Here is a 53,994-nt window from a genome sequence, read left to right as displayed (position 1 = left end):
CGGGTCGCCTCCTGCTACCAGATGGATGTGCACGAGCTGCTGGTACACGATCTTGGTCACTGCCAACTCGATGAGCTGGATACCGCGCCTCCTCCGTCGCTGTTGACGGTGCTTGCCCAGCGCAGCGGCGTTGAGTTCGAGCGATTGCGCAGGATGAGCCTGGCCGGCTGGGTGCCGTGGCTGCTGGACAGCCTCGACGATTCGGTGCCTGCGGCCCTGGAAACCTATGCGTTTCAATGCTCGGTGCTGCTGCCAAAGCGCAAGGCGCGATCCATCACCCGCTGGCGTGCGTGGCTGCCGAGTCAGCCGACTCGCCGGGCATGTCCGCTGTGTCTGAACGATACGACCAACCAGGCCATGTTGCTCGTCTGGCAACTCCCCTTGATGCTCAGTTGCCCACAGCATGGCTGCTGGCTGGCGTCCTATTGGGGTCTGCCTGGCCGGTATCTCCGGTGGGAGAGGGCCGATGCTGCTCCACATCCCACCAATGAGGCGATTGCCTGCATGGATCGGCGTACCTGGCAGGCCCTTACGACCGGCTTTGTGGAGCTGCCGCGCCGACGAATCCATGCTGGGCTGTGGTTCCGGCTGCTGCGCACCCTGCTCGATGAGCTGAACACACCTCTCTCGCACTGTTATAGCAGCAGCGCGGGCAGCATTCGCCAAGTCTGGGAGCATTGCGGCCATCCGCTGCGCGCCGGGCAGAGCCTGTGGCGTCCTTTCGAGATTTTGGCCCCTGCGGTGCAGTTGCAGATGCTGGAAGCGGCTGCCACCGCCATCGACCTGATCGAATCGAAGGTGTTGAGTCCGTACGGGGAGCAGGCAGCGCTGTTCCTGTCAGAGCCGCAGACCGAGTTTACCAGCGGTCTACAGGCGGTTGAGTGGAAGAAGGAGCCTGTCAGTTACTGGCAGGAAGCGGTCAAGGCGCTTAACGAGGCAGTTGCCGAGGCTCGACATAATCCCGAAACGGCTCGCTCTCTGTTCGCGCTGTTCTCTTTTGGGCGGCGCGACTCCGAATCCCTGGAACGCTTGCGCGCCATCTTTACCAAGGAAGGCATCCCTCCTGAATTTCTGTCACATTATGCTCCTTGAACATCCTTTGCATGCCATAGAATAAATGACTTGTTAGGTGACAATTTTTGACAGCAAGATCTTTCTGATTCAAGTTGTCACACAATCGAACGTATATGTGACAGGTGGAGAATGCTGATTGGCTACATGCGGGTATCGAAGGCGGACGGATCCCAAGCCACTGACTTGCAGCGCGACGCGCTAATCGCGGCCGGTGTTGATCCAGCCCATCTTTACGAAGACCAGGCGTCGGGCAAGCGCGAGGACCGCCCTGGCCTGGCGGCCTGCCTGAAAGCGTTGCGGTCTGGGGACACCTTGGTGGTGTGGAAACTGGATCGGCTCGGTCGAGACCTGCGCCACCTGATCAACACCGTGCACGATCTGACCGGGCGAGGTGTCGGCCTCAAGGTGCTGACCGGCCACGGCGCAGCCATCGACACCACGACGGCCGCCGGCAAGCTGGTCTTCGGCATCTTTGCCGCGCTCGCTGAATTCGAGCGCGAGCTGATTGCAGAGCGCACGGTCGCTGGCTTGGCCTCGGCGCGGGCACGCGGCAGGAAAGGTGGCCGGCCGTTCAAGATGACCGCCGCCAAGTTACGCCTGGCGATGGCTAGCATGGGGCAGCCGGAAACCAAGGTAAGCGATCTTTGCGAAGAGCTTGGTATTACCCGGCAGACGCTCTACCGGCATGTGTCGCCCAAGGGCGAGCTGCGGCCAGACGGTGTAAAGCTGCTATCCCGCGGTTCATCCGCATAAATGGAGCAGTCCTGGATTCCTGTCCTGTGGGCTGCACCGCACCCTTCGCCACACCGGTTAGATGCGACGGCGACTATGGGGTTTGGGGAGCAATGGAACAGAAAGTGCACTTAAGCCCTACCACCTGCGCTCGGTGCCTTCTTCCCAGGCGTCCATCTCGACAAAACAGTTGCGCATGTCAGCTTCCTGGCTGATCTCAGTCAGCAGGTCCTGCACGGTCTTGTCCAACTCGGCGTCGCTCCGATAGGGAATGCTCAGCTCGTAGTGACCAGTCTCCAGCCGCTTCATGCCGTAGAAGGTCAGACAGTAACGCTCAATGTTCTCCGTGGCCCGCTTCCGGCCGCGCACGAACTTGCTGTTGTTCGCCACCGCGAGGCGCAGGGTGACGGTGGCCACCCGCTCGGTGGCGGGCGGCTCTGCCGGTGCCAGGGCCGTGGGCTGCTGATCGCGTGACCGGGCACTCGTCTGGTATGCGCCGATCTCGACGCCCCGGTGGCGCAGGTAGCTGTAAAGCGTGCTCCTTGAAATGTGCAGCTTCTCGCTGATGGCGCTAACGCTCAAGCGGCCCTCGCGATACAGTGACTGGGTCGTTGGAGAACGACGGAGCTTGAAGCAGTGACTCGCAATAACCGGGGGCGGCTAACGTGCTCAAGCGGGATGCTTCAGAGAATAAACCTGGGGCAAGGTGCATTCGCCTGTTAATTACTACTCCGCCAGGGACAAGCTGCCCGAAGTGTATTCAGCGGGTAATTATTTCACGTGGCAATGGGGTTCCTCCCGGCCGGCGCAGCTGGAGCCCAGTAGACTGGCCCGGGACTTCTGCCATCTAGATAAGGAACTCTGAATAGATTTAAGCTTTGATAAAATAACGCTAAAGGTTTCTTGCTCGCAATAAGTCAGGTTTTCTGTAGAAATTTATAGCACTAAGAGCTGAGCGCAACGCGTATTCCAAGCCCTACAAAAAAGGAAGGCATAATCCAGCGCTGGAGTATCTTAGCTGTTGGGCTATTTTTAATGATCGCTCCTACTGACCGGCCTATGGCTACAAATCCCAAGTCAAAGATTATTCCTGTAGTGACTAGGGTTAGGCCGAGTATGAAAAATTGATAGCTGGTATTCAAGCTTCCAGGTATCACGAACTGTGGAAGAAGCACGGAGCAGAATAGCAAGGCTTTGGGGTTTGTGATGTTCGTAAGCAATCCTCGAATGTAGGCGGGGATTAACTTGCGCAGCTCGCTATTTGAGGCGTTGTCTAAAGTCTCGGTAAGGTTTTTGGCATTGAATAGTTTGTACCCAAGCCAAACAAGGTAAGCGGCGCCTATTAATCTTATGGTCTCATACAAAAAAGGTGATTTCTCCAGAAGTGCCATAAGGCCCGCAGAGGCAATGGTGGCATGAATTGCTCGGGCTGTTGCCAGTCCAGCAATAACGGCTAGTGAGTTTTTCAGTTGCTTTGGCCCAGAGGATTGAAATATTAAAAGCATATCAGGGCCTGGGACAATATAAACAACTGCAAGTGCGCTTATAAATAATAGCATGTCGCCCATGTCGATGATCTCGCAGTGAGGTTCCAAAAATACTACCCTTGGGCCGCTTTTTTTTTCATTGCGTTTTGAGCTGTTGTAGCTATGGTTTTTGGCATACTCTGTATTTTTCATGGGGGTTGATAGGTAGGTTATGCCAAATTTTACGCTAGACAGGCTTGATCAGCGAATTCTAGGTGAGCTTCAGGCTGACGCGAGGCTTACCAACGTTCAGCTGGCTGAGCGGATAGGGTTGTCACCGTCTCCATGTCTCAGGAGAGTCCGGATGCTGGAGCAGGAGGGGGTGATCAAGAGCTACCATGCCTACCTAGACCGGAACAACGTTGGCCTCGGATTGACGGTGTTTGTGGGCGTCAAAGTGGAAAGGCACCAAGCTGAAAACTCGACGGCATTTCGCAATGCAGTGATATCGTTGCCAGAGGTAGTATCTTGCCACCTGGTGTCTGGAGAATCAGACTTCTTACTGCAGGTAGTGCTGCCCGACCTTAAGGCCTATGAGGAGTTCTTGCTTGGAACGTTGCTATCCCTTCCGGGCGTGAGTGATATCAGAAGCAATTTTGCTATTGCAACGGTGAAGGCAGAGACAGTTTTGCCTTTAGGGCATTTGAGCGTGAGTTAGCTGTAGGGTGTAATTATGCTCGCTTGCGAAATCTGTTGGACACTTTCCAAATTCAGTTTTGAACATATATGTGAATGCGGAGGTAGACGAATATCCAAGTGTTAGAGCGACATTGGTTATGCTGTCGAAGAAACATGGCCAGCACTGCGTGCAGCCTATGATGCAATGGCGATGCTCCCTAGGCCAGAGGATTGTTTCCTTGCATTGAGAGGGCTTCGGACGATGCATCTGAGGCTGAAGGAGGCTGAAGCACGTGCCTTGCAAGTCGCCGAATGGCTTAAAAACCGCCCTGAAATATCCAGAGTCCTGCATCCAGCATTTCCCGACTGCCCAGGGCATGAGAACTGGAAGCGCGATTTCAAGGGCTCTTCTGGGCTCTTCTCTGTGGTCTTACAACCTGGTTACTCCAAGCAGGACGTAGCACGGATGCTGGACAACATGTCCATTTTCGGAGGTGGAGCCAGGTATTACCGTTGACGAGATCGTGGGGGCCAAAAACCTTCAGGCAGACATTGAGCGTCATAGTGTCTCGTCGCGGGAGACTAAGTACGTTAGTCAAGCGAGTTAGCGTATCGCGACGTTATAGGCGCATGCTTTTCTCTGAGAACAGATCTGTGTGGATATGTGTCGCGGCCATTTCGCTGTTGCCCAGTAGCATTTTTATGCATAAACGAATGGCAGTTCGGCACTGCTCAGCAGTGAGGTTTGGCGTTGCAGGGCGGGCGAGCTCCGTTTTGCGTATTTGGCATCACTCGGACTACTCGCCGAGATTGGAAGATAGCTTTCAAGGTTTTAATGCGCACGCCAGCAGCGATACTGATATGCAGTGCTGAGGTGAAATTTTTACAGAAAGATTCTGCTGCAAGCCTCAAGGATTTAGGTTTGACCGCCCACGAGATCGGCGCATACCAGACGAGTGCCCGGTCACGCGATCAGCAGCCCACGGCCCTGGCACCGGCAGAGCCGCCCGCCACCGAGCGGGTGGCCACCGTCACCCTGCGCCTCGCGGTGGCGAACAACAGCAAGTTCGTGCGCGGCCGGAAGCGGGCCACGGAGAACATTGAGCGTTACTGTCTGACCTTCTACGGCATGAAGCGGCTGGAGACTGGTCACTACGAGCTGAGCATTCCCTATCGGAGCGACGCCGAGTTGGACAAGACCGTGCAGGACCTGCTGACTGAGATCAGCCAGGAAGCTGACATGCGCAACTGTTTTGTCGAGATGGACGCCTGGGAAGAAGGCACCGAGCGCAGGTGGTAGGGCTTAAGTGCACTTTCTGTTCCATTGCTCCCCAAACCCCACTATCGAGTGTTCAACCGAGCGTCCGGAACAATACCAGCCCTGCGAAATAGGCGATTCCGACAGCACAGCCTATGTTGAGGATCGTCCACGTTCGAGGCCCGATGAAGCGGCGGGTCCATGCGATAGCTCCGGCACAGATGAAGCACCACAGCACCGAGGACGCCATGAAGCCCACAAGGAACACGGCGAATGCCGTCCAGCCGGGATTGGCAACGCCTAGCGCGGTGATGGTCCCGCCGAGCCCCGTCCAGTAGGTAATATTCTGAGGATTGGTGAGTGACAGTGCGGCTCCGGTCGTGACCGCTGATCGCCCACCAACGGTAGATGAGGAAGGATCAAAGGTAGGCATGGGCGACAGCCCATCAAGCAGCGCCTGCCATGCGATCCAGCCGAGAAGGATGGCGCCAACGATGGCAAGAGGCTTTTCGACATAGGGTATCGTGAAAAGCGCCGCGGCCCCGAGCAGGCCCAGAACAGCCCAAATGAAATCGCCTGCAAGCGATCCGATCTGCACGTCCAGAGCAGGGCGAAACCCTCCCCGCATCCCCCGGCGGAGACTCTCCGTGAAGATCGCGCCCGGCATGGCGTTAAAAAGTAAACCAAGGACAAAAGCATAGATGAAGAGTTCAGTCATCATGGTGCTCAATCAAGATTGAGCGTAGCTTATAACGATTGCCTCACCTATCGTCTTGAACGTGATTTCAGCCCTTTCGCCACCGACCGGGAGGAACGCCATATTGCGCGCGAAAGCGGCGCGTCAGATGCGCCTGATCCGCAAAGCCGAGATCTGCTGCAATATTGGCGATTTTGTCGCCTTTCAGCACGCGAACGCGCGCTTCATTCAACCTGCGATTTAAGGCCCAAGCGAACGGCGGTAATCCATAGGCGCGGGTGAAGGCTCGCACGAGTTGCACTGGTGTCAAATCAACCTCGGCCGACAGTTCCGCAAGTGTTGGCATTGGGGCAAGATCAGTCAGACAATTGGCAACTCGCCGGAGCGTGAGCGGTATATGCCGAGAAACAGTGGCCCGCCGCGATCCCGCCAGAGTTAGAAGATCATCTAGAGTCTGCACCAGACGCTCCAATGCCTCGGCCTCGGAAACGTCCGTGTCGAGCGCATAGGCAATCGCCGCCTTCATGCGGAGTGCGGCACCGCCATGCGTGAGGATAGGTCGGTCAAAGACCGTTTCCGGCGATAGGTCGAAGGCATCCGCAAGAAAGATGGGATCGACGTAGAGACTAAAGAATTCCCATTCGCCGCTGACAGCTTGGGAGCTTTGGATCTGCGCCGGGTTGTAGAGCGTGATTTCCCCTTCGCCCGCCTCAAGCGATTTCCTGTCGAGTTTGATCCGTTCATGGCCGCGCACATTGACACTAAGGACGAACTCGTCGTGAAAGTGCGGCGCAAAGTAATGTCCACCGCAATCGAGGCGGGCGACTTCCAAGTCTAAGAAATGGCGACGTGCGAAGGATTCCATACGTTTAGTATATCCAATCGCCGGGCGGGCGGCTCATCTTCCACGTGTTCGGCGCGCTGGGCCAGTTCGAGCGTGACCTGATCTGCGAGCGCACCAAAGCTGGGTTGTCTGCCGCTGCACTCGAGCTAAAGGGCGGGCGTAAACCTGTCGTCACCGCCGACAAGTTGCAGCGTGCGCGGGAACACATTGCCAACGAGCTGAACGTCCGCGAGGCCGCAACACTGCTCAAGGTAGGCAAGACTGCCCTATATGCTGCCTTACAATCAGGTAGTGCAGCCGACTCCTGATATTTAGTGCAGCCGCCCTCTGAAAGCGACAACCGTGGTAGTGCACAGCATGGATCGCCTGGCGCGCAACCTCGATGACCTGCGCCGCCTTGTGCAGAAGCTGACCCAGCGCGGCGTGCGTATCGAATTCCTGAAAGAGGGCCTAGTCTTCACCGGCGAGGACTCGCCGATGGCCAACCTCATGCTGTCGGTGATGGGTGCCTTCGCCGAGTTCGAGCGCGCCCTGATCCGCGAGCGGCAGCGTGAGGGTATCGCCTTGGCCAAGCAGCGTGGCGCGTACCGAGGCCGCAAGAAAGCCCTGTCCGATGAGCAGGCTGCTACCCTGCGGCAGCGAGCGACGGCCGGCGAGCCCAAGGCGCAGCTTGCCCGCGAGTTCAACATCAGCCGGGAAACCCTCTACCAGTACCTCCGCACGGACGACTGATACATGCCGCGTCGCTTGATCCTCTCGGCCACGGAGCGGGACACCCTGCTTGCGTTGCCAGAAAGCCAGGATGACATGATCCGCTACTACACCTTCAACGACTCCGACCTGTCGCTGATCCGCCAGCGGCGCGGCGACGCCAACCGCCTAGGCTTCGCGGTGCAGCTCAGCCTGCTGCGCTACCCCGGCTATGCGTTGGGCACCGACAGCGAGCCGCCCGAGCCGGTCATCCTGTGGGTGGCCAAGCAGGTTCAGGCCGACCCGGCGAGTTGGGCGAAGTACGGCGAACGCGACGTGACCCGCCGCGAGCACGCCCATGAACTGCGCACCTACCTGCAACTGGCCCCGTTTGGCCTGTCCGACTTCCGCAACCTCGTGCGCGAGCTGACCGAGTTGGCCCAGCAGACCGACAAGGGCTTGCTGCTGGCCAGCCAGGCTCTGGAGAGCCTGCGGCAGAAGCGGCGCATCCTGCCGGCGCTGAGCGTAATTGATCGGGCCTGCTCGGAGGCCATTGCGCGGGCTAATCGGCGGGTCTACCGCGCCCTGGTCGAACCACTCACGGACTCGCACCGTGCCAAGCTGGACGAACTGCTGAAGCTCAAGGCCGGCAGCAGCATCACCTGGTTGACCTGGCTGCGCCAGGCACCGCTGAAACCCAACTCTCGGCACATGCTTAAGCACATCGAGCGGCTGAAGACATTTCAGCTGGTGGACTTGCCCGAAGGGCTGGGCCGGCACATCCACCAGAACCGCCTGCTCAAGCTGGCCCGCGAAGGGGGGCAGATGACGCCCAAAGACCTTGGCAAGTTCGAGCCGCAGCGGCGCTACGCGACCCTGGCCGCCGTAGTGCTGGAGAGCACCGCGACTGTGATTGATGAGTTGGTCGATCTGCACGACCGCATCCTGGTCAAGCTGTTCAGCGGCGCGAAGCACAAGCATCAGCAGCAGTTCCAGAAGCAGGGCAAGGCGATCAATGACAAGGTGCGCCTGTACTCGAAGATCGGCCAGGCTCTGCTGGAGGCAAAGGAAAACGGCAGCGATCCGTACGCCGCCATCGAGGCGGTGATTCCCTGGGACGAATTCACCGAGAGCGTCAGCGAGGCCGAGCTGCTGGCCCGGCCGGAGGGCTTCGACCACCTACACCTGGTCGGCGAGAACTTCGCCACCCTGCGCCGTTACACGCCGGCCCTGCTGGAGGTGCTGGAACTGCGCGCTGCACCGGCCGCGCAAGGCGTGCTGGCGGCCGTGCAGACCCTGCGCGAGATGAACGCCGACAACCTGCGCAAGGTGCCGGCGGATGCCCCTACCGCCTTCATCAAGCCGCGCTGGAAGCCGCTGGTGATCACCCCGGAAGGCCACGACCGACGCTTCTACGAAATCTGCGCGCTGTCCGAGCTGAAGAACGCCCTGCGCTCCGGTGACATCTGGGTCAAGGGTTCACGGCAGTTCCGCGACTTCGACGACTACCTGCTGCCGGCAGAGAAGTTCGCCGCGCTCAAGCGGGAACAGGCCCTGCCCCTGGCGATCAACCCGAACAGCGACCAGTACCTGGAAGAGCGCTTACAGCTGCTGGACGAGCAGTTGGCCACCGTAACCCGGCTGGCCAAGGACAACGAGCTGCCCGATGCCATCCTCACCGAGTCCGGGCTGAAGATCACCCCGCTGGATTCTGCGGTGCCCAATACCGCGCAGGCGCTGATCGACCAGACCAGTCAGCTGTTGCCGCGCATCAAGATCACCGAACTGCTGATGGATGTGGACGACTGGACGGGTTTCAGCCGCCACTTCACCCACCTGAAGGACGGTGCCGAGGCCAAAGACAGGACATTGCTGCTGTCAGCAATCCTGGGCGATGCGATTAACCTCGGGCTGACCAAGATGGCCGAGTCGAGCCCCGGCCTGACCTACGCCAAGCTGTCCTGGCTGCAAGCCTGGCACATCCGCGACGAAACCTATTCGGCGGCCCTGGCCGAGCTGGTCAACCACCAGTACCGCCATGCCTTCGCCGCCCACTGGGGCGACGGCACCACCTCATCCTCCGATGGCCAGCGCTTCCGGGCGGGCGGCCGGGGCGAAAGCACCGGGCACGTCAACCCGAAGTACGGCAGCGAGCCGGGGCGACTGTTCTACACCCATATCTCCGACCAGTACGCACCGTTCAGCACCCGCGTGGTGAATGTCGGCGTGCGTGACTCCACCTATGTGCTCGACGGCCTGCTGTACCACGAGTCCGACTTGCGGATCGAGGAGCACTACACCGACACGGCCGGTTTCACCGATCACGTCTTCGCCCTGATGCACCTGCTGGGCTTCCGCTTCGCACCGCGCATCCGCGACCTCGGCGAAACCAAGCTGTATGTGCCGAATAGCGTCCAGGACTACCCGACATTGCGCCCAATGGTTGGTGGCACCCTGAACATCAAGCACGTCCGCGCCCATTGGGACGACATCCTGCGCCTCGCCAGCTCGATCAAGCAGGGCACCGTCACTGCCTCGCTGATGCTGCGAAAGCTCGGCAGCTATCCACGCCAGAATGGCCTTGCCGTGGCCCTGCGCGAGCTGGGCCGGATCGAACGCACCCTGTTCATCCTCGACTGGCTGCAAAGCGTCGAACTGCGCCGCCGCGTGCATGCTGGACTGAACAAGGGTGAAGCGCGCAACTCCCTGGCCAGGGCGGTGTTCTTTAACCGCCTCGGCGAGATCAGGGATCGGAGCTTCGAGCAGCAGCGCTACCGGGCCAGCGGCCTGAACCTGGTGACGGCCGCCATTGTGTTGTGGAACACGGTGTACCTGGAGCGCGCCACTCAGGGGTTGGTCGAGGTCGGCAAGCCGGTGAACGGTGAGTTGCTGCAATACCTGTCGCCGCTGGGCTGGGAACACATCAACCTGACCGGCGATTACGTCTGGCGGCAGAGCCGCAGGCTGGAGGACGGGAAGTTCAGGCCGCTACGGTTGCCCGGAAAACCTTAGCGTACGATTTTTTCCGAATTCTGCGGGCTCCCCTTGATTACCAGGTGGGATGGGCCGTCCCGGCCGTGAGGCCGGGCTAAGAGTTGCCCCCCTCGACCGTACGATACAAACGGCAAGCGGAGCGCGCAGGCCGAAGGCCGGAGGCGTGAGGATGGAAGCCCGAAGGGCCAAGACCCGGCGCGCTTTTGGCCGGGGCTTGGTTCACGACAGCCGGCCCCCGAAGGGGGCACGCACAAGCGGGGGAATCAAACGTCTTTCGGAGCCTGGCCAATTCGGGCGTCATGCCAACCTGGCCACTTTAGGAGGTTGTTCGGGCCGTTGCTGGCCAGCCATTTCTCAAGGTACGCCAGCTGCGTGGGATTCAATTCGGTGAGTCTTGGCAGGGTTTGAGTCGCTTCGACCTCGGCCTGCAGATCCAACACAAAATCAGGCCCCAGCTCGTCCAGCTTGGTCAGCACACCGTCAACGGCTTCAAGCAACTGGCGAGGATCACCGCCTCGATCAACGTACTCGCCCAGTAGGTCCGACCATTCATCCAGCTGCGCATCCCATTCCTCGGCTTCCTCGGTCTGCTGATTCAGCTGATCCGGGTCTATGGCTCTCATTCCATGCGCCCGCTCCAGCCAGTGATCAGCCAGCATGCGTTCATCGCTCCCGTTGCTGCCGAAGCGATCAGCGCGGGGCCTGCTGCCATAGTTCTGGATGCCGGCCAGGTCGCCAATAAAGCTTTCGAGCAGTTCCGCAGGTTTCATCTGGTGCCGGCGTGCTTCCCATTCGAATTCAGGCGGAATGCGCACGGAAACGACTTCCGTTTCATCTGGCACGAACTCGCCTTTAGCACCAGGCACAAGCCCTGCCGGCGCAAGAAAGCCGGTAGGTCGACTGTCGCAACGCCAACCGCATGTCATATGGGCGCGGTGGTGCGGCCACTTCCCATGGTTAAGCGGCACCATCTGATGTTCATCGTTCGTAGTGTCCAGCTCGTACACGCGGCGCAGGCTTTGATCCTGGTAAGCCCGGAAAATCATGGTGCCATATCCTTCCGCCGACGACGCAAAGGGCGCAGGCAGCACATAGCCCACTTTGCCTACGTCACTCTCATTCACGTAATGAGCGGCCCGCAACGTGTGCTGCTTTCCCTGGTACTCGATAACCAGATCAGCCGTTTTACCGTCCTCATTGATCTGGTTAGCAACCAGGGTGACGTTATGAATGGAAACTGAGTGAATCCGGTCAGCCTGGAAAATGAGTTCATCAGACGACATTTCGTCTCTCCTTGTGATTTTTCACTTCGATTTTTGGGGGGCAGGCTGGGGGAATGGCTTGGCCATTTCCCGCACCTGTTCGGCCAACTCGGGGGGCAGCCACACCAGGACGGGTACCAGCTCGCCGGCGCCCTGCTCTTCCAGGATTTTCCGCACACGCTTTACCGCTGCGTGCGCGGTCTGCTTGGTCATTCCCCTGGCCTCGGCTACGTCGGTGATGCGCTGGCCATCGACCAGAACGGCCTTGGCCACCTCTACAGTCGAGATGGCCAGGCGCTTGGAAGCAAACAGGGGCGCAACCTTTTTCCATTCTTCTTTGGTGTACATCGGCTGCATTCATCAGCTCCTAGTGTCGGTAGTCAATCAGCCGCGGCCCCCTGCTCGCGGATCCGCTGCCAGATCTCGCAATGCGTAATCGTTGGCAGCGCCAGGAACGTCCAGTAACGCCCGTTTGAACGGGCGTACACGCGCACCAGGTCGCCAATCTCGGGGGCCTGCAGTATGAACGAATCGCCGGCCTCGCCGGCGTTGTAATCGAGCACCTGAGCGCGGCTTAGCGCGAAGTCATACCGGGTTTCGGTGATGCGCGCCGGCTTGGTGCCGTGGGCGGCTTCCTGTGCTTGCAGAAAGCCTACTTCATCCCCCAGCACAGCGCCGGGGTGCCTTACCTGGATCTCTGGCAGCATGAGCCAGGTTCCGCGAGCGGCCCATACATTGGGGCCGATCTGGCGGGCGTAATCGATGATTGCGGTTTGACCAGGTACATAGAAAACTTTTTGCATGGCTGCGATCTCCTTGCATGGGGCAGACCGGGCGCGCTGCGCGCCCGGTCTTTGGCAGTTAGGCGGCTTGGCGCAGGTGCTGAGCCAGTACCCACAGGGCGCGATTAAGCTTTACGTCCTGATCAATGCCGGTCACGGCACGGGTGCTGGTACGGCGCCCTTGTTTGTTGCGGCCTCGCAGCCCTCCTTTGATGGTGTTTTCCTGTACGCGGTTGAAGGTCGACCAAAGGTCATTGGTAGCGTCTTCGCGGCGACGTGCTTCCAGCAGCTGGCGTGCAGTAACCGGAGCCGGGCCGTCTTCCGGGTCATAGCGGTAGGCAAGTGCAGCCTCGGCAAAAGCGTGCTGCAGGTCGTTGCCCAGCTGGATGCCCTTCATGGTTTCGCGTTGATCCTCGATCAGCTCGAACTGATTCAGGACTTCATACGCGCCCTCGATCACATCCCCGATAACGTCCTGACGACCGCTGTGGCGCACTTTCTGATCCATTGCCGCCTCGCCCAGCACCAGGCCATTGGCACACACGAAACGGAAGCAACCGCCCATCATCTGGTAGCTGCTGGTGCCGTCGTGGCTGTTTAGCAGGATGATTTCGTTGGCCTCTTTGGCAACGATGGTGTTGGCGTGACGCAGGCGGATCATGTGCTTGGTGTGCTCGCGCTTGTCGCTGTTACGCACGCGGGTTTGGCACGCCATGAACGGCATGAACCCTTCACTGCGCAGCGCTTCCAGTACGTCAACGGTGGGAATGTAGCGGTAGCGATCGGAGCGACTTTCGTGTGCTTCCTCGGCAAAGATCGAGGGGGCAACACGTGCGATCTCGTCATTGCTCAGCGGGCTGTCGCTGCGGACCATGCAAGGGTTACGGAAGTTGCTGGATAGACGCATTTTTGAATCTCCTTCGCGATTTGCCTGGAGCGGTTGCCGCCGCTGGTTCCAGGCTGTCGAGGCGGGATTGCTTCGACAGGGTTAGTATCGCAAAGGTACAAACCAAAGTCAACTATCAGTCAAATCTAATTTTACCTTTTTTCGATCAAAAACCCGGCTATTGCCGGGCTTCTTCGCTGGTGGTCGCGGCCTAAACCCAGCGCATACCAGGCTTAGGCCCCCCGCCCTACTCCTTGCCGCGTGCACGCTTGAGCAGGTCTTTCCAATACAGACTGACAGCTGCTAAGACCAACCCCAGCAGGGTGAGGCCCACCGCCCATTTAGGCGCAGGGTCGCCGGTGAAGCTGGAAAGCAGCAAAGGGCTTGAAACCAGGATTAAAACAGCAGCGAGAATGTGAAATTTACTCATTGCATCAGATCCTTTTGATGGTTATTGAAGGTGCCAATTGAAACGGTACGGATCCATGAACGGTATGTCGTCATCGAAGCTGTCAAAGTCAGCCGCTGGCTGCGGCGCCGGCTGTGCCGGGCGCTGCTGTGGTGGCTGTTGACGCTGGGCTTGCTGGCGGGGCGCCTGGTTGCTGCCGCCCTGGTTGTAAGGGTCGCCGCCCTGCTGCTGGTTTTGCGGGCGTCCGCCGAGCAGCTGCATGGTGCCGTTGATGTCAACGATGATTTCGGTGGTGTAACGCTTGATGCCGTCTTTTTCCCACTCACGGGTTTGCAGCTTGCCTTCGATGTAGCACTGCGAACCTTTGCGCAGGTATTCACCGGCGATTTCGGCCACTTTGCCGAACAGCGACACACGGTGCCACTCGGTGCGCTCGACCTTCTGGCCGGTCTGCTTGTCGGTCCACTGCTCGCTGGTGGCCAAGCTGAGGTTGGTCACGGCGTTGCCGTTGGGAAGGTAGCGGACTTCGGGATCCTGCCCACAAGTACCGACCAGGATTACTTTATTTACGCCACGGGCCATGATGAATCTCCCTTTCCGTCTGAATTAGTCGTTTTCGAAGCAACCGCAGGGGCAGGTCATGGCGTCCAGACCGTGCCAGCAAAGACCGTCTGCCTGACGCTGTGCTTCGATCTCACTGGAGGACATATAACCGTAAGCCTCGCGGGCATACGCAAAAACTTCTGCCACTCCCTCGGCTAACTCGTCGGTACCGAACTCGATAACCATGCTCGCACAGAAAGCGTTATGCACCATGGTGTCATAGGTGGGGAAGCGCTTACATGCCGCGCCGTAGAGATCGTCAACCTTGCGCTCCATCGCCTCGATGCTCGAATCAACGGCAGGCGTCCAGATCTTTCGGGCAAAGCTCAAAAAGTCGGCTGGGGTGAGCCAGTTGTGGAAGCTGAGGGCGGGGGCTTGAGCGGTGATAGTCATGCGAAACCTCCTTCGCGATTTACCTGGAGCGGTTGCCGCCGCTGGTTCCAGGACCGCCGAAGCGGGATTGCTTCGACATGAGTAGTATCGCGCAACGCCTAACCAAAGTCAACTATTGGTCAAATCTAAATTGACCGTTTGTCTTGTTTCTCGCACGCGAGAAATCTGCATTTCCTTTGCACTGAACGCTTGACTGCTTTACCGAGCTGCTTTAATGCCGAGCGTGGGGCGCGGGAAACAAACGCTTTTCAAAGCAGCAGCCGCGAAGCGGATGCAGCCTTGCTCTTTGGGAATGGAAGCGCGCCACTGCTGGGTGGATCTGCTCGGCAGCCTTCGGTAGGACGCGGTAAGCCCGGACTATCCAGAGCCAGGCCGCGTGCAAGGGGACCGTGGAATACCGCAGGGAGCGTAGCGAGCGAGGATATGCCGCGAAAGCCCCTTGCAGGCAAGGCCTGGTGGCGGATAGGCCATTGGGGCGTCCGCTTCCTACCGATGGTTGCTGAGCTAGCCGCAGTGGTTGCCCTGGAACGACCGGCAAGCGGAGCGCGCAGGCCGAAGGCCGGAGGCGTGAGGATGGAAGCCCGAAGGGCCAAGACCCGGCGCGCTCTTGGCCGGGGCTTGGTTCACGACAGCCGCCCCCCGAAGGGGGCACGCCCTTCATCAAGGCGCAGCGGCGTTCTCGATGTTGCGTGCGGTGCTGGGCGAAGCCTCGGGAGGTATAAACACCTTGATGCGGTTTGGCGCCGAAATCGGGGAACTAGCGGGGGAATGCTCCTGCATGTAACGCGCCTTCTCTTGGCTTTTCTGCTCAATGCGACGATTAGTCATGTGCCGCGATGCGTACATTTCCACCACGAAGATGAGGATGCCCCCAGCGACACAAAGGACCACGGGTAATCTGCTCCGACGTTTGGTGATGCGATTCATGGCGACCTCAATTGTCCAGGCGCAAACCGCCAGCTTTGAGGCTGGCCAACTCGCTCAGAAGCAGTTCGCGTTGGGACGGCGTGATCTTGTTCAGATACTGCAGTTTGGCTAGCGCAGCGGCCACAGCGCCATATCCCATAAGCGGGTATGTCGGATCCGTAGCACGCCGGCGCGTCGAGTCTTCCAAAAGATCCAACGCCTGGCCCAGCGCATTGAATTCCAGTCGGATCTTCGAGAGCGAGGTGGGCCGGCTGACCAGGTGCGGGAAGTAGTTGGCCAGGGCAGGACGGTCGGAGTCCATCAGGGTTTGAACGCCCAGCTCCAGATCCTCACGTGCGACCCCCGTGGCTGTAGAAAGCGCCCTTTCGATTTCGGCAACCGAGGCTGTTTCAAGCCACAGCAGCACATCGAGATAGGCGCTCAATTCCTGTTCCGTTCTTTCGTCCATGGCTCAATCCTCAATATCCATTTCGTCGCAGGCATCGACAACCAAAGAGCGGCACTGTTCTGCACGGCGCATCAGGCTGATGCCCTTGCCTGGCCACAAGGACGCGGCAGCTTCATAAAGCTCGGCGGCTGAATACCACTTCTTCCGGTGCTCTGCCAACCGCGCAGCGGTATGCAGGGCGTGGCTGGAACGTTGGGCTTTGCTCATCGTGAGATCGCGGAACATGGTGTTACTCCTTCGCGTGGTTTCCCCGGGACGGTTGCCGCCGTCGATTCCGGGTTGATTTAGGCGCCACGGGCTGAGGCGCCTGTAGGTTGGTTATGCTGCGTTGTCGAGTTCGCTGGCCAGCGACAGGCCGACCGCAACGGGGCGAACCCATACCGGCATGTGACTGAGCAGGAAGGTTTCACCCTGCTTGGCCAGCAGGAGGGTTTGGGCCATTACGCCGGCGATTGCCTCGGCGGCTTTCGGTGGTACCGCGTTACCGATTCGCTCGCGCCATGCCTGATCGCTCAAACCGTCCAGCTCAAGCATTTCTTCCGGGTCAACCAGGCTTTGCAGCGCCGCCATTTCCAGCGTGGTGAATGGGCGGTGCCAGGTGCCGTCGAGGCTTTGAATCACGCAGGTCAATCGATCATTGGCGGCAGGCATGCGCGGATCGGCAACGCTCCACCGGCCATTGTCCAGGCGCGCACTGGCGGACACAGCCCCGGCTAGGCCCTCCCACGGCACGACGCCATAGTGGCCCCCGGTGAGGTAGGCATCGCCTTTCACGCGGCGCAGGCCTGGGCGTGGATCCTGTACGGCGAACGCGCCCTGCCCTGTCGTGCTGCCGGCAATGACGGTGCGTGCCGATCCATCCCAGCGGGTGACGCTGTATTTCCCATGACCACCCGCTGCGCCACGCGGATCGGCCACGCTGAACGTGCCCTGCCCTGGAGACTTGATGCCAATGATCGCGCCGCTCGCGTCCTCCCAGCGCCGTACGCCATATTGCTGGTACTGCGCTGCGTGTGCCGGGCTGCGCGGATCCGCAACAGAGAATGCGCCATTGGTAGGGCCTGTCTGGCCGGCTACGGTGCCCACTGAGTCACCCCAGCTGCGCACGCCTAGATACCCCGAGAATGCCTCGGGCACTATCACGAAGTCGCGCAGGTAGCCGTCCTCGATGGCCAACTGATCCAGGCTGCGCCAGTCCTTGCCGGCCTCGACCAGGGCAAGGCGAACCCACGTTTTCCATTGCAGCGCTGGAACCCGGTGCATTGGGCCTGCGCGCTCGATATCGCCAGGCAACGGCATGCGGCCAAGGACTGCGCCGACCGATTGCAGGGATTTCTTTTCCGGCTCGTACAGGAACGGCGGCACTTTCTCCACGTGCCGGGCCACCAGCAGAAAGCGCTTGCGGCTTTGGGCCAAGCCACCCAGTTCACCGCAGTCGTGGGTTGTCTCGCTCACGGCGTAGCCAAAGAAGTTCAGCACCTGGACGATCTGATCGAGCAGATGCCGACCACGGGTTGCCAGGCGCGGCACGTTCTCGAACACGATCAGGCCGGGCGGATTGTGCTGCCAGGCCTCGCACATGAGCCACACGCAGCGCAACGTCAGTTCATTGAGGGCCTGGTACTTGGGGGTAAGGCTCAAGGCCTCGGATAACAGGCCTGATGCGCCTTTGCAGGGGCTGCTGATGAACACCACATCAGGATCCTGATAACCCGCAGCGCGGCGAATATCAGCCGGCATTGCCTCCCGCCAGTCGGCTGGCGGTTCCTTACCATGGAAGGCGGTGTATTGCTCGCGGGTGAACAGGTCCATTTGAGTACCTGGTACGCCGGCCAGGCGATGGAAGTCACGCAGCGCGCCGGCGTCCACATCGACGCCGCCAATGCAGCGCCAATCAGCCTGCAGGTGGCCGACCACTTCCTTGTTTTGATTGAAGCCTTTGGCGCCGCCGCCAAGCCCGCAGCAGAAATGAAAGTGCTTGAGCACATACTTTGTAAGCATGTTCGTCATCCGTCACGAAGGCCCGGACGCAAGGTCCGGGCGGGGCTGTGGTCAGACGGCGCGGGCTGTAGCCTCGGCCATGTCGCGGAAAATCTCGGCATGCAGTTCCAGCGGGAACTCTGCAATGACTTCGCGCTGGCCGATGCCGGAGCGCTGTGCGACGACCGTGTACATGGTGACGGTGGCGGGGTCTTGCCCTGGGCGGGCCTGATGGGACGGCTCGACGGTGAAGCCGGAGAAATCGCGCAGCTGCGCGGCTGAGCTGAAATAGAACAGGTGGGTTTCGATAGCCATTGTTTCAATCTCCTTCGCAATGTGTCTGGAGCGGTTGCCGCCGCTGGTTCCAGGCTGTCGAAGCAGGATTGCTTCGACGGTTTCAGTATCGCAAAAGGGCAAACCAATGTCAACTAATAGTCAAATCTAAATTTACCAATAATTGATTAACGCCATAACTCCAACTGCTCGGCGGTAACGTCGACAACGGGAATACCAGGTGTACGGGAGTCCAGGGCGTTATCAGGATCTCGCAGGGTATCGGACAGCCTGGCAAATCGCGCCCGATCGACAGGGGTCCGCTTGACGTTGAAATCGTCGTCTACAACGTCATTGACCCTTGCCCACTGGTTCCAGGCAAAGCTACGCCCTAGCCCTACCGTTGTCGTCGTGCTGGGGAAGCCATCGGCATTTCGCACCAGGTCTTCCCATGAGGCGCCGAACTGTACTGCGTCAAATCGGCTGTGCTTGCCGGTGAGGGCGTTGCGCTCAAGCAACAGCGCCCGCTCCAGCAGCTCGGGGTGATTTGCTGCAAGCCAATACAGCTCCCAGTGCTTGGAAGCTGGGCAGAAAAAGCAGGCGGATTTGATCGGCACCAGGTGTGCGCCGAGTGCCTGAGTGATCGCCCGCACACAATCGCGGCGACCCCAGCGCACCAGCTGCAACGGATAGACATAATCGAAGTTTGCGTCCGCTGGCTTGAGCGCTTTGGATCGGCGCAGATCGGCTCTGCCGCAGTCGTAACCGATCAGCTTGACGATGCGTTGCCCCGTGACCTTGGAGCGCTCCCACACAGGATGCGGGGGCCTGGCGTTCGGGCCAGAACGGGCGCCCATGAGCAACTGATCCTGGGGAACCTGCTTCCACTTCACCGAACAGGATTTCATGCCAAAGGCAAGGCTGGGCAATGTCTCGTTGGCCATGCAGTTGCCGTACAGATCCTGGTATCCGGTGGTTGGCTTCGGCTTCTTCTGGCACACGCTGACGGTGGGCCAACCCCACGCTCGCAGCACTGTATCCATCGCCTCGATGTGGGCCAGCGTCTCGGGCTTCTCCGCGCCGGTGTCGGCGAAGGTGATGATATCCGGGCGAAGCCCTGCCGCGTGCAGTGCTACGAGCATGGCCGTGGAGTCCACGCCCGAGCCAAAACAGACTGCCAGCAGCCGACCTGCCAGCGCACCGCGCAGGGCCTCGACCTGGGCAAGAGATAACACGGGCTGAGGGCTATCCGATGGACAGCCGCGGCTGATCGCGTTCATGTGTACTCCTTCGCAAGTGCCCGGCGCGGTTGCCGCCGCAGGATCCGGGCACGGTTGTTTGGCGTTTACTCGGTGTCGTCACCAATGAGATCGCACAAGCTCGGCACAAGGTCTACCTCGGCGGGCTTTTTGTCTGGCCCCGTCACTATGAACACGCATGCGCTGTCGGGATCGCCATCTGAAATGCGCGGCTGAAAGTAGTGGCGAGCGCAAGCCTCTGCGGCTGCTCGATGATCGCCGTCAACGTCGATATCAACGGCCCATACAACACGGTATGTAGTCATGGGGGAATCTCCTTCGCTGTGCCGGAGCGGTTGCCGCCGCATGTTCCGGCTTTGGTTTACTTGCCTTCGAAATAGGTGGGGCGCTGGGCCAGTTCGCGGGCTATCAGCTCGTCCGCAAACAGCGGGGCCTGTTTTTCGATCCGGCGCTCCAGGTTCTTGCGCCTGACTTTGCCTTTTGCGTCGGTGCTCCAGCGCTTGACCGCCTGTGAGGCGGGGAAGTCGAGACAGACGCCATAACCTTCGGGCCGGGCCTCCCACGCCTTGCGCATTTCCTCGGGGAGCTTTTGCCCTGCCGGCGCCTCGATCACCAGCAGCTCGAAGTCGCCGGGGCATGGCAAATGAGGCAGGCACCAACGCAGGGAGTAGCGCCACATGGGCGGCGCTACCTGCTGGGCATTAGCCGCCATCACACCAGATCCCAACTCGCCTGATCCCACCCCGGCAGCTTGGACTGGGCTTTGCGGCGAATTTCATGCAGCGTGCGAAAGGCCGGGGTCGCGTAATAGTCGGGGTTTTGATTGGACTGATATTCCAGGCACTGGATGAGCTTGAGGGCTTCGAGCGGGGTGGGCTTGCGCACGGTTTCATCCAGGCCGAACAGCTCGGCCTTGAACGTTTCGCCAGGGTAGCGCGTGCGTACGGAGCGGATGTTTTCGTCAAGCAGCTGCTGGCCTTGATCGGCGAGGGTCTGGTAGGTGGTGGCGTCCGGCTTGCCGGTGCAGCTGAACATGAGGATGGCGGAGATGTGAAAACGATTCAGGATATAGGCGCTCATGGAAACTCCTTCGCAGTGTGTGCCCGGAGCGGTTGCCGCCGCTGGATCCAGGCTGTCGAGGCGGAATTGCTTCGACGTGGTTAGTATCGCAAAGGAACCCCAACAAGTCAACTATCAGTCAAATCTAATTTGACTGATAGTGACATAAATTTACTACGCAGCGCGTGCGTCTGGTAGGACGTTGCCGGCGTAATATTCGCCTATCTGCTCATTCACCTTGTCCAGCAGATCCAGGCGCAGGAACTCCAGGTGCAGCGTGCCTTTCTTGAACGCCTTGGCCCGGTAGTTCTCATTCTCGAACACTTCCCCAGCCTGAAAGGCAGCATCCATAGCTGAGGTCAAGGCGTGCGGCTGGAAGGGCTTGCCATCGAGCGTCTGAAAAACCCGATCAAGGTCATTGAGCTTGTCCTTGGCCCACGAACCGTAACGGATACAAAGGCCACTCTTGAACGAAGGTTCGACCATGCCTTCCATGATCACCTTCGGGCCGATGCGGAACGGCTCTTTGGCGTTGGTGCGGTAATCGTCGGAGAGATACCGGAACACATTGAAAACACCACGCTGGAACATCGATTCGGCATTGATGCGCAAGTCGATGAAAGTAGCACTGATCGTTGACGCGGTGAATGCAGGCGGGCAGGGGCAAAGGCTTTTCTCAAATTCCGCAACGGCCTCCGCGTCCATGAGCTGTTTAAAGCCGGTCATATCGAATGCCCGGCGCCATAGGGAGGTGTCCAGCTCACTACGCACCCTGTCCTGGTCTTCCCTGAGTTGCGCAGCGTGAGGCATCAGATGCCGACCATGTGGCGCTAGAACTTCCTGGGCCAGCTCCAGCGTGCGGCGTGCATCAGCGATCAGCCGTAGCGCTTCCTCGCGGGCAGCTAGCAGATCGTCCAGCGTAGTAGGTAACGCCAACTCTTTGAAAATAGACATGCTTCGTACTCCTTCGCAGTGTTGCCCGGAGCGGTTGCCGCCGCTGGGTCCAGGCTGTCGAGGCGGGACTGCTTCGACGGATTCAGTATCCCAAAAAAATCCCACTTGCGTCAACTTGTAGTCAACATTATATTTACTAGTAATTGACTTTCTCGCATGCGAGAACCTTGCCTAATCGTGATTTATAAGCTACAATTGAACCCATGAAGACAATTAAACAAACCGCCACGTACAGGAACTGGGAACGCAAGCTGCGAGACAAGCAGGCCAAAGCCATCATCGCTGCGCGAGTCTTCCGCGTTGCGCATGGTCTGCTTGGAGACGTTCAACCGGTGGGCCAAGGAATCAGCGAATTACGCATCCATCACGGCCCCGGCTACCGGGTGTATTTTCAGCAGCGAGGTAACCAGCTGGTCCTGTTGCTGTGTGGTGGAGACAAGAGCAGCCAAGCGCGGGATATCGAAACCGCCAAAGCCTTGGCCAGCCAGTGGAGTGACGATGAATGAAAGAGCAATTTTACGACTACGACCCCGCTGATGCGTTGACTGATGCGGAGTCCATCGCGGTATTCATGGAGGACGCATTCGAAACGGGCGATGCGGCCTATATCGCAAAATGCCTGGGTGTCGTAGCCCGCGCCAAAGGGATGACCGCCCTTGCCAATGAATCTGGCCTTTCCCGCGAACACCTCTACCGGTCGTTCTCGGACAAGGGCAACCCGACTTTGAAAACCCTGCTGGCCGTGATGCGTGCCGTTGGCCTGGATCTTACGACCCGCAAGCACGTTGAGCCGGTGCACTAATCGTTGTGAACAAGGAGGTTACATGAATGCTTTAACGTCGAAAAAGAAAGGGGTCATACGCGCATGCGCATGGGCTGCTTGGCTAGGTCTAGCTGCTTGGATCGCCACCAAGTCGCCCTACGCTGGGCCTGCTGGTTTCGATTGGGCCTGGTTCGCGTTGATGGGCCTTTTCCCCAAATTCCTCCTCCAGGGTGATATCCCGCCGATATGGCCGGAGAGCGGAGCCGAAGTCACCCCCGATAAACAGCGCCAATGGATATACGGGCTGCTGACCTTGGCAATTTTCGCCTGGGTGTTGGTCCGTGATTCGAAGGTGATAGACCTCATCGCCACACTAATCGCATAAAAGGGAGCGTTTATGAACACGGACTTAATCGTCAAACGCATTTTGCTCACCCCCGTTGCAGCCGGGTTTGGGTGGATCGTTGCAACTATGATTGTGATCGGCCTGAAACTGGCCTTCCCTACCCTCCTTCCGATCACCTGGGCTGAGCGCATTGGCCCATTCGGCGCCGTTGCCGGCATCGTCCTTTTCTACTGGATGACCTGGAATGAGGGTCGGTCGGACAAGCGAGGTTGACATGGAAAAGACTATTTCCCCGAACCAAACCAAGGCGCTCTTCGTTTGGGGCTGGCTCCTGTGGATTGGCTGCGCATATTGGCTGGCCCGATTTCCCTGGACCGATAACGCTGAACTGAGCCTAAAGGGTTTTGCATTCCTGATTCTCCTGCCCAAGGCCATTCAAGGGTTCTTCTATACCATCACCCCGAAGCAGAACAGGTTCAGCGATGGCTACACGGACAAACACAAGCGGTTACCCTTGTATACGGCGGCTGCTATGGGTATCGGCCTCTGGATCGCTGCAACCGCCTTGCACGACCTGACCCACTCCCTCTGATAGGTTGGCATGGCATCGAGCGCTTGACCGCAGGCGCTCTTGCCGATCTGCTTTAATGCCGAGCGTGGGGCGCGGGAAACAAACGCTTTTCAAAGCAGCAGCCGCGAAGCGGATGCCGCCTTGCTCTTTGGGAATGGAAGCACGCCACCGCTGGGTGGATCTGCTCGGCAGCCTTCGGTAGGACGCGGTAAGCCCGGACTATCCAGAGCCAGGCCGCGTGCAAGGGGACCGTGGAATACCGCAGGGAGCGTAGCGAGCGAGGATATGCCGCGAAAGCCCCTTGCAGGCAAGGCCTGGTGGCGGATAGGCCATTGGGGCGTCCGCTTCCTACCGATGGTTGCTGAGCTAGCCGCAGTGGTTGCCCTGGAACGACCGGCAAGCGGAGCGCGCAGGCCGAAGGCCGGAGGCGTGAGGATGGAAGCCCGAAGGGCCAAGACCCGGCGCGCTTTTGGCCGGGGCTTGGTTCACGACAGCCGCCCCCCGAAGGGGGCACGCCATGCAATTCGGGATTGGATTCGCCTCTCGATTCGGCCTTAATCTTCGGGTCCATTACTCAAAAAAGAGTTGCCAATCCTGTTTACCTTTGTAAATATGAACCCAGTCAGATGATCTTTGCGAGACCTGGTAACGCGGCTACTAACCGCGAAGCCTAAGAAAACCGCCCTACTAAGGCGGTTTTTTTTCGCCCCGGGAAAAGTGGAAATCTGCGACTGCCAGTGATGGCATAGCGACAGCCGAGCAGGTAAGATCCGCTAGTCGATGTGACCTGTGCGCCGGGTGGGGTGCTTCCCGTCTAAAGATTCACTGCTGGGGACGCGGGCCTAGTAATCCGCGCGGATTTGATCCCTGGTTAACACCAGCCCCGCCCGCGTCTCGCAAAGATCATCTGACCATGCTCTTGTCAGTGCCATGTGTTCCGGAAAAGCATTGATAGGGACAGAGGCCCCAATCGAGGTCTTTGGAGATGAAAAATTTCCTAAAGAATCTCTCTATTCAGGTGCTCGCAAAGCTCCTGGTAGAGGCGATTCGCGATAGTTGGAACGGCTAATACCTGACTGACGGAGAAAGCTCGCTGAGGCCTCGGCCAACGCGGGTTTTCTTTTGCCCGCTATTCGCCCCGCTCGTTATCCAGCTGGTGCCACAAATCGTCCTCGATGAACTCCGCGTAGCGGTCGGCCACCTCGGCGCAGCCGTTGCGGCCTAGATCGCTGGGGTTACCGTCTGCGTCGTACGCCACACCAGAAAGCACCCTGAATTCCAGCTCGCGATAACCTTGGGCATCCCAGTCGCTGGACCACAAGCCGGGGTTTGGGTCGGCCTCGATCACATCCGTGATTTCGCACTGGATGACACAGGCTTCAGCGTCGATATGAACCTCATACACACTCGCCTCCCGGCGCATCTTCGCCTGCTCAAACTGGGTCGGTGTCGCTCTCCAGACTGATGGACGATGCCGGCTTGTCCTCCCTCAGAGCGATATACACGGCATGGCGCACCTTGCCAGCCGGGGTCAACTCGGCAAACTTCACCTCGCACACAAGCTGAGGCTCTACCCATACCACGCCCCCGCCCTGCAGCTTGGGCGGCGTACGTAAAGCCGATGTTCTCCGTACCAATGGGCCGAGTCGATTTTTGAGTCTGTCCAGCTCGCGGCCAGTGAATCCCGACCTGACACGGCCAGCGTACTGCAGCTGGCCAGCGTCATCATGCAGGCCGATCAGCAGCGAGCCGATGCCGGCAGAGCTTCGGGTGTAGCCCAAGATCACGAACTCTTGCCGCTGTACGCATTTGAGCTTGATCCATGAGCCATCCCGCTCGCCGGCGTAGGTACTCCCCAACCGCTTGCCTACGATGCCCTCGATACCGAGCGCGCAAGCGCTGGCCAGCAAATGCGCCGGATCCGCTTCGAGGGTTTCAGAGAACCGCACCTGGTCAAGTTCGACCTGTTCCAGCAATACCCGTAGCAGGTCCCGGCGCTGCTCGACAGGCCGGCGTCTTAGGTCCACGCCGTCGATGAACAGGAGGTCGAAGGCGAAGTAGATCAAGCGGTCGGTATCGCCAGTGGCGAAGGCTTCCTGCAGGGACTGGAACGCGGGGCGGCCGTCGTCGTCTTGCACGACCACTTCACCATCTAACCAAGCGCCACGGATGGGAAGTGACTGCAGGTCCTGGGCAAGACGCGGCATCCGCTTCGTCCAGTCGTAACCGTTTTTAGTGAACAGAGCCACGCCGGCATCGATGCGGGCAAACATGCGGTAGCCATCGAACTTGATTTCGTAAGCCCAGTCGCCGGCTGGTGGCCGTGTCACCAAGGCCACCAGCTGCGGCTGGATGCGAGCAGGGACCGCACTTTTCTTGGAAGCCATGACACCTGCGCCTCAATGGCACTCGATATGCTGTGGATTCTCCTGCAGACGGAAAGATCCGCCTTTTGTCCAGGCGGCTCTAGCCGCGCCGTACGGCCTGCATTACTGTATATGCAAACAGTATTAGCTCGGTGCCTCATGAACGTTGTATCTATTCAGCCCCTTCGAGACTCAAGCCAGCTCATTTCGGTTCTCGCCGGAACGGCTGCAGGCGGCTTTCCAAGCCCTGCAGCTGATTACTACGAGCCGCCGATTTCCCTGGATGAATTGCTGAATATTCGGGCGCCGCATGTATGGATTGTGCGCGTCCAGGGCGAAAGCATGCGTGACGCGGGGATTTACGACGGCGGTGTGCTGATCGTAGACCGTTCGATCACAGCGACAAAGGGTCAGATCGTTCTCGCCTACGTGGACAACCAACCGCTGGTGAAACGGCTGGCCAAGGACAACGCTGATCGTTGGCTACTGGAATCGGCCCACCCCGACTATAAGACCATCACCCCTGATCAGTACGGCTCGATTGATGTGTTTGGGGTTGTTACCTGGGACCTGACCAAGCATGTGTGCTGACAGCTCCCGGCCGATCTTCGCCCTGGTAGACGTCAACTCGTTTTACTGCAGCTGCGAGCGCATCTTTAGACCGGAGCTGCGGCAGCGCCCGGTCGTCGTTTTAAGCAACTCGGACGGCTGCATCGTGGCCCGTACGAACGAGGCTAAAGCCCTCGGTTTGAAGATGGGCGATCCCTATTTCAAGGTACGCGGTTTCCTCGAACAGAATGGCGTCGCGGTTTTCAGCTCCAATTACACGCTCTATGGCGAATTGAGTCACCGCGTTGGCGTGGCCATCGCCTCCCTGGTCCCCGAATGGGAGCGTTATTCCATTGACGAACTGTTCTGCAGGCTCGATGGCCTTCCCGAGCCGATCATTGATGTAGGCCGGGCCATTCAAGCCCGCGTCCTGCAATGGACGGCGCTGCCAGTCGGTGTTGGCATTGGGCATACGAAAACCTTGGCCAAGGCCGCGCAGCACGCCTCAAAAGTGTGGCGAGAGAAGACTGGCGGCGTAGTGGATCTGCGCAAACCAGAGGCGGTCGAATGGCTGCTCCGGCGAATGCCGGTTGATGAGGTTTGGGGGATCGGGCGCCGTATGCGCGACAACCTGGCCAGCGACGGGATCAGCACCGCTTGGGAGCTATCGCAAGCAGATGCACGGGCTATGGGGCGCAAATACAGTGTCGTACTGGAGCGAACCATTCGAGAGCTGGCAGGCGAGTCGTGCATGGACCTGGAGCAGACCGCGCCGGCCAAGCAATCGATCTGTTCGAGCAAGATGTTTGGCAAGCGGGTTCACACGCTCAGAGAGCTGCAGGAAGCACTGGCGACCTACATTCACCGTGCCGCTGAAAAGCTGCGCATGCAGCGTTCGCTATGCGGCGCTCTACGCATTGGTATCCAGACTTCGTTTCATGGTGACGGTCCCAAGTACGCGAACGCAGCGACGTGCATACCGGCTTTCCCAACCGATGATGTGCGGCAGCTGACGAAATATGCCCTGCAGGCGGCAACAGAGATCTACCGGCCTGGCTTTGCGTATAGCAAGGCCGAGGTACTGCTGATGGATCTGCGCAAGCGGGGAGAGTACACGCAGGATCTTTTCAGCCCGAGCCAGCCGGAGCGCTCGGATGCGCTCATGGCCACGATGGACAAGATCAACCGCCGATGGGGGCATGACTGCTTGCGTACTGCAGCGGTCCCACTGACGCCTGACTGGGGCATGCGTCGTGCCCTGCTTAGCCCCAGTTACATGACCAGCTGGGATCAGTTGTGGACGGTGCAGTGTCGGTAATTCTCGCGTGCGAGAATTAGCTAAGCTCGGCTTTCGCCTGGGCCGACAACCGCTTGCGCCGGGCGCCGATGCTGGCTCGCGAAACGCCTGCCAGCTTCGCCACCAGCGCATCAGGCACCTTCCCCAGCAGGTGATCGTAGCGGGACGCTACCGAAACACGCTTGTAGGGCTGAATGCCCAAGAAGGCGCAGCGCTGCACTATCACAGGGTACGGTACGCCGGTTTGCCGGCTGATCTCTGTAGGCGTCATTGTCGCAAACAATGATTCGTAACCCAGCAACGGGCCGTGAAAGTCTGGTATTGGATCTGGCGTTGCACTGCCTGGCAACGGCGGGATGGGTTCAAAGCCAAGCCCCTCGCGTACGTCCTGCACCAGGTACAGATCGACGCCGGCGAGCTGGGCGATCTCCTGGTCACTGACGTAGCCAAACAGCGGTTTATAGGGCCTCAGATCATGGCCGATGGGGAGCACCTGCTTACGTGGCGCGGGCCGGAACAAGGGCAAGATGCCCAACGACTCCCGGTAGGCCTTGACGCTTTTGGTATCCACGCCGCAGCGGGCAGCTATCGAGCTGTCGGCGGCAAAGCCTAAGAGGTTTTTGTAGGGCTCGATTTTTTTGCCGACCGACCATGGCGGAATCCCCAGTTGCTCACGGCGGCGGCGCACGCGGTGCGGGGTCGAGCCGATCAACCGGGCCAGTTCAACGTCCTTGATCTGGCCCAACTTGCAGTCGTACAGCGCCCAGTCAATGGTGGCCATGTTAGGGGTGCCGAGCCGGGGGGAATGCGGGAATGCTCAAGCCTCGCGGGTCCGCACTGGCGTCCCACGACCACCATCCGGTCGGCCCGTAGTGCCGCGTGTAGTAGGCGCACTTCACTTCCTTGCGGGCCAGGTACTTCGGATCCTGACGCCCGTAAACCTCCATCGGCAGCTCCCTGCCGGCGCCTACGTCCATCAGCCAGAAATCAGGAAACACCTGTTCTTGCTCCGCATCAAAGCGCATCGGCTTGATGAATTTTCGCCCCTGATCGCGGAGCATCGCCTCGATCACCGCCTCATAGCCCGATTCAACCGGTATCCACTCGTCACTGACGACCATCAGGGCCACATTGAGCGCTTGGGCTTTGCTGGGCACTGTAGGTTGATCCGTCTGGACAATAGCAATCACTCGGCGTCCTTCCCGCCATCCACGAAGCGCGGCGCTGTAGCTCCTGGCGGTCCTCTGCCATAGTTCTCCGTCCATGAGCAGCCGCGGTACTCCGTGGAAGCCAGCGATGGCGAGATAGCCGCTCATTGCTTGTTCGCGTTCTTCCGAGTGCGCCGCCAAGGGGGCGACGACGATTAGGCGGAGTTTGTTTCTGATCGCGCTGGCCACCTTATGACTGTTGGCGTCGGCCTGCTGGCCAGCCGAACTTGTAGCGATGAGCAAAGCATCACCAATGCGCATGCGCGAAGCGAGCATGCGGTCGGCAGCGTGCTGCAGTCGGCTGTGAATCAGCCCAAGTCCACGCTTGCCCGCCATACCTGGTACCCACTGGTTGAGGCCTGCTTCGCTCCAGAGCAAGTGGAGCAAGCCACACAAGGTCATCGCCGGCTTGGAAGGTTTGCTGCTCGATGGGGCAGGGGAAGTACCCTCCATTGGCTGGATTTCAGCCGGATCCTTCTTGCGGAGCGAAAGGGTGAGCTTGATCTTGAGGTCGCCGTCCTTGGTTTCTTCGACCACGCCCTTGCTGTAGGCACCTAATCCCGACTTGTCGGGATCGGGCGAGTAGTACAGGCAATCAAGCGCATGCTCGGCGCCGGTGTGCGGATAGCGGGACAGGTGAAACGAATCGTGTTCGGATCTGTGCCGTACGGCCAAGCGTCGAGTGCCTTTGCCTGGGCACAAGCAACGCACCAGGGCCTGGCCGTGCGCTTTCTGCAGTATGCCTTTCCACTGCACCGCATAGCCTGGCTGGGTCTGGTAGGCCTCGGAATACTGCTTGGCAGTCTCGCCTTGTCCGATGCTTACCGGGTAACGTTGATCGGCCATCGCTGCTTCCTCCGTGTCGCTGTGAAATCTCCAGCGCTCGATGTACAATAAGCGCGTGGATTTTTGCTCCTTCGCAAAAACCTAGAAACCCGCAAGCATTGCCGTGCTGCGGGTTTCGTCTTTTATGGCCGCTCGGCCATTCAGGCTTTGAAGCCGCCCAGCTCGATGACAGGCGCAACCTGGGTAATATCGATCTGAGTGGTAGTGCCGTTAGCACTGCGAAATTCCATTTCCATCGACGGTGGCGCTTCGTGCTGCAGCTGCTCCACGCAGCGTTTATTCAGCAACTCAAAAAGCCATTCCGCATCATTGACCGCATCCACTGGATCACGCGGCAGGGCTTGCTGCAGGCTGTGTTTGAGCCAATAAGAAGCGGTTGGATCAGCCAATGCGGCCGCAATATCGGCGTCTGCTTCGCTGGCCATCAACGCCTTGTCTGCCGGTTTGGTTGTGGCCTGGATGGCCAACTGGTCGATGGCCACCAGCTCCTGCTTGGTCGCCTCGTCCAATCCACTGTCAAAGTGAACCAGCTGGGTCAGTCCGGTCAGTTGCCACCAAGCCGAAGAAATCCCCTCATTGCGGTCTGCCCCACTAGGCAGCGCCAAAGCCCCGGTCAATTCCACCAGGTGTTGCTTGGCCGATTCGATAAGAGCCTGCTGCAGGCGCGCATAGCGTTCATCAGACACTTTCAGTCTCCTCGGTTGCTGATTTCTGCTCGGCATCGAGCGCGGCGACAACGGTGCAATGGTCAAGCGACACAGCGCCTGACAAACCATCCACGAAGATGACGGCCTGGCCGCACATCACCCACGCATTGCCCCTTGTTTCGGCGCGGTGTGTTTCACCCTGGCCGTATATTTCGGCGTAGCTGACCAGGGCACCATGCTTGTAGGTGCTGTTCCAGTCGTGGCATTGGGCCTTGGCGTGCAGCTCTTGTTGTTCAAAGCTCATGGTGGTTGGCTTCGGCATCGGGCTTTCCTTGCGTGTTAGGTGAATTGAATGAAGAAATAACCCGCCTCGGCGCCTTGCGGTGCCTTTCGGGCCTGCTTATCAAGAATGAGGTGGCCAATGCCGTCCTCAAAGATGCCTTCGTACCGTGGCCCAATGTCCTCAAGCTCTGAGGCGTTTAGCTGTAGCAGCCACATATAGCGAGAGCTGGGTTCATAAATCGGGTCCTGCAGAAAAGCAGGTCGGCCTGTCACCTTGCTGATTTCCAGGCCGAAATCATCGTCCTCCAGCTCGGCATCTTCCTCTGCCTCGGTGAATTCTTCCTTGCGTATGAATGCGCGGTCGAGAATGAAGGCTGACTCTGGTGGTGGCAGCTCATGATCTGTGAGGGTGTGAAGAATCACCCTGGCGTATCCACTATCCCGGGCAGTTTGCAGCTCTGATTGCTGATGCACGGTGTATCGCCGCATGGTCGACAAGTTGAAGCCGTTGGCCTTCCGGTTCGGCGCAATGAACACGGTCATGGCCATGCCAGGTGGCAAGAACCGGACGGGCAACAGTGCCTCGGTCAAGGTACAGAGCGGCGTGAGGGGAACGTTTGTATCCGGCGTAACCGGCCACAGTGCTGGATCATTCATTCGTACACTGCCGCCGAACTGACCTATGCCGTGGTCATCCTTACTGAATTCGATCTTCCACATAAAGCACCCTCCTTGGTCCTTGCCTCAGTTACCGTGGGGAATAGAGGGCATATCAGGCAACATTCCCTCCAGCGACTCCTGCGCAGGCGGATCCATACCTGGACCCGCAGGTAGCTGAATGTCGCCGTCTTCCATTGTCGGCAGCTGCTTGAGCTTGGCATCGCCCAAATCAGCCTGATCCTCGGTAGAAACCAGTACCCGAGCGTTGAACAGGGCAAACTGAAGGTTGTCCCTCTTGTCCGCCCATGCAATCCGGCTGTTCACTACATAAGCGAGCGTGCCACCCCGTTGGCCACCCACACTGATGGTCTGGATCCAGTTGTGCTTGGTCAGGATGGCGATGGCGCGTTTGGTGGTGGCCACGGACGTTTCCATCAGCTTGGCCAGCGTGGCCTGGCTGATGATCAGCGCGCCTTGCTTATCCATGTGCTGTACCAGGATGTGCATCAACTGTGCTGCGCGGGGTGCCTGTGCAGTCAGTGCGGCCCATGCCTCATGACCGGCGCGCTCAGTCTGTACCCATGTACCGCGCTGGGCAGGCTGCGCATAGGCGCGGATCTCGTTTTTGTCATTGGCCATTGGGCCTCCTACGGTGCAATTGCGTGATCGATATCGTGCATATTTGTTAGATATCGTTCATGGTTCACGCATACCCTAGCTCATCTAGTGAGCGATGGGTAGCTCATCCGTGCACGTTATCTCTCAAATCCTGTGAGATATCTCTCACATATGAGCTAGGGGTAGCTCATGAAGGGGGGGTAGCTCATAGGGTGAGCTAACCTAGCTCATGGATAATGAGCTAGGGGTAGCTCATAGATTGTGAGCGACGGTCGCTCACGGATGATGATCGGGGGTTCGTGCATACAGTGAGCGAGGTGCAAGCCTGCAGGCCGCGAATTTCAAGGGTCGGCAAGTCATCGTTCTTATGATCTCCTAACCCCAGCTGCATTTGCCTTGGCTGTTAGGGCCTCAAAGTCGCCTGCCGGCGGCGGCCAGCCGTGAATGGCTGACAGACTCCGGCTGCGCCTGCGCTAGTCACCCATTCCCGCCCGGCTCGACTGACAGCTCATCACGAATACGCATCACGGTGGTGGTTGAACAGTCCGCGTGCCTGGCGGTAGCGCGGATCCCGAGGTTCGCGCCCAGTAGCTCGCGCACCCGCTTGCGTAGATCCTCGTCCACTGGCCTGCCCTTGTACACACCAGCTGCTTTAGCTTTGGCGATGCCCTGGCTCTGCCGCTCCCGCCGCTGCTGATAATCCTTGCGGGCAATTGCCGCCATCATGTCGATCATCATGTAGTTGATGGCCGACAGCATCCGGTCGGTGAATTCATCGTTGGTGGGCAAGGTCATGCCCTGGTGACTGGTTGGAAGGTCGATAGCGACGATACGCAGTCCCCGCTGATCAATCGCGCCCTTAAGTTCCCGCCAATCCTGATCACCCATGCGCGATAGTCGATCAATACTCTCCACCAGCAACACATCGCCTCGCTTGGCGTCTTTCAGCAAACGGATCAGTTCGGGTCGGTTGGCGTGCGAACCGCTAGCGTTCTCCATGTAGCTGGCAGCGATAGCCAGGCCGAAGCCAGTAACGAAGGTTTCCAGTTGGTCGCGGGCGCGACTTGCATCCTGGTCTTCTGTCGATGCTCGTAGATATGCGCGGATGAACATAGTGTTACCGTATCAGTTTGAGTGTACTCAAATCATTGTATCAGTATGGGCGTATGTTAAATCACCGCACCTGAATTATTGGAGCGGTCACAGCTGTGACATTTGAGGTATACCCAATTGTGACGATATGGTTTCCCGGTCCCCGAAGTGACGAATGCTATGGTTGGGCGCGTGGATAGCCGCATAGCCGATGGGTGCAACGTCAACCAATTCGTCACTCCAGGGACCGGGATCAGCCTTGCAGTTTGATGAACTCTCGATACAACCGCGCCAATACAGGTTGAGCGGCTTCCAGCTCGGCCAGTTCTGCCGAGGTAACTTTTCGATGTTCCAAAGCGCTTACCACGGGGGCTGCCAGCTTCTTGGCTTCTTCCTCGCCGTAGTCTTTGACCCATTGGTCATATCCGCCCGGGTATCGGCCCTGTTCGCCTGCCTGACGCAGATCAAACAGCGCCCGGTCATCCCTTTGGTGTGCGTGCTTCAACTGCTCAGTCCATTTCTTTCGGTCGGACAGCTCAGGGCCGAACATTTCGAGCAGACGGGTATCGGCCAATGTACGCAGTGAACGGTTGATACCCGCCAAGCTTTCCTGCAATGGCTGCAGCAGCTGGGCGAGTTCCTTATCGGTGGGGGTGCTCATGGGTCAACGTCCTTGGTGGTCATGGAATGGGTCTGCCAGTACCGAAGCCGTTCGGCGTCGGCTTCCAGCACGAAACGATCGATCATTTCAGCAGGTGCGCAGATCTGCGCGCACCGCCAACCCTCCGGGGTTTGAGTGAGGTAGCTGGAATAGATTTTGTCGCGAATTGCCAAGGCACGCTGTTTCGTCAGGTCATGTGCATTGGCGACCGCGACAAGACCCTTGCCTTCGACCAGGATTTCAAAGGCGACGTCGAGGCTGCGCTGGTGCATTTTCGACTTGGTGCGGATCCGCTCGAATTCTTCACGCGGTATCCGCAGGTCCTGGTCATGGTGCCGGGCCGTCATTCCGAGTCTTTCCAGCGTTCGGCCAGCTGCTTACGCGCTTCCTCCAGCTCGGCCTTGAGGTAGGTATTCTCCGAGGTCAGCGTTTTGACCTGCGCCTCCAAGACGGTGTTGGCTTCGCGCAGCTTGCCCAGCTGGTCATCGAGTAAGGTTTGCTGAGTCGATGCCGGTGGGGCGCCCTTGTCTGCACCTTTCTTGCCACCGCTGTGTACGCGAAGTGAACGATGGCCAAGGACCCGACCACGGCACGCGAAGCGATGATCGCGCAAATGATGGAAGACTTTGATGCCATCGTGCGGCGCCTGGAACAGGTTGACGCCGACCTGGCGGCGAAGACTTCCGAAGCCGTACGCGATGCAGCAGGCAAAGTCCTGCTGCAGACGCAGCTGAACTTCGAGTCGATGATGGAAGAACAGCGCAACGCACTGGTGCAGGCAGGACGCGAAGCGGCGGCCCGGATTGGGAATGAGATCAACCGCAGTGCGGCCAACCTGGTGACTGCACAGGCTGAGCGCCGGGCGGTTGGGTACTCGGTAGCTCTGCTACTGATTGGTGCGGCGCTAGGCGCCGCCATCGTGTACGTCGCCTACTTAGCGGGACGGTGAGGGGGCTTGCCCCCTTTTTTTGATGTGTAACCTGTATCGTACGATACAGGTTACAATGTCTGTAACGTTCACCCCCCCTGACGCCGAGTGATCAGCATGGGGTTGTAAGCCGGAAACCCAGAAATTTCCGTCAGCCGATCAACATGGCTTGTCTCGCGCTTGGTCGATGAGTTCCTGCATCGCCCGCATGACTTCTTCGTGGGTGTACGACTTGGCGTTGGGGTCGTCGGCCTCTCGGAGAGCTTCCTCGACCTCGCGGGTCATCCGCGCATATTCTTCCGGCCACAGCGCTTGCTCCATGCGCAGCGACGCCTGCCCAAGCAGGTGCAGCAGGCCGAACAGCCGCATGTCATTGGTGGCGACGACGTGCTCTCGAATCCGCTCCTGGATCACCTCGCAGGCCCGATGCGCCTCTGGCGTCGCCGTGCCCTCGTAGCCGGCTGGGAGTTCTGCTTCTTCAGCGATTCGCGCCCAAGCGATAGCCAGCGCCTCGATGGTGGACAGGTTCATTTGCTCATCCACTTGCGCAGCAGACGCTTTTTCAGGGAGGCGCGCTCTTGCGGATTGCGTCCCTTGTGGTTGGCAATGCGATCCGCCGTGGCGGCCTGGCGCTTGATGGGCCAGTAGGAGCGGCCATCCTTACCCATCGACCAGACGTTGCTGACCTGGTTTTCCAGTAGAGGCAGATGGGCGCATAGAGCTTCCGGCGACGCGCTGGCCAGCGCGGTGCGCTCGTGGGTTCGCCAGCGCTGATGCCAGAGTTTCTTGTCCTCGCGCTCGCTACGGCAGGTCGTGTGCCCAACGATGGGCGTTTTGCGGCGGCTGCGGCTCATGATGTGGTTGTCTCCAAGAACATTCAGGACAGGCTTTCTGGGTAGAGCGCCGTCAACCGGGACAGGGTTTCTTGCACTTGTTCCAGCGAGGTCATCAGATGATCAACCTGATCCTGAAGATCCACGGCGAGATCAAATAGCTCAGCCACTCGGCTGCGTGATCCCTCGTTGAACGCGGCCATTGCCAGTTGATGCAGCTTCAACAGGTCGGTGCGCAGTTGCGGAGGTGCGCCGTCTGCGCTGTCATTCAAATCGCCGCGCAGCACGTCCACGGCATCGACTGCACGCAGCAGTGCCGTGGTATCGAAATTCTCGGGAGTCAGTTCGTCCCATTCGTCGTCGGTGATGCGGGCTGCCATCAGGAGAGCTCCGATTAAGCGGTTGCGAGCGTTAGATGCCCGATCGGCTCGGCTGCTGGCCGTACCTTGATTTCGATGTCGTAGCCGAGGCGATTCAGACAATCCATCAGCTTGCGTTCGGATAGATTGGTGAAGTCGCCGCGCATCATGCCCGACACCTTCGGTTGCGGGATGCCCATGCGTTTGGCCGCCGCTTGTTGAGTCAGCCCAAGGGCGCGCATGGCCCTCCTGATCTCGACCACCAGGCCGGTCTTGATCTTGAGCTTTTCAGCGTCAGGCAGTCCAAGGTCGGCAAAGACGTTGCCCGAGCTGCGCTGAACCTCGACGCCTTCAATGATTCGTTTTTGCATTTCGTAGCTCCTGTGCCAATACCTCGGCCACCTTCAGCCGAGCGCGGATGATGTCCATGTCGGCCTTTGGCGTGGCGATTCCGCTCTTGCTCTTCTTCTGGAAGCAGTGCAGGACGAACACCGCTTCCGCAAACTTGACCGTGTATACCGCTCGATAGGTGCCGCCGGCATCGTCTTCGACGACCTCCAGCACGCCGGCACCACCGAACCCCTTGAGCACCTTTGCTGCGTCATCCTGATCGCCTATCTGCGCCAACGAGAGCGCGTAACCGAAACGGCGACGCACGTCGGACGGCAACGCCATCAAATCCTTGTGGCTGCTCGCGATCCATTCGAGCGGTTTTTCTTTGTTTGTCATGACGGAATTTTATACCTGTTCAGGTAATGATGTAAACGCGGCAACCTCAAGGAGGTGTCGTAAAACATTTGTTTTGCGACAGGCTGTCAGCCGCCGCTGTGCTACCTGTGCAACACCCCCTCAAAAATGTACGGAAAACTCTATCGCTATTCACTATTATGCGGAAACCTGTTTTTGATGGTTATCCGCCTATGTTGGTTGGCTACATGCGCGTGTCGTCGGACTCCGACCGCCAGAGCACGGACTTGCAGCGCGACGCGCTGCTCGCCGCCGGCGTCGATCCGCGTCACCTGTTTGAGGATCGTGCCTCTGGCGCGAAGGATGACCGTGCCGGCTTGGCGCGGGCGCTTGAGTTCGTTCGAGCCGGCGATGTGCTGGTGGTGTGGAAACTCGACCGGCTCGGTCGCTCGCTGTCGCACCTGCTCGCCATTGTGACTTCGCTCAAGGACAAGCGGGTGGCGTTCCGCTCGCTGACAGAGAACCTGGACACTACGACGCCCTCGGGCGAATTCCTGTTCCAGGTGTTCGGTGCGCTCGCGCAGTACGAGCGCGCCTTGATTCAGGAGCGCGTCGTCGCGGGCTTGGCCGCCGCACGCAAACGCGGCCGGATCGGCGGCCGGCCGCAGGCGATCACTGGTGAGAAGCTGGACGCCATCGTCGCCGCGCTCGATGGCGGCATGTCTAAGGCGGCGGTGTGCCGCAACTTCAATGTCAAGCGCACTACGTTGATCGAAACATTGACGCGAGCAGGTTGGCGTGGTGCGGGAAGGACGGTCGATGAGCAACAAGAATAAGCTACTCACCGTCTTTTCTGACGCAGAGCAGGAAGCCTTGTACGGCCTACCGGACTTCGACGATGCTCAGCGGCTGGAATACCTGGCGTTGACCGAATCTGAACTGGCGTTCGCCAGCAGCCGGCCTAGCCTGCAGGCCCAAGTCTATTGCGTCTTGCAGATCGGCTACTTCAAGGCCAAGCATGCTTTCTTCCGCTTCGATTGGCATGAGGTCGAGGACGATTGCGCCTTCGTGCTGAGTCGCTATTTCCACGGCGAAGCGTTCGAACGCAAGGCGATCACCAAGCATGAGCACTACAGCCAGAGGGGTCAGATCGCCGAACTGTTCGGCTACCGGTCGTGGGCGGCTAGCTTCCTGCCGCAACTGGCACAGCAGGCTGAACAGATCGTGCGGCGCGACGTAATGCCAGGATTCGTGGCCGCCGAACTGATCGTTTGGCTCAGCGAGCACAAAATCATCCGGCCCGGCCACACCACCTTACAAGAGCTGGTCAGTGAAGCCCTGTCCACCGAACGCAGGCGCTTGGGCGGCTTGCTGGCAGAAGTGTTGGACGAATCGGCCAAAGCTGCGCTGGGCCAGCTCCTGGTGCGTGACGACACCCTGTCTCAACTGGCAGCGCTCAAGCAGGACGCTAAAGATTTCGGCTGGCGTCAGATGGCAGGGGAGCGCGAGAAGCGCGCCACGCTGAAGTCCTTGCACGGGATCGCCAAGGCGCTGCTGCCCAAGCTCGGCATCTCGCAGCAGAACCTGCTGTACTACGCGAGCCTGGCGAACTTCTATACCGTCCATGACCTGCGCCACCTGAAGGCGGAGCAGACCCGGCTCTACCTGCTGTGCTATGCCTGGGTACGTTACCGGCAGCTCACCGACAACCTGGTCGACGCGATGGCCTTCCACATGAAAAAACTTGAGGACGAGAGCCGCACGGGTGCGAAACAGTCCTTTGTCGCCGAACAGCTGCGACGCCATCAGGAAACGCCGCAGGTTGGCCGCCTGCTGTCGCTGTACGTGGACGACAGCGTGGCCGATCCGACGCCGTTCGGCGAGGTGCGCCAACGCGCCTACAAAATCATGTCCAGGGAATTGCTGCAAAACACGGCGCAGCGCATGAGCGTCAAGCCACTGAACAAACTGGCGCTGCACTGGCAGGCGGTGGACGGCCTGGCCGAACGCATTCGACGCCATCTACGGCCGCTGTACGTCGCGCTCGACTTCGCCGGCACGGCCCCCGATAACCCATGGCTCGCGGCGCTGACTTGGGCCAAGAGCGTGTTCGCCAAGCAGCAGCGCCTATCACAACGGCCACTCGACGAATGTCCGGCGGCAACGCTGCCGAAACGCTTGCGTCCGTACCTGCTGATGTTCGATGCCGAAGGCACGCCGACAGGCCTGCATGCCGATCGTTACGAATTCTGGCTTTACCGTCAGGTCAGGAAACGCTTCCAGGCGGGCGAGCTCTACATTGACGACAGCTTGCAGCACCGGCATTTGTCCGACGAGTTGGTTTCGATGGACGAGAAAGCCGCCGTGCTCGCGCAGATGGACATCCCCTTCCTGCGGCAGCCGGTCAGTGCCCAGCTCGATGCACTGGCGGCCGAGTTGCGTGCGCAATGGGTGGCGTTCAATCGCGAGCTGAAACAGGGCAAGCTGACGCACCTGGAATACGACAAGGACACGCAGAGACTGACCTGGCGCAAGCCCAAGGGGGAGAACCAGAAGGCGCGCGAGCAAGCTCTCTACGAGCAACTGCCATACTGCGATGTCGCCGACGTGTTTCGCTTCGTCAACGGCCAGTGCCAGTTCCTGTCGGCGCTGACACCATTGCAGCCACGCTATGCGAAGAAGGTAGCCGACGCCGACAGTCTGATGGCGGTGATCATTGCCCAAGCCATGAACCACGGCAACCAGGTTATGGCACGTACCAGCGACATCCCGTACCACGTCCTGGAGAGTACCTACCAGCAGTACCTGCGCCAGGCGACGCTACATGTGGCCAACGATTGCATCAGCAACGCCATCGCCGCACTGCCGATCTTCCCGCATTACTCGTTCGACCTCGATTCGTTGTACGGTGCCGTTGATGGGCAGAAATTCGGCGTCGAGCGACCAACTGTGAAGGCGCGCTACTCGCGCAAATATTTCGGCCGCGGCAAGGGCGTCGTCGCCTACACGCTGCTGTGCAATCACGTGCCGTTGAACGGCTACCTGATAGGCGCACACGAGTACGAGGCTCACCACGTGTTCGACATCTGGTACCGCAACACGTCGGACATCGTGCCGAGCGCGATCACCGGCGACATGCACAGCATCAACAAGGCCAACTTCGCCATCCTGCACTGGTTCGGACTTCGTTTCGAGCCGCGCTTCACCGACCTCGACGACCAGTTGCAGGAGCTGTATTGCGCCGATGATCTGGCATTGTACGAGAAATGCCTGATCCGGCCGGCTGGCCAGATCGACCGGCAACTCATCGTCGGTGAGAAGGCGAACATCGACCGAATCGTCGCCACACTGGGCCTGAAGGAAATGACGCAGGGCACGCTGATCCGCAAGCTGTGCACCTATACGGCGCCGAACCCGACGCGGCGCGCAATCTTCGAGTTCGACAAGCTCATCCGCAGTATCTACACACTGCGCTACCTGCGCGACCCGCAACTGGAGCGTAATGTTCACCGCTCGCAGAACCGCATTGAGTCCTATCACCAGCTACGCTCGACCATCGCCCAAGTCGGTGGGAAGAAGGAATTGACCGGCCGCACCGACATCGAAATCGAGATCAGCAACCAGTGCGCCAGGCTGATCGGCAACGCGATCATCTTCTACAACTCGGCGATCCTGTCCCTGCTGCTGACGAAGTACGAGGCAGCTGGCAATGCCAAGGCGCTGGCGTTGATCACGCAGATGTCGCCAGCGGCCTGGCGGCACATCCTGCTGAACGGGCATTACACCTTCCAGACTGACGGCAAGTTCATCGACCTGGATGCGCTCGTGGCGGGACTGGAGCTGGGCTGACGGAAATTTCTGGGATTCCGGCGTACAACCCCGAACAGTGGCGAAGTGGCGCGGTTGGCGGCCAGGCGCTGGCGCAGGCCCGGCAGCAGTTGGGCGTCGGTGGCCAGCTGCACGGCACGCGCTTCGTAGTCGGCCTGAGTGGTGGTGATCAGCTCCGGCAGTTCCAGGGCAGTCAACAGCGCCCCGGCCATGCGCGAAGCGAAGGTGCGGCCTGAACGGGTCAGCACCGGCAGGCCCATCCACAGCGCATCGTTGGCCGTGGTGCCGGCATTGAACGGGTAGGCATCGACGATGCTGGACGTATGCCTGGCCAACTGCTTGCGATCATCCAGATCGCGTGCAACTGGATCGACTGCATCCTGGTTTTGATGCAGTTTCTGAGCTGATTTCCATCAGCTCTTGTTCGTATGCTGCCCGGCCTAGATCCTCCCTCGATCCAGGCTGGTCAAGATGCGGCGCAGCGGCGTCCTTGATATCGGTCATGTGTGGCCCTCCGTTTTCCGTATTCTAACCATGATGCGGAATCGGTCAGCACAAAAAAACCTTTTGTCTGACCCGTGTTAACAGGGGCCGCGTGGATTCTGGGTTTACGGTATATCCACAATACGAAATCGCCAGTAATGGCAATGTGATTTCATGTCGGTTCGTACTTCACCGATATTTTCTGGTACGGGTCGTATTTCACCGATAAAAAATGCAGCGAGGAGGGCCTTCACACCCCCTAAAACAGGGGCCTGAACGACGGTTTTCGGTCTTGGAACTGCAGGGCGGGTGTTGTGGCCATAGTTCGTGCTTCACCGATGCGATTTGATCTTGCCCAGCAGCCGTGGACACGGGTTTAAGCACACATCCTGGCCTCGAAGGCCTCTGGGCTGATGTGCCCCAGCGTGCTGTGTCGCCGCTGGCGGTTGTAATCGGTTTCGACGTATTCAAACACGGTTTCACGCATCTGGGCGCGGCTCGTGAAGCGCTCGCCGTGGATGCACTCGACCTTCAGGCTGTGGAAGAAGCTCTCTGCACAGGCATTGTCGTAGCAGTTGCCTTTGGCGCTCATGCTGCATCGCAAGTGATGGGCGCGGATCAGCTCCTGGTAAGCCGCTGAGCAGTACTGGCTGCCGCGGTCGCTATGCACGATCACGTCATTAGGCTGCCTGCGTCGCCACAGCGCCATGTGCAAGGCATCGCAAACCAAGTCGGCCGTCATGCGTTCGTTCATGGCCCAGCCGATCACCATCCGTGAATACAGATCGATGACCACTGCCAGATACAGCCAGCCTTCCTCCGTATGCAGGTAGGTGATGTCACCCACCCATTTCTGATTTGGCGCAGATGCCTTGAAATCCTGCTTGAGCAAGTTCTCTGCCACTGGCAGGGAGTGCTGAGAATTGGTCGTGGCCTTGAACTTCTTGGCGGCCTTGGCACGCAGTCCTTGCCGTTGCATCGGGCTACCGTCTTGCGATTGCAGGGTAGGCCGGCTTCCCGCAGGTCGTGGCACAGCCGTGGAGCCCCGCTGCGGCCCTTGCATGCGCTGTATGCCTGAGCGACCTGCCGATCCAGTTCGGCTCTTCGCCGCTGGCGCATTGACGGCCTGCGAGAGCACCAAGCGTAGTAACCGCTGCGGGCAACGCCCAACACGCGACACATGGCCTGGATCGAGAAATGCGCGGTATGAGTCCTCATGAAGGCGTACTTCACTTGAGGCTCTTGGCAAAGTACGCGGCGGCCTTTTTTACGATGGCCAGCTCCTCGGCGTGCTCGGCCAACAGCCGCTTGAGTCGGGCATTCTCGTCGGCCAGCGAGTGCTCGCGCTCACTGCCGGCCTGAGTCTGGTGCTTCTTGCTCCGCCAGCCGTAGAGCTGGGAAGCATGCAGGCCGAGCTGTTCGGCAGCCTTGCTGACGCCAATGCGCTCGGCCAAAGCCAGCGCTTCGTCCTTGTAGGCTTGGGAATGGCGGGTGCGGGTCTGTTTCATTGGGGTTGCTTGTCTTGCCATGATTCACCTCGTTGCAGTTTATCGCTTAACGGGGTGTCCACTGGGACTGGGCAAGATCAATTCGTATATCGCCGATGGAGTTTTTTTTGCTCGCCTGCCCTCGTATATCGCCGATTTTTAATCTCGTACATCACCGACACCCTGGTCGTATATCGCCGATGCTCGTTTTCGTATTTCACCGACGTGCGAAGCGTGTGAATCCCCCGAAATTGAAGGGCGGTTGCGCTTTTTGGGTTGGAGATCAATGCGCTTTGCAGGTCGTACAAAGCTGCCAATTCAATATAGAAAGGCGGTTCTTGAATCCGCAAGAAACCCAGTAAATACGCGGGTTACAGCGGGTTGACGGGGGAGAATTGAGGCTCTAGCCTTCGCCAAAACTTGCTCAATGATTGGCACTTTTTAGGAAGGTTTTATCGAAAGGTCGAGCGATAAATAGAGGATCCGGCCACCGTTGCCGGGGGAAAAAAAAGAGCCCACACATCTGGTCCTGGCAGATCGATGACGTGAGGGCCCCTTTCAGGTAATTCGAGTATGGACACCTGCACTCTGCTGCGCAATACGCGGCACGGTTTAATTCGCCCTGAATTTTTCAGCTTCTTCACTGAGGCCTGCAGGTGAGCAACCTCATCACCGCGGCTTCGACGGCGCCTGCACATCCTGGCTACTTCCAGCCGGTGTCAGCAATGAGCCGTATCCTTGAAGAGGCCTCCTATCTAGCACGTTGCAGTGACAACAAAACGGCAATGAGAGTACGGCCGCGTGAATACGCGATCCGCTACCCCTACATGCAGGTAAATCGCCCAGGACGCGTGTCATGGCTCGTTTTCGATCTCGACCATGCCAACGCCCTGATCTGGGACGAGCATGGCTTGCCACCGCCAAACTTCATTGTGCGTAATCGCAACTCAGGCAACTCACACATCTACTACGCGATTGCCCCTGTGTGTACCACCGAGCGAGCCCGTGAAAAGCCGATCCTATACATGAAGGCTGTCTACGACAGCATGGCCGCACTGCTCAAGGCTGATCCGGATTACCACAGTGGCCCAGTTGCCAAGACACCTGGTCATCCGTGGTGGATCACCACCGAATTGCACAATCATGTCTATGACTTGGGCGAACTGGCTGAAGAACTCGACTTGGCCAGGCCGATGCCTTTGTGGTCCAAAGGACCCGACATGGACGCAGTGTCACATTCCAGGCATTGCACCTTGTTCGAACGTGTCCGTTTTTACGCTTACAGAATCGTCAATGCTGAGCGAGCTGATGGTTACTTCGAGTCGTTCTACTCTCGGGTCCTCGCGCAATGTCACAACGACAACCGTTTTCGCACGCGAGAGCGTTACAACGACCTGCCCCACTCATCAGTGCGCGCCACGGCCAAATCGATTGCCCGGTGGACCTGGGCTCATTACCGCGGTAGCGGCGACTACCACCGAGGTGTGATGGAGCTTGATCGATCGCTGCCATTGGAGGAGCGCCAAAGCCTGGCCGCCAGGCGGACACATGCAGTCAGACAAAACCAGACCGCACACAAGATCCGTGGTGCTTGCCGGCAGTTGATCGCCAAAGGGGCACAGCTTACCTACACGGCTATCGCCCTGACTGCAGGCGTATCACGACAAACCGTGGCCAAGTACAAGGCGGTCATCACAGAAGCACAGTCGCCGTCGGTTGTTCCCCTTCGCCCTAAGCAGACGCCCCTTACCCCCGCAGCACCACAACCGGCCGGTCCAAACAATGGGGCTGAGCCAATGAAAGCCGGTGTAAAGAATGCTGTATATCAGGTACCTGCCCCTACCGGGGTTGCTTTGCTCCCGCCGTTGCCTGATTAGCTATTCAGATGGTGGGTGTGTATGGGGAGTGATTCGACACACTGAACCTCCAGCCTGCACAACATCACCTGCTCTACTCTGTACCACGTTCATTCAATCCTTGGATATCTCTGCTTGGTGCGGTGCCGCTCTTGTTAATGGGCGTGCCCCTACGTGGAATCTGGTGCCTCACCCTTACGAATCGCTCAGATTGCAGCGTAGAGCGCGCTCTTTATATCTGAATGGTCTTTGAAGTCGCATATGTCAGGGCTTGCCAGGTTGCGGCCGCGGTGGTGAAATCTATTTGCACTTTGCGTACGTACGTACGCATGTTATTCTTTGTTCTGAAGCGTTCCTGCTTCCCCGGCGGCTACCGGGTCGAATTTCTCTAGGAGTGCTGAAGATGAATCCTGTGCAAATGGGTTTGAGCTTTGATGAAACCATCGCCGAAGCTGCTTTCAGTGGTAGAGAGAGCTGGTGCTCGCCTGAATATACCCATGATGCCTATAAGGCGATGCTGGACACTGCCTGTGCTCATCTGCATGACGTACCCAGCGAAATCCGTCAGTTTTTCGAGCAGAGCATTGAATCCTGTCTTCAAGCTTTGCAGCAGGAAAAGCGCTGCGGTACCGACATTTTTCGTGCTGGCTCGTTTTTGTGGAGATCTGCATTGCCCGTATCCATGGATCAATGGGCGGAATTGTCTTTTCTGGCAGACGCTGGTGGCTTGAATGGATGCCGTTTCAAGCAGCGCCGCGCACCGCGCTCGCAAACGCTGGGTATCCATGTACCTGGTGTCGGTTCGATAGTCGTGCAGGCCTGGCTGAAAAGCGCTGAACAGCGTTGCTGGTGTGAGTTCGTTCCGTGGGAATCGAGCTTCTTCCGGGCCAGTTTCCGAGACGTTGTCCATCTGCATAAGCTTGATTCCCACCGTTGGGATGGTGCGGTTTGCCCGGCTGCTTTCGCGGAGGCCGGCGACAAGGTCCCGTCTGTCCCAACTGTGAAGGTCAATGGCCGACAATTCGTGATTATGGGCGCTTCATATTCCCGTGAGTTTCGGGATAGCCATGGCCGGACGTTCGTTCGGCACTGTGATTGGCCGATGCAAACCTACAGCTATGGGGAGTTGTGCAAGCTGTGGGATGCAGGTGTCCTGGAGCGAGGAGACTGCCGCGGCTTGATGGCCAAGGTGCAGGGTGAGGTGTGTGTAATGGCCGAGATGGTCATGCTTTACGACGATAAAGTCTTGCCGTAAGCAGAGCGAAGCCCGGTCGGCGGCTACCGGATCCGGGCTTCTACCAGAAATGAACTCGTCTAGGAGCGTCTGGGTTCGGACATGATAACGACTGCAACCAGCTACCTCAACCGACCCTATTATGCGAGATGGGAACGTGGCGCACGTTTCTACGAACTGCGGATCCTCGTAGATCTAATCGGTCACACCGTGGCTATGCGCAGCTGGGGAATCTCAGGGGAGCTTGGTGTCGGTGAAATACGAAACGTACTGGCCTCGGATGAGGCCTGCACAAAACTGATACTCAGGGTCAGTCGGCAGCTGCACAAGCGGCGCTATGTACCTGTGTACAATGGCGGGATCGCGTGATGATCGAGATGAAGATAGCCGATATGGCAGTGGAAGATGATAAGCCCCTCAAAAGAGGGCGAAAATCAAACGTAGTCCCCTACGTACAAACTGACATGTTCCAGGCGAACATTGTTGAGTGGCCAGTGAAGGATGACCTGGCCAGCATGGAATTTCCGCTGTTCAGCCTGTCGACCAAACCTGATACGAGCGTTCGTGAGTACAGCCAGCCCGGCACCAACAAGCGTGTTCGCATCATTCCGCCCGTGATTGGTGCCGCCACCGTATTCGATAAAGACCTGTTGCTGTTCCTCGGGTCGCAGATCATCGAAGCCCGAAAAGCAGGAATGCCAATTTCCAAGCGGGTTAAGTTCGATACGTACGATTTTTTGACAGGTACATCCCGGGATCCCGGTGGAAACGCATATTCGAACGTTTTGGACATGCTTCGACGATTAAAGGGTACTCAGCTCGAAACCAATATCGTTACTGGTGGTCAAGAGCAGACGAAGGGGTTTGGCTGGATCGAAGACTACACCGTCACCAAGACCGCATCCAATGGCAAAGGCGTGTTGGAATGCGAAGTCGTGCTGTCCGAGTGGATCTACAACGCTTTCCTGCATTTTGAAGTGATGAGCATTGATCGGCGCTACTTTGGGCTGCGGATGCCTCTTGAACGGCGGCTATATGAGCTCGCTCGTAAACACTTGGGAAACAAGATGATTTGGGCCGCAGACATTGTTGCACTGCAGCAAAAATGTGGCTCCAAGCAGAGCCTCACCCACTACAGGGCCGAGATCCGCAAGATCATTCAGCGTGACCTGCTGCCGGACTATCACATGGGGCTGGATACCAGTGTGAAGCCTCATCGAATCGTGTTTTACACGCGTGATGAGCAATCGCTCCTCGAGGAGCTGGCGGTAAAAGGGGAAATGGAATGGTTCGCTTCGCTAGAAAAGCGAGACATGGAGAGTTGAATGCCAGCGCGATCGAGGCTTGAGCAATACGATCATTTGATGGGGGAGTGTACAGACCAGGCCATTGCTGAATTAGCTGACTGCAGCACGGAAGCTGTGCGGCGGCGCAGGCTCAAGATTGGCAAAGATCGATTTGCCTTGGCCGAGTCCCCCCCTGCCCTTCTTAAATATCAACATCTTTTTTGGCAAGCGCCCTGTCGCTGACATTGCCAAGCTCGCAGGCGTATCGGCTTACTTCGTCATCAAGCGTATGAAACAACTGGGAAAACCCACCTTTAAGCGATCAGCGATCACAAATTTCGACCACCTGCAGGGGACGATGTGTGACCAGGCATTGGCCGATCTCGCTGGTTGCTCGAAGGAGTGCGCGCGTCGGCGCCGGCTGCGCCTGGGTATCTCAGCAAACCGCGACACCCGAGAAAAAAATTAGCCAAGTCGTCGTATATCGCCGACAAATACTGTTGCATGCGTACGTACATACGTATAATGTGTGTAAGGAAACCCACCGTGTTGTGCCTGGCGGCTACCAGGCTAACCAATCAGCGTCTAGGAGCAATATCATGAAGCGCATTTCGTTATGGTCGGTTGATCGCGACGATACCCTCCACATTGATGATGAAATCGAAAAACTGGAAGAGGCCCGATCGGTGATGATCACTGCGAATCGAGCCCTTGTGGAAGGCGATGATTTGAGTCTTGCCCGTTTGGGTTTCGATAGTGACCACATCGACGATCTGAAAGTACGTCATTCCGAGGGTAAGCCTGGGTTTCCTGCATATGTCCTGCGCAACCTCCAAGACTCCATCCAGCAGCTGTCGGACTTGAAGCGCGGTGCCAATGACGGTCGCGGTGCGAGGCTCGTTGAGCAACAGTGATAAGCTTTGTTGATGCGTACGTATTGTACGTGCGTACGTATCCATAAATAAGCAAACGGTTTATCATTGTCGCGACTTCAATCCATATGGGGGCCTGTTCATGGCATCACGAAAAGACACTGCGCCGGCACCTTCGCAACCTAAGCGGAGTGCCAAAACGATCACCATGCGCGACGATTACCATGAGCGCCTTCGCAAGCAGGCATTCGAACAAAACACTGCTATGTCGTTCCTGATCGAGCAGGCACTTGAGATGATGTGGGGCATCGAGCGAACTCCGCCCACGAAGTAAGCCCTCAAAGCGGGTTCGCAACGAGCCCTGCTTATAGCCACATTGCCACAAATCCCCTCCCCCTCCCTTTTCAGATGCTCTCAGCCTTCGCTTGCTGCGGCGTAGGCGTCTGCACGAGTGCTTGGGCCTCTCATAGTGTTGTTACTAGCAACACAATCGGCCAAAGGGTTCAGGTATTCGTTCAAAAAAATGCAAACAACCTGAATTCCACGATTTACAACAGGAATTCAGGATTTATACTGAATGCAACAGCAAAACGGAGAAGTGCTATGAACTCGAATGTGGAAATGGTCGAAGATGTTGCAACCTACGTGGATTTCAATGAGTTGTTTTTCACGCCCCGTTTCGCCGCAGACTGCTTTGGTCTTACGACTCGACGCCTGAAAGACATCGAAGAAGCAAACAACATCGAGATCCGTCGCGTGCCGCGCGGAACCGTCACCTCTCGGGTTTATACGCCTTCGGACCTTTTCGATTTGGCAGCACTTCGCCGTGAACTTGGGCACTTGAAAGGCTTGGCGCGCCAGGTGGTCATGTCCACCTACATCTCGAAAGGTGGCACCAACAAAACCACCACAGCAGTCGGCCAGGCTATTACCTGTTCTTTAGCCGGGTTGCGCGTTCTTCTGGTCGACAATGATCCCCAGGGTGATACGTCGAGCATGCTCGGCTACGACCCGGACGCTACTCCAGAAGATTTGCAGGAGCTTGGAATCCCTGCTGACCGCATCGTTGATGGTCACCTCGGCCACTTGATCAGCCCAATGCTTCGCATGCGATCGTTTCAACCCAAAACGCTTGATGAAGTCATCAAGAAACCTTTTGGTGAAAGTGGCCCCCACCTGATCCCCGCCGACGCATCGCTAGAAGATCTGGGCGTGGCTTTGGACGCAGCCAATAACTCGGACATGTGGTACGCGAAGTGGGTTGAAGATGGTAAAGCCGGCAAAATTCCAGGCTGCGACCTATCGCAATACGACGTCATCATTTTTGATAATGCGCCCGCAGGTTCGCGCCTGACCAAGAACTCAGTAGCCGCAAGCGATCTGCTCATGAGCCCAGTCCGAATGGACAAATTCTCCTTCAAGGCGATCCTGCGACTGCATGACTGGTGCGCTGGTTTCGCACGCGAATACGGTTTCGCTCCTGAACTGGTAGCTGTGCCGACCATGTTTGCAAAGGGGCGTCCTCGGATGCTGAACAACCTGTACAGGTTGAACCAGCTTTTCCCAGGTCGGGTGACCGAGGAAAAGATTTTTCACTCTGCAGACTATGTGAACTCCCTCGATGACGGTGTCCCCCTGATGTTCTGGAAGGGTGCTAACCGGGACACCATCGAAAACGCTCGCGCAGTGCATGCCGAGGTTTTGGAGAAAATCCGCCATGTTGCTGCTCAGCCCCAAGAGTGAGTGTTGCTACTAGCAACAGGGTTCATATGTTCAAGAGTGTTGCTACTAGCAACACGCAACGATTTTGTTGCTAGTAGCAACAGCGTATTGGAATGTTGCTAGTAGCAACACAGGAGGGTGATTAATGAAATCCACCGACTACCCAGGCAAGCCAAGCACGGCAATGGCATCACTGCGCAAGCCTACGGAAATGCCGCCGACCACAGGTAACCGTGGCAGCAGGGCGGCGATGCTCCAACAGGCCATGGGATCTGAGCAAGAGGCTGATACGAAGCAACTCATTGCTCAACACGCTCAAGAAGGTCAACTCATACTCAAGGACGAATGGCTCGAGGAGGTCCCAGTTGAGCTGATCGATCCCTCTCCGTATCAGCCAAGGATGTTCTTCGACCAAGCAAAGCTTGAAGAGCTCGCTGGCTCGATTGACTCTGTGGGCCTGGGTAAACCGATTACAATCCGGCCTGTAGGGGAGCGTTTCGAGCTTATCGGCGGTGAATGCCGGTGGCGGGCTCACAAAATGCTGGGCCGCGACAAAATCATGGCTCATGTTAAGCCAATGTCAGACGACATGGCGATGCTTTTGGCAATCACCGACAACCTTCAAAATGAGCTAACGGATTACGAAAAAGCTGTGAGCTATCAACGATATATGCTGAAAGGCGCTGATAAAAGCCAGCGGGCATTGGCTCGACGCCTTGGTGTAGATCACACAGTCGTGAACCGCTGCCTTGACCTAATTCAGCTGCCCGAACAGATCAAGGAAATTCTGAACACCAAGCCCCACTTGATTACAGCGAACTATGCGAAAAAGTTTGTGGAGCATTCAAAGGCGGATGTGAACATCGTCCATCGCATTGTAATTCAAATGGCCGAGAAGGGGACTGGCCAGGAAGCCGCACTTCGCATGATTGGGCAGAAGCTTGCTGCTTGTAGCGGTCCTAAGCCCATGATGACAGAACCTCGGAAGCTGCAAGGGGTTGGCTCAGTTCGTTTAAATGGGCGCAAGCTGGAATTCAAGATTGATAAGGAAGTGGACCCTCAGAAAATCATGGATAAGCTCGCAGCCTTCCTTGATTCGATTGATGCCTCTGAATTTGCTACACAGGGCACGCGAAATTGAGCATGGCCAAGCCCGCCCCGATCGGGGCGGGTTCAATCAGCTAACGGGGCGAAACGCATGGGAGCGTTGCCGCCGTAGCCAGATGAATAGGCAATGGATTGCCTGCGTGACTCGGTTAGCGACTGGATTTCTTGAAACATTAAGACTGTTTTTTGATGGCATTTTGCCGTTTTTATGGTTTTGGTTATAAAAAATTAACTGTAAAAAACGACAAAAATTTTTACATTATGAGATCGTCGGAAAAATTTCCTTAAAAATCCCGACAGCCGCCGACTTCCTTGGGGCAACACTTGAGTTTTTACCCTTAAGTGATGACCTTTTGCCATCATTTAAAGACACGCACTACCCCTCGCTGCGCCGATCAGATGACCGGTCATGTCGGAACAGTCAGTGTCAGGTGTGGATCACAGGTGGACGGCCTGCCCGCCAGGGCGCTGCCTTGACCCTCCCCGGCTCTTGACCTAGTGTGCGTTGCAACCTCCGCTGGCCAGCGGAACACTTCCCTCACCCTCTGCTTAGCCGGCAAGGGCCTTGATCGAGTAATTGATTGTGAAAACCTTCCTCCATGTAGGTTGCGGTCCTAAGAACAAGAGCGGCACGACCAGAGGCTTTGCTTCCGAGCAGTGGCAGGAACTGCGCTTCGGGATATCGACCAAAGCGTCAACCCGGACATCGTCGGCACCATGACCGACATGTCACAGGTCAAGGACGCCTCGGTGGATGCGCTGTTTTCCAGCCACAACATCGAGCACCTGTACCCGCACGAGGTCCCGGTGGCGCTGGCAGAATTCAAGCGTGTGCTCAAGCCAGGCGGCTTCGTGGTCATCACCTGCCCCGACCTGCAAGCGGTCTGTGCGCTGGTGGCCGAAGACAAGCTGACCGACGCGGCCTATGTCTCGCCCGCCGGCCTGATCGCCCCCATCGACATTCTCTACGGCCATCGCCCAGCCATGGCCAACGGCAACACCTACATGGCGCACCGTTGCGGCTTCACCAAGCGAGCGCTGACCGGCACCCTGCAGGGGGCATGCCGAGATAAGGCAAAAATTAGGACATTCGTTCTGTAACCTGCTGTATCTAAAGGATTAACTTTGAGAGGCGCTGCTCAGTAGTGGCGGCTAAATATTGATCAATTATCTATGCCGAGATAATTGCAGATAATTCCCGCCGTCCGTACCCAGCGCGAGTTCATAAGATTGGAGAAATGCCGAGTTAGAGGGCCTGCGAACAGCTTTGGTCGAGGCTTTGCGCTTCGACGCATAACGGCTGCTTAGTACTGGGGGCTCTCCCAGAAGCGACAAAGGCGGCCTCAACGAGACCGCCTCAAACCAAGTTTCATCACCGGTACACGCACCCGGGAGAGGAAGCTCTTGGGCAGGTTTCAATAATAACACCGATCAAAGCGTCACTGCCAAAGCCCTCTCGCACTGCCGAGTAGCCTTCAGATAGTGTTCATTCGCTCTCTCTCGAAGCTACGGTGCGGATGGTTCGAGACCATCATGCGCAAACTCGGGGCCAAGATGACATTATCAAATGGCCAATTATCCTGGAGGCAGTTATGGAAAGGCTCCGCGAAAAACTGGATTTGCCGAGAGGCCACTACTATCTGCACGTCGCCGTACTGGCGGGCCTGCCGGTGTCGTTGATCTCCGATTTGGCAAGCGAGTTGGAGCGATCGCCAGCGCAGATCGCGCAGTGGATCACTGCGTCCCCCGGCAGTGCCGTGATGTCTATACAGGCTGGTGAGGTGTTCTGTCGTCTTATCGAGATCCTCGATGCGCTATTGGAGCTGTACGATGGGGATCTAGGAGGTGCGCTCCACTGGCTAACGGCACCGAATGTCGTGCTGTCCAATGAGAGGCCGGTCGAGCTACTGGTAACCGGATTTGGTACGCGCGCGGTGCGGCAGGCTATTCGTGCGATTGAATATGGACTGCCAGTTTGATCCCTGCCGGGGGCGGCCTTCGCGCTAGAAACGCTGGGTCATGTACCTATTTCATTACCGCTGTTAGTGAGCGGCGTATGCCCGAGTAGCTTCAGGTGTGTGATGGCTTCGGCCAAGCGCTCCTGTAGGCTCTGCACTTGCTGCGCCTGGATCGCTGAGGTTTCGCTCAGTCGGAACACCTCCTCCTGCAATGTGCCGCAGCGCTGTTCCAGGGCTTCATTCGCGCGCTCAGCGCCGATTAACGCACTCTGGGCGTCCTCCAAGGACTGAGCCTTCTGCGCCAGTAACTGTTGCTGCGCATGCTGCTCTTTTTGCAACTGGCGCGCCTCGGCGAGCAGGCGCGCATTGTCGCGGTTCAGCTGGGTCAACTCGTCCTGTTTGACGATCAGGGTCTGTTGGGGCCATGCCGAGATAAGGGGAAAATTCACTCATTTGGTCTGTAAGCTGCTGTTTTTTTATCATGAAGCCCACATAGCAGCTCCGATCACATCAAGCCTATCTTGCCTCCTCCCTCGCTACGCCAATTCCTCAGATATTGGGTGCTTCCCAGCACGACTAGCTGCCATTTCGCATCGCGCGGTCTGCCGTCCGAGAATGGGTTTCCACGCAGTTTGGTATCTGAGTTGCTGCTCACCCTGGCCTGTTTGCTAATGAACACAAAGACCAACCAGGGAGTAGCGATGAAACACCGGTGGAATCAGGAGGCGATGCGAATGCCGCCCGCCGAATACTTCTGCTTAAGCGCCAGTTCAATTTCGGCAACATATTTCTCGGGGGCCGTGCTGCAGGGCTCACCCATCAGTTGATGCACAGCCTTCACCGTTTCAGCCCGGATCTTGTGGTTGCTGACGACTTGGATCGCCAGCTGTAGGTTCGCCGGCTTACGGAAATCGCCCAACAGCTCGAGTTGATCCTGCAACTCGCGCTCGATGATATCCAGGGTAGTCACCTGCTTGAGAGTGGCCTCCGCCAACTCCAGCTCCACTTGGCTCAATCGCGCTTTGGTGGGAATCGCGTCCAGTTGTCGGCGTAGGGACAACAGGGTTTCCTGATACAACTGCTGATCCAGTTGCAGCCATAGACCCAAGCCTTTGAGCTTGCCGAAGGAATGCGGATACCAGCTCCGCTCCTCATACGGCTTCCCCTTTTCGTCTTTCCCCTTCTTGATGAGCAGGTACTCCCAGGAAACCTCCAAAGCATTCCGCTTCCAACGATTGAGCAGGACACCACCCACTTCAGTGGGCAGGGTGGAGAGAATCAGACCGGCTTTATTCTGCAAATCCCTGAACTTGATGCTCGCAGCCCGAACCCGGCCTATGAGGCTCTCCCGCTGTTTGAGCATTGTTTCGACCTTATGCCGACGGATGTTCTGCCGCTCGGTGGCACTCAGCTTCTTGAGTTCCCCCCTGACCTGCTCGTCATCCAGGCCCAGGTGGTTCAGGGCGCAGCAATTCCCTATCAGCACCTTCGAGTCGTCGTGCCGCTCGACGACGAAGCCGTGCTGATGCATTTGAGAACAGCGCTTCCCGTTCTTCTGGTACTGACAGCTAGCCTCGGGCTGAATCAGCCGGTAGGGCCGAAGCGGGTTTCGGTACTGATCCTTCGCCAGGGTGCTGTCCGAGGCGATCTCGTAAAGGGACAACAGCTCGGCGAGCGTTCTAATTTCCACAATGCCATTCGAAGGGGTCATCAAGTCCTCCTGGTAGGTCAGTCGTGCACAGAGCTGTATATTAACCCAGTAATTGCACAGTGGAATCAT

61 protein-coding genes and 9 pseudogenes (1 of these 70 only partly in view) are annotated in these 53,994 nt (G+C 58.2%); 28 read left to right on the top strand and 42 right to left on the bottom strand.

Annotation, left to right across the window (positions count from 1 at the left end):
- Together KDB76_RS29240 and KDB76_RS29235 are read left to right on the top strand one after the other, a co-directional pair.
- Positions 1–1,092 carry the 3' portion of a TniQ family protein gene (locus KDB76_RS29240; protein ID WP_212632303.1) on the top strand. The gene continues 72 nt to the left of window position 1, outside the view, so 1,092 of the gene's 1,164 nt are visible here — the last part of the coding sequence; its start codon lies off the left edge, out of view; its stop codon occupies positions 1,090–1,092.
- 111 nt (positions 1,093–1,203) lie between these two features.
- Positions 1,204–1,827, top strand: a complete 624-nt coding sequence (locus tag KDB76_RS29235) for a recombinase family protein (protein ID WP_014754501.1) — start codon at positions 1,204–1,206, stop codon at positions 1,825–1,827.
- A gap of 117 nt (positions 1,828–1,944) precedes the next feature.
- Here the strand turns inward: KDB76_RS29235 and KDB76_RS29230 are convergent.
- A pseudogene (locus tag KDB76_RS29230) lies at positions 1,945–2,412 on the bottom strand (recombinase family protein); the annotation flags it as partial.
- 338 nt (positions 2,413–2,750) lie between these two features.
- Positions 2,751–3,485: a LysE family translocator gene (locus KDB76_RS29225; protein ID WP_212632302.1), complete on the bottom strand. Its 735-nt coding sequence runs from the start codon at positions 3,483–3,485 to the stop codon at positions 2,751–2,753.
- A gap of 19 nt (positions 3,486–3,504) precedes the next feature.
- On the opposite strand from KDB76_RS29225, the gene KDB76_RS29220 reads away from it, so the two are divergent.
- The 3 genes and pseudogenes from KDB76_RS29220 to KDB76_RS29210 all read left to right on the top strand — a co-directional run.
- Positions 3,505–3,990 carry an Lrp/AsnC family transcriptional regulator gene (locus KDB76_RS29220; protein WP_041167258.1) on the top strand — a complete coding sequence of 162 codons (486 nt, stop codon included), beginning with the start codon at positions 3,505–3,507 and terminating at the stop codon, positions 3,988–3,990.
- Between the two features lie 120 nt (positions 3,991–4,110).
- Positions 4,111–4,440: pseudogene (locus KDB76_RS29215) on the top strand (PLP-dependent transferase); the annotation flags it as partial.
- 444 nt (positions 4,441–4,884) lie between these two features.
- Positions 4,885–5,250: pseudogene (locus tag KDB76_RS29210) on the top strand (transposase); the annotation flags it as partial.
- A gap of 52 nt (positions 5,251–5,302) precedes the next feature.
- Here the strand turns inward: KDB76_RS29210 and KDB76_RS29205 are convergent.
- Both KDB76_RS29205 and KDB76_RS29200 read right to left on the bottom strand, forming a co-directional pair.
- A complete protein-coding gene (locus KDB76_RS29205; RefSeq protein WP_249206259.1) occupies positions 5,303–5,929 on the bottom strand; it encodes a LysE family transporter in 627 nt (208 codons plus the stop codon).
- 64 nt (positions 5,930–5,993) lie between these two features.
- Positions 5,994–6,770 carry an AraC family transcriptional regulator gene (locus tag KDB76_RS29200; protein ID WP_212632301.1) on the bottom strand — a complete coding sequence of 259 codons (777 nt, stop codon included), beginning with the start codon at positions 6,768–6,770 and terminating at the stop codon, positions 5,994–5,996.
- 17 nt (positions 6,771–6,787) lie between these two features.
- Between KDB76_RS29200 and KDB76_RS29195 the strand changes: the two are divergent.
- From KDB76_RS29195 to KDB76_RS29185, 3 genes and pseudogenes are all read left to right on the top strand, one after another.
- Positions 6,788–7,057, top strand: a pseudogene (locus tag KDB76_RS29195) (recombinase family protein); the annotation flags it as partial.
- A 31-nt stretch (positions 7,058–7,088) separates the two neighbouring features.
- Positions 7,089–7,481, top strand: a pseudogene (locus tag KDB76_RS29190) (recombinase family protein); the annotation flags it as partial.
- Between the two features lie 3 nt (positions 7,482–7,484).
- Complete coding sequence (locus tag KDB76_RS29185; protein WP_011005944.1) at positions 7,485–10,451, top strand: Tn3 family transposase; 2,967 nt, start codon at positions 7,485–7,487, stop codon at positions 10,449–10,451.
- A 245-nt stretch (positions 10,452–10,696) separates the two neighbouring features.
- Here KDB76_RS29185 and KDB76_RS29180 read toward each other — a convergent pair whose 3' ends face one another.
- The 17 genes from KDB76_RS29180 to KDB76_RS29100 all read right to left on the bottom strand — a co-directional run bounded on the left by KDB76_RS29180 (position 10,697) and on the right by KDB76_RS29100 (position 21,668).
- Positions 10,697–11,716: a hypothetical protein gene (locus tag KDB76_RS29180; protein WP_047306899.1), complete on the bottom strand. Its 1,020-nt coding sequence runs from the start codon at positions 11,714–11,716 to the stop codon at positions 10,697–10,699.
- Positions 11,717–11,737: 21 nt separating this feature from the next.
- Positions 11,738–12,052, bottom strand: a complete 315-nt coding sequence (locus tag KDB76_RS29175; RefSeq protein ID WP_047306900.1) for a TrfB-related DNA-binding protein — start codon at positions 12,050–12,052, stop codon at positions 11,738–11,740.
- 23 nt (positions 12,053–12,075) lie between these two features.
- Positions 12,076–12,498 (bottom strand): hypothetical protein, encoded by a 423-nt coding sequence (locus KDB76_RS29170; RefSeq protein ID WP_048388315.1) that lies wholly within the window; start codon positions 12,496–12,498, stop codon positions 12,076–12,078.
- A 58-nt stretch (positions 12,499–12,556) separates the two neighbouring features.
- Positions 12,557–13,384, bottom strand: a complete 828-nt coding sequence (locus KDB76_RS29165) for a DUF932 domain-containing protein (RefSeq protein ID WP_047306909.1) — start codon at positions 13,382–13,384, stop codon at positions 12,557–12,559.
- 226 nt (positions 13,385–13,610) lie between these two features.
- Positions 13,611–13,793: a hypothetical protein gene (locus KDB76_RS29160; protein WP_047306910.1), complete on the bottom strand. Its 183-nt coding sequence runs from the start codon at positions 13,791–13,793 to the stop codon at positions 13,611–13,613.
- Positions 13,794–13,814: 21 nt separating this feature from the next.
- Complete coding sequence (locus KDB76_RS29155) at positions 13,815–14,354, bottom strand: single-stranded DNA-binding protein (protein WP_047306911.1); 540 nt, start codon at positions 14,352–14,354, stop codon at positions 13,815–13,817.
- 24 nt (positions 14,355–14,378) lie between these two features.
- The gene (locus KDB76_RS29150; RefSeq protein WP_052960126.1) at positions 14,379–14,768 is read right to left on the bottom strand and encodes a hypothetical protein; all 390 of its coding nucleotides are present in this window, start codon (positions 14,766–14,768) and stop codon (positions 14,379–14,381) included.
- Positions 14,769–15,428: 660 nt separating this feature from the next.
- On the bottom strand, positions 15,429–15,695 hold the full coding sequence (locus KDB76_RS29145) for a hypothetical protein (RefSeq protein WP_182330308.1): 267 nt from the start codon (positions 15,693–15,695) through the stop codon (positions 15,429–15,431).
- A gap of 7 nt (positions 15,696–15,702) precedes the next feature.
- Complete coding sequence (locus KDB76_RS29140) at positions 15,703–16,143, bottom strand: hypothetical protein (protein ID WP_152690399.1); 441 nt, start codon at positions 16,141–16,143, stop codon at positions 15,703–15,705.
- Between the two features lie 3 nt (positions 16,144–16,146).
- Positions 16,147–16,368 (bottom strand): hypothetical protein, encoded by a 222-nt coding sequence (locus KDB76_RS29135; protein ID WP_047303027.1) that lies wholly within the window; start codon positions 16,366–16,368, stop codon positions 16,147–16,149.
- 93 nt (positions 16,369–16,461) lie between these two features.
- Positions 16,462–18,144 (bottom strand): DNA cytosine methyltransferase, encoded by a 1,683-nt coding sequence (locus KDB76_RS29130; protein ID WP_047303029.1) that lies wholly within the window; start codon positions 18,142–18,144, stop codon positions 16,462–16,464.
- A gap of 51 nt (positions 18,145–18,195) precedes the next feature.
- A complete protein-coding gene (locus KDB76_RS29125) occupies positions 18,196–18,438 on the bottom strand; it encodes a hypothetical protein (RefSeq protein ID WP_047303031.1) in 243 nt (80 codons plus the stop codon).
- Positions 18,439–18,584: 146 nt separating this feature from the next.
- Positions 18,585–19,676, bottom strand: coding sequence for a hypothetical protein (locus tag KDB76_RS29120; RefSeq protein WP_200902862.1), 1,092 nt, complete (start codon positions 19,674–19,676; stop codon positions 18,585–18,587).
- Positions 19,677–19,741: 65 nt separating this feature from the next.
- Positions 19,742–19,960 (bottom strand): hypothetical protein, encoded by a 219-nt coding sequence (locus KDB76_RS29115; protein ID WP_047303033.1) that lies wholly within the window; start codon positions 19,958–19,960, stop codon positions 19,742–19,744.
- Positions 19,961–20,016: 56 nt separating this feature from the next.
- Positions 20,017–20,334: a hypothetical protein gene (locus KDB76_RS29110; RefSeq protein WP_047303035.1), complete on the bottom strand. Its 318-nt coding sequence runs from the start codon at positions 20,332–20,334 to the stop codon at positions 20,017–20,019.
- Between the two features lie 32 nt (positions 20,335–20,366).
- Complete coding sequence (locus KDB76_RS29105) at positions 20,367–20,735, bottom strand: hypothetical protein (protein ID WP_047303037.1); 369 nt, start codon at positions 20,733–20,735, stop codon at positions 20,367–20,369.
- 153 nt (positions 20,736–20,888) lie between these two features.
- Positions 20,889–21,668, bottom strand: coding sequence for a DUF4942 domain-containing protein (locus tag KDB76_RS29100; protein WP_182330310.1), 780 nt, complete (start codon positions 21,666–21,668; stop codon positions 20,889–20,891).
- Between the two features lie 203 nt (positions 21,669–21,871).
- Between KDB76_RS29100 and KDB76_RS29095 the strand changes: the two genes are divergently transcribed.
- From KDB76_RS29095 to KDB76_RS29075, 5 genes are read left to right on the top strand one after another with little or no spacing between them, the layout of a single operon-like run.
- Positions 21,872–22,174, top strand: coding sequence for a type II toxin-antitoxin system RelE/ParE family toxin (locus KDB76_RS29095; protein WP_048388330.1), 303 nt, complete (start codon positions 21,872–21,874; stop codon positions 22,172–22,174).
- Complete coding sequence (locus KDB76_RS29090) at positions 22,171–22,470, top strand: addiction module antidote protein (RefSeq protein ID WP_042857721.1); 300 nt, start codon at positions 22,171–22,173, stop codon at positions 22,468–22,470. Before KDB76_RS29095 ends, KDB76_RS29090 begins: the two co-directional genes overlap by 4 nt.
- A 22-nt stretch (positions 22,471–22,492) precedes the next feature.
- Positions 22,493–22,816, top strand: coding sequence for a hypothetical protein (locus tag KDB76_RS29085; RefSeq protein WP_048388333.1), 324 nt, complete (start codon positions 22,493–22,495; stop codon positions 22,814–22,816).
- Between the two features lie 12 nt (positions 22,817–22,828).
- The gene (locus KDB76_RS29080; protein ID WP_048388335.1) at positions 22,829–23,050 is read left to right on the top strand and encodes a hypothetical protein; all 222 of its coding nucleotides are present in this window, start codon (positions 22,829–22,831) and stop codon (positions 23,048–23,050) included.
- Position 23,051: 1 nt separating this feature from the next.
- Positions 23,052–23,369: a hypothetical protein gene (locus KDB76_RS29075; RefSeq protein WP_152690486.1), complete on the top strand. Its 318-nt coding sequence runs from the start codon at positions 23,052–23,054 to the stop codon at positions 23,367–23,369.
- Between the two features lie 1,108 nt (positions 23,370–24,477).
- On the opposite strand, the gene KDB76_RS29070 is transcribed toward KDB76_RS29075, so the two are convergent.
- A complete protein-coding gene (locus KDB76_RS29070; RefSeq protein ID WP_134286862.1) occupies positions 24,478–24,753 on the bottom strand; it encodes a hypothetical protein in 276 nt (91 codons plus the stop codon).
- Between the two features lie 28 nt (positions 24,754–24,781).
- Entirely contained in the window at positions 24,782–25,735 is a 954-nt protein-coding gene (ligD, locus tag KDB76_RS29065) for a non-homologous end-joining DNA ligase (RefSeq protein WP_212632300.1), read from the bottom strand.
- A gap of 138 nt (positions 25,736–25,873) precedes the next feature.
- Here ligD and umuD point away from each other — a divergent pair, with 138 nt between their 5' ends.
- Together umuD and KDB76_RS29055 are read left to right on the top strand one after the other, a co-directional pair.
- The gene (umuD, locus tag KDB76_RS29060; protein ID WP_047306860.1) at positions 25,874–26,305 is read left to right on the top strand and encodes a translesion error-prone DNA polymerase V autoproteolytic subunit; all 432 of its coding nucleotides are present in this window, start codon (positions 25,874–25,876) and stop codon (positions 26,303–26,305) included.
- The gene (locus tag KDB76_RS29055) at positions 26,295–27,581 is read left to right on the top strand and encodes a Y-family DNA polymerase (protein ID WP_047306861.1); all 1,287 of its coding nucleotides are present in this window, start codon (positions 26,295–26,297) and stop codon (positions 27,579–27,581) included. Before umuD ends, KDB76_RS29055 begins: the two co-directional genes overlap by 11 nt.
- A 16-nt stretch (positions 27,582–27,597) precedes the next feature.
- Here the strand turns inward: KDB76_RS29055 and KDB76_RS29050 are convergent, their stop codons facing one another.
- The 10 genes from KDB76_RS29050 to KDB76_RS29005 form a co-directional block, all read right to left on the bottom strand.
- Entirely contained in the window at positions 27,598–28,341 is a 744-nt protein-coding gene (locus tag KDB76_RS29050; protein ID WP_212632299.1) for a hypothetical protein, read from the bottom strand.
- Between the two features lies 1 nt (position 28,342).
- Positions 28,343–29,614 carry a DUF1173 family protein gene (locus tag KDB76_RS29045; RefSeq protein ID WP_212632298.1) on the bottom strand — a complete coding sequence of 424 codons (1,272 nt, stop codon included), beginning with the start codon at positions 29,612–29,614 and terminating at the stop codon, positions 28,343–28,345.
- Positions 29,615–29,754: 140 nt separating this feature from the next.
- Positions 29,755–30,300: a hypothetical protein gene (locus tag KDB76_RS29040; RefSeq protein WP_182330315.1), complete on the bottom strand. Its 546-nt coding sequence runs from the start codon at positions 30,298–30,300 to the stop codon at positions 29,755–29,757.
- Positions 30,293–30,583: a hypothetical protein gene (locus tag KDB76_RS29035; protein WP_225850518.1), complete on the bottom strand. Its 291-nt coding sequence runs from the start codon at positions 30,581–30,583 to the stop codon at positions 30,293–30,295. Before KDB76_RS29035 ends, KDB76_RS29040 begins: the two co-directional genes overlap by 8 nt.
- A gap of 17 nt (positions 30,584–30,600) precedes the next feature.
- Positions 30,601–31,263: a hypothetical protein gene (locus KDB76_RS29030; protein ID WP_047306862.1), complete on the bottom strand. Its 663-nt coding sequence runs from the start codon at positions 31,261–31,263 to the stop codon at positions 30,601–30,603.
- A 24-nt stretch (positions 31,264–31,287) separates the two neighbouring features.
- Positions 31,288–31,842 (bottom strand): helix-turn-helix domain-containing protein, encoded by a 555-nt coding sequence (locus KDB76_RS29025; protein ID WP_047306863.1) that lies wholly within the window; start codon positions 31,840–31,842, stop codon positions 31,288–31,290.
- A gap of 456 nt (positions 31,843–32,298) precedes the next feature.
- Positions 32,299–32,934, bottom strand: a complete 636-nt coding sequence (locus tag KDB76_RS29020) for a recombinase family protein (RefSeq protein ID WP_047306864.1) — start codon at positions 32,932–32,934, stop codon at positions 32,299–32,301.
- A 232-nt stretch (positions 32,935–33,166) separates the two neighbouring features.
- The gene (locus tag KDB76_RS29015; protein WP_104833234.1) at positions 33,167–33,574 is read right to left on the bottom strand and encodes a hypothetical protein; all 408 of its coding nucleotides are present in this window, start codon (positions 33,572–33,574) and stop codon (positions 33,167–33,169) included.
- A complete protein-coding gene (locus tag KDB76_RS29010; RefSeq protein WP_212632297.1) occupies positions 33,571–33,921 on the bottom strand; it encodes a TrfB-related DNA-binding protein in 351 nt (116 codons plus the stop codon). The genes KDB76_RS29015 and KDB76_RS29010 overlap by 4 nt, the downstream gene beginning before the upstream one ends.
- Positions 33,918–34,187: a hypothetical protein gene (locus KDB76_RS29005; protein ID WP_192576887.1), complete on the bottom strand. Its 270-nt coding sequence runs from the start codon at positions 34,185–34,187 to the stop codon at positions 33,918–33,920. Before KDB76_RS29005 ends, KDB76_RS29010 begins: the two co-directional genes overlap by 4 nt.
- On the opposite strand from KDB76_RS29005, the gene KDB76_RS29000 reads away from it, so the two are divergent.
- Positions 34,188–34,523 (top strand): hypothetical protein, encoded by a 336-nt coding sequence (locus tag KDB76_RS29000; protein WP_192576888.1) that lies wholly within the window; start codon positions 34,188–34,190, stop codon positions 34,521–34,523.
- A gap of 138 nt (positions 34,524–34,661) precedes the next feature.
- Here KDB76_RS29000 and KDB76_RS28995 read toward each other — a convergent pair whose 3' ends face one another.
- Genes KDB76_RS28995 through KDB76_RS28975 form a run of 5 tightly spaced genes read right to left on the bottom strand, consistent with a single transcriptional unit; the run spans position 34,662 to position 36,423 of the window.
- Positions 34,662–35,033 (bottom strand): hypothetical protein, encoded by a 372-nt coding sequence (locus tag KDB76_RS28995; RefSeq protein WP_023294894.1) that lies wholly within the window; start codon positions 35,031–35,033, stop codon positions 34,662–34,664.
- Positions 35,030–35,356 (bottom strand): hypothetical protein, encoded by a 327-nt coding sequence (locus KDB76_RS28990; protein ID WP_000091614.1) that lies wholly within the window; start codon positions 35,354–35,356, stop codon positions 35,030–35,032. Before KDB76_RS28990 ends, KDB76_RS28995 begins: the two co-directional genes overlap by 4 nt.
- 23 nt (positions 35,357–35,379) lie before the next feature.
- Positions 35,380–35,715, bottom strand: a complete 336-nt coding sequence (locus KDB76_RS28985) for a hypothetical protein (RefSeq protein WP_000741275.1) — start codon at positions 35,713–35,715, stop codon at positions 35,380–35,382.
- Between the two features lie 14 nt (positions 35,716–35,729).
- The gene (locus tag KDB76_RS28980) at positions 35,730–36,065 is read right to left on the bottom strand and encodes a helix-turn-helix transcriptional regulator (RefSeq protein WP_001172026.1); all 336 of its coding nucleotides are present in this window, start codon (positions 36,063–36,065) and stop codon (positions 35,730–35,732) included.
- Positions 36,046–36,423 (bottom strand): type II toxin-antitoxin system RelE/ParE family toxin, encoded by a 378-nt coding sequence (locus KDB76_RS28975; RefSeq protein WP_003151133.1) that lies wholly within the window; start codon positions 36,421–36,423, stop codon positions 36,046–36,048. The genes KDB76_RS28980 and KDB76_RS28975 overlap by 20 nt, the downstream gene beginning before the upstream one ends.
- A gap of 191 nt (positions 36,424–36,614) precedes the next feature.
- On the opposite strand from KDB76_RS28975, the gene KDB76_RS28970 reads away from it, so the two are divergent.
- Both KDB76_RS28970 and KDB76_RS28965 read left to right on the top strand, forming a co-directional pair.
- Positions 36,615–37,217 carry a recombinase family protein gene (locus KDB76_RS28970; protein WP_010465829.1) on the top strand — a complete coding sequence of 201 codons (603 nt, stop codon included), beginning with the start codon at positions 36,615–36,617 and terminating at the stop codon, positions 37,215–37,217.
- Positions 37,201–40,230: a Tn3 family transposase gene (locus KDB76_RS28965; RefSeq protein WP_010799689.1), complete on the top strand. Its 3,030-nt coding sequence runs from the start codon at positions 37,201–37,203 to the stop codon at positions 40,228–40,230. The genes KDB76_RS28970 and KDB76_RS28965 overlap by 17 nt, the downstream gene beginning before the upstream one ends.
- Here KDB76_RS28965 and KDB76_RS28960 read toward each other — a convergent pair.
- Positions 40,161–40,544, bottom strand: a pseudogene (locus KDB76_RS28960) (hypothetical protein); the annotation flags it as partial. The gene KDB76_RS28965 and the pseudogene KDB76_RS28960 sit on opposite strands and share 70 nt — an antisense overlap.
- A 524-nt stretch (positions 40,545–41,068) precedes the next feature.
- Positions 41,069–42,221 (bottom strand): annotated as a pseudogene (locus KDB76_RS28955) (IS3 family transposase).
- A gap of 614 nt (positions 42,222–42,835) precedes the next feature.
- Between KDB76_RS28955 and KDB76_RS28950 the strand changes: the two are divergent.
- From KDB76_RS28950 to KDB76_RS28905, 10 genes and pseudogenes are all read left to right on the top strand, one after another.
- Entirely contained in the window at positions 42,836–44,056 is a 1,221-nt protein-coding gene (locus KDB76_RS28950; protein WP_212632296.1) for a replication initiation protein, read from the top strand.
- A 382-nt stretch (positions 44,057–44,438) separates the two neighbouring features.
- Positions 44,439–45,290, top strand: a complete 852-nt coding sequence (locus KDB76_RS28945; RefSeq protein ID WP_212632295.1) for a hypothetical protein — start codon at positions 44,439–44,441, stop codon at positions 45,288–45,290.
- A 347-nt stretch (positions 45,291–45,637) separates the two neighbouring features.
- Positions 45,638–46,594: a replication initiator protein A gene (locus tag KDB76_RS28940; protein WP_104833254.1), complete on the top strand. Its 957-nt coding sequence runs from the start codon at positions 45,638–45,640 to the stop codon at positions 46,592–46,594.
- 118 nt (positions 46,595–46,712) lie between these two features.
- The gene (locus KDB76_RS28935; protein WP_212632294.1) at positions 46,713–47,024 is read left to right on the top strand and encodes a hypothetical protein; all 312 of its coding nucleotides are present in this window, start codon (positions 46,713–46,715) and stop codon (positions 47,022–47,024) included.
- Positions 47,025–47,154: 130 nt separating this feature from the next.
- Positions 47,155–47,469 carry a hypothetical protein gene (locus tag KDB76_RS28930; RefSeq protein ID WP_104833256.1) on the top strand — a complete coding sequence of 105 codons (315 nt, stop codon included), beginning with the start codon at positions 47,155–47,157 and terminating at the stop codon, positions 47,467–47,469.
- Between the two features lie 100 nt (positions 47,470–47,569).
- Entirely contained in the window at positions 47,570–47,761 is a 192-nt protein-coding gene (locus KDB76_RS28925; RefSeq protein WP_212632293.1) for a hypothetical protein, read from the top strand.
- A 269-nt stretch (positions 47,762–48,030) separates the two neighbouring features.
- Positions 48,031–49,170, top strand: coding sequence for a ParA family protein (locus KDB76_RS28920; RefSeq protein ID WP_104833257.1), 1,140 nt, complete (start codon positions 48,031–48,033; stop codon positions 49,168–49,170).
- A 124-nt stretch (positions 49,171–49,294) separates the two neighbouring features.
- Positions 49,295–50,290, top strand: coding sequence for a ParB/RepB/Spo0J family partition protein (locus KDB76_RS28915; protein ID WP_200929563.1), 996 nt, complete (start codon positions 49,295–49,297; stop codon positions 50,288–50,290).
- A 549-nt stretch (positions 50,291–50,839) separates the two neighbouring features.
- Positions 50,840–51,312 (top strand): annotated as a pseudogene (locus KDB76_RS28910) (methyltransferase domain-containing protein); the annotation flags it as partial.
- 536 nt (positions 51,313–51,848) lie between these two features.
- Entirely contained in the window at positions 51,849–52,235 is a 387-nt protein-coding gene (locus KDB76_RS28905) for an antitoxin Xre/MbcA/ParS toxin-binding domain-containing protein (protein ID WP_034000041.1), read from the top strand.
- A gap of 38 nt (positions 52,236–52,273) precedes the next feature.
- Here the strand turns inward: KDB76_RS28905 and KDB76_RS28900 are convergent.
- Positions 52,274–52,633: pseudogene (locus KDB76_RS28900) on the bottom strand (cointegrate resolution protein T); the annotation flags it as partial.
- A gap of 299 nt (positions 52,634–52,932) precedes the next feature.
- Positions 52,933–53,925, bottom strand: a complete 993-nt coding sequence (locus KDB76_RS28895; RefSeq protein WP_034000039.1) for a hypothetical protein — start codon at positions 53,923–53,925, stop codon at positions 52,933–52,935.
- Positions 53,926–53,994: the final 69 nt, after the last annotated feature.

This window comes from Pseudomonas sp. JS425 (genome assembly GCF_018223845.1).
In the GTDB taxonomy this organism is placed as follows: domain Bacteria; phylum Pseudomonadota; class Gammaproteobacteria; order Pseudomonadales; family Pseudomonadaceae; genus Aquipseudomonas; species Aquipseudomonas asiatica.
The sequence above is the reverse complement of the archived record's forward strand: the minus strand, read 5'-3'. Positions and strand labels throughout refer to the sequence as shown.

Coding starts and splice junctions, on each gene's coding strand:
- KDB76_RS29115 (WP_047303033.1), bottom strand. CDS start 19,960: ATGACTACATACCGTGTTGTATGGGCCGTTGATATCGACGTTGACGGC.
- KDB76_RS29220 (WP_041167258.1), top strand. CDS start 3,505: ATGCCAAATTTTACGCTAGACAGGCTTGATCAGCGAATTCTAGGTGAG.
- KDB76_RS29225 (WP_212632302.1), bottom strand. CDS start 3,485: ATGAAAAATACAGAGTATGCCAAAAACCATAGCTACAACAGCTCAAAA.
- KDB76_RS28970 (WP_010465829.1), top strand. CDS start 36,615: ATGTTGGTTGGCTACATGCGCGTGTCGTCGGACTCCGACCGCCAGAGC.
- KDB76_RS29110 (WP_047303035.1), bottom strand. CDS start 20,334: ATGTGGCGCTACTCCCTGCGTTGGTGCCTGCCTCATTTGCCATGCCCC.
- KDB76_RS29175 (WP_047306900.1), bottom strand. CDS start 12,052: ATGCAGCCGATGTACACCAAAGAAGAATGGAAAAAGGTTGCGCCCCTG.
- KDB76_RS28995 (WP_023294894.1), bottom strand. CDS start 35,033: ATGAACCTGTCCACCATCGAGGCGCTGGCTATCGCTTGGGCGCGAATC.
- KDB76_RS28980 (WP_001172026.1), bottom strand. CDS start 36,065: ATGCAAAAACGAATCATTGAAGGCGTCGAGGTTCAGCGCAGCTCGGGC.
- KDB76_RS28895 (WP_034000039.1), bottom strand. CDS start 53,925: ATGACCCCTTCGAATGGCATTGTGGAAATTAGAACGCTCGCCGAGCTG.
- KDB76_RS28985 (WP_000741275.1), bottom strand. CDS start 35,715: ATGGCAGCCCGCATCACCGACGACGAATGGGACGAACTGACTCCCGAG.
- KDB76_RS29135 (WP_047303027.1), bottom strand. CDS start 16,368: ATGTTCCGCGATCTCACGATGAGCAAAGCCCAACGTTCCAGCCACGCC.
- KDB76_RS29170 (WP_048388315.1), bottom strand. CDS start 12,498: ATGCAAAAAGTTTTCTATGTACCTGGTCAAACCGCAATCATCGATTAC.
- KDB76_RS28945 (WP_212632295.1), top strand. CDS start 44,439: ATGAATCCTGTGCAAATGGGTTTGAGCTTTGATGAAACCATCGCCGAA.
- KDB76_RS29160 (WP_047306910.1), bottom strand. CDS start 13,793: ATGAGTAAATTTCACATTCTCGCTGCTGTTTTAATCCTGGTTTCAAGC.
- KDB76_RS29180 (WP_047306899.1), bottom strand. CDS start 11,716: ATGTCGTCTGATGAACTCATTTTCCAGGCTGACCGGATTCACTCAGTT.
- KDB76_RS29095 (WP_048388330.1), top strand. CDS start 21,872: ATGAAGACAATTAAACAAACCGCCACGTACAGGAACTGGGAACGCAAG.
- KDB76_RS29075 (WP_152690486.1), top strand. CDS start 23,052: ATGGAAAAGACTATTTCCCCGAACCAAACCAAGGCGCTCTTCGTTTGG.
- KDB76_RS29165 (WP_047306909.1), bottom strand. CDS start 13,384: ATGCGTCTATCCAGCAACTTCCGTAACCCTTGCATGGTCCGCAGCGAC.
- KDB76_RS28930 (WP_104833256.1), top strand. CDS start 47,155: ATGAAGCGCATTTCGTTATGGTCGGTTGATCGCGACGATACCCTCCAC.
- KDB76_RS29045 (WP_212632298.1), bottom strand. CDS start 29,614: ATGGCCGATCAACGTTACCCGGTAAGCATCGGACAAGGCGAGACTGCC.
- KDB76_RS29080 (WP_048388335.1), top strand. CDS start 22,829: ATGAACACGGACTTAATCGTCAAACGCATTTTGCTCACCCCCGTTGCA.
- KDB76_RS29140 (WP_152690399.1), bottom strand. CDS start 16,143: ATGGACGAAAGAACGGAACAGGAATTGAGCGCCTATCTCGATGTGCTG.
- KDB76_RS29145 (WP_182330308.1), bottom strand. CDS start 15,695: ATGAATCGCATCACCAAACGTCGGAGCAGATTACCCGTGGTCCTTTGT.
- KDB76_RS29150 (WP_052960126.1), bottom strand. CDS start 14,768: ATGACTATCACCGCTCAAGCCCCCGCCCTCAGCTTCCACAACTGGCTC.
- KDB76_RS29015 (WP_104833234.1), bottom strand. CDS start 33,574: ATGAGCACCCCCACCGATAAGGAACTCGCCCAGCTGCTGCAGCCATTG.
- KDB76_RS28925 (WP_212632293.1), top strand. CDS start 47,570: ATGGCATCACGAAAAGACACTGCGCCGGCACCTTCGCAACCTAAGCGG.
- KDB76_RS29200 (WP_212632301.1), bottom strand. CDS start 6,770: ATGGAATCCTTCGCACGTCGCCATTTCTTAGACTTGGAAGTCGCCCGC.
- KDB76_RS29235 (WP_014754501.1), top strand. CDS start 1,204: ATGCTGATTGGCTACATGCGGGTATCGAAGGCGGACGGATCCCAAGCC.
- KDB76_RS29120 (WP_200902862.1), bottom strand. CDS start 19,676: ATGAACGCGATCAGCCGCGGCTGTCCATCGGATAGCCCTCAGCCCGTG.
- KDB76_RS29100 (WP_182330310.1), bottom strand. CDS start 21,668: ATGTCTATTTTCAAAGAGTTGGCGTTACCTACTACGCTGGACGATCTG.
- KDB76_RS28920 (WP_104833257.1), top strand. CDS start 48,031: ATGAACTCGAATGTGGAAATGGTCGAAGATGTTGCAACCTACGTGGAT.
- KDB76_RS29000 (WP_192576888.1), top strand. CDS start 34,188: ATGATGGAAGACTTTGATGCCATCGTGCGGCGCCTGGAACAGGTTGAC.
- KDB76_RS29105 (WP_047303037.1), bottom strand. CDS start 20,735: ATGAGCGCCTATATCCTGAATCGTTTTCACATCTCCGCCATCCTCATG.
- KDB76_RS29050 (WP_212632299.1), bottom strand. CDS start 28,341: ATGGCCACCATTGACTGGGCGCTGTACGACTGCAAGTTGGGCCAGATC.
- KDB76_RS28990 (WP_000091614.1), bottom strand. CDS start 35,356: ATGAGCCGCAGCCGCCGCAAAACGCCCATCGTTGGGCACACGACCTGC.
- KDB76_RS29035 (WP_225850518.1), bottom strand. CDS start 30,583: ATGCCGAAGCCAACCACCATGAGCTTTGAACAACAAGAGCTGCACGCC.
- KDB76_RS28905 (WP_034000041.1), top strand. CDS start 51,849: ATGGAAAGGCTCCGCGAAAAACTGGATTTGCCGAGAGGCCACTACTAT.
- KDB76_RS29010 (WP_212632297.1), bottom strand. CDS start 33,921: ATGACGGCCCGGCACCATGACCAGGACCTGCGGATACCGCGTGAAGAA.
- KDB76_RS29090 (WP_042857721.1), top strand. CDS start 22,171: ATGAAAGAGCAATTTTACGACTACGACCCCGCTGATGCGTTGACTGAT.
- KDB76_RS29025 (WP_047306863.1), bottom strand. CDS start 31,842: ATGGCCAATGACAAAAACGAGATCCGCGCCTATGCGCAGCCTGCCCAG.
- KDB76_RS29185 (WP_011005944.1), top strand. CDS start 7,485: ATGCCGCGTCGCTTGATCCTCTCGGCCACGGAGCGGGACACCCTGCTT.
- KDB76_RS29155 (WP_047306911.1), bottom strand. CDS start 14,354: ATGGCCCGTGGCGTAAATAAAGTAATCCTGGTCGGTACTTGTGGGCAG.
- KDB76_RS28965 (WP_010799689.1), top strand. CDS start 37,201: ATGAGCAACAAGAATAAGCTACTCACCGTCTTTTCTGACGCAGAGCAG.
- KDB76_RS29055 (WP_047306861.1), top strand. CDS start 26,295: ATGTGTGCTGACAGCTCCCGGCCGATCTTCGCCCTGGTAGACGTCAAC.
- KDB76_RS29130 (WP_047303029.1), bottom strand. CDS start 18,144: ATGCTTACAAAGTATGTGCTCAAGCACTTTCATTTCTGCTGCGGGCTT.
- KDB76_RS29125 (WP_047303031.1), bottom strand. CDS start 18,438: ATGGCTATCGAAACCCACCTGTTCTATTTCAGCTCAGCCGCGCAGCTG.
- KDB76_RS29205 (WP_249206259.1), bottom strand. CDS start 5,929: ATGATGACTGAACTCTTCATCTATGCTTTTGTCCTTGGTTTACTTTTT.
- KDB76_RS28940 (WP_104833254.1), top strand. CDS start 45,638: ATGATCGAGATGAAGATAGCCGATATGGCAGTGGAAGATGATAAGCCC.
- ligD (WP_212632300.1), bottom strand. CDS start 25,735: ATGGCTTCCAAGAAAAGTGCGGTCCCTGCTCGCATCCAGCCGCAGCTG.
- KDB76_RS29085 (WP_048388333.1), top strand. CDS start 22,493: ATGAATGCTTTAACGTCGAAAAAGAAAGGGGTCATACGCGCATGCGCA.
- umuD (WP_047306860.1), top strand. CDS start 25,874: ATGAACGTTGTATCTATTCAGCCCCTTCGAGACTCAAGCCAGCTCATT.
- KDB76_RS29020 (WP_047306864.1), bottom strand. CDS start 32,934: ATGTTCATCCGCGCATATCTACGAGCATCGACAGAAGACCAGGATGCA.
- KDB76_RS29030 (WP_047306862.1), bottom strand. CDS start 31,263: ATGTGGAAGATCGAATTCAGTAAGGATGACCACGGCATAGGTCAGTTC.
- KDB76_RS28975 (WP_003151133.1), bottom strand. CDS start 36,423: ATGACAAACAAAGAAAAACCGCTCGAATGGATCGCGAGCAGCCACAAG.
- KDB76_RS28915 (WP_200929563.1), top strand. CDS start 49,295: ATGAAATCCACCGACTACCCAGGCAAGCCAAGCACGGCAATGGCATCA.